Below are 57671 nucleotides of genomic sequence, written 5' to 3'. Positions count from 1 at the left end.
AGAGCTTTTGCAGCTTCAACACTATCTCTTTGACTGTGGTTCAGACTTATCAACACCACAGGGAGTGTATCCTTACAAGGTTGATAAACAGTTGGTTGAATGGATTGAGGAGCGGATTGATACCTATGCAGATATTCCGCCAGCTCTTGAAACCTTTATTCTTCCAGGTGGCGATGAGATTGCCTCTATGATCCATGTGGCGCGTACCATTGCTCGGCGAGCAGAACGCCATATTGTTGCGACTATGTGGACGACAGAAATCAATAATGAAGTGTTGATCTTTGTCAATCGCCTGTCTGATTATTTCTTTGCCTTGGCACGCGTGCTAAACTTTAGAAAAAATCGCCCTGACGTAGCGTATGAACGCGGTGTAAAAGTCTTTCACAATATCACCAAAGCAGATGTGGAACGTTGGGCAAGTAAGCGCGATTAAAGAATTTCAAAACAAAAAAGCAGTAGAGTCCTGAAGGAAGGATTTTACTGCTTTTTATGAAGAAATAAAAAATCCCACCTTCTATAAGAGGTGGGAGAATAGTCAATAAAAGAAAGCGTCTTTACGGCATTGTAGAATATTGCTAAGCATCGTTGGTTAGCAGCAGCTTTCCTGATTATCGGCTCTGCCTCGTTGCAGAAAGATAAGCACAGCCTATCTTTAGAAAATTAGCGTACTAACGTAGAGCCAATAATGGAAATGCTGCAATCAATGCTGATTCCACAATGACATCATCACCTTACATCGAGGCGTGAAATCTACTAAAATTTAAGAATAAAGACCTGACTTAAAGCCTAAGCTTATCACAGTGGCGGGACCGCGTTGGATTTTCACCAAACTTCCATACTCCTAAAAGTACTAAAATTAATTTCCTAGCACGTTTATTGTAACACCTTTCCTAGACTTTTACAAGCAATATGAATCAAATTTCCTTGAAATACTCCGTAGAAAATAAATTTTGAAATAAAAATGACCATTTTCATTGATTTGAAAGCGCTTTTGTGTTATAATTCAATTATAGTACAAAGAGGTACTGTTTATAACGAAGCAATGTGGCTATGTGAGACGACTATGAGGTGTGTAGACGAGTAGTGGTTTTTCATGTAGTCATTTTTCGTGTCACAGATTTATAGAGAAAGAAAGGAGAACAAATGTATAAAATCTTTTATAAAACTGAATTGTGCATAGGCAAGGGTGCTTTGAAGCAATTGAGTACATACAAGGACGAACATGTCTTGGTGGTAGCCGATCCATTTTTGAAAACATCTGGTCAGCTAGAAGCTATTTTAGCTTATTTGGATGAAAGCAATGATGTGGTTGTCTTTACAGACATCGTACCTGATCCACCGATTGAAACTGTTGTCGCTGGCATTCAGTCAGCAGGTGGTCGTCCGATTAGTATTGTCTTGTGTGTTGGTGGTGGCTCTGCGATTGACGCAGCAAAAGCTATGTATTACTTTGGGAAGCAACAAGGCATCTTCTCTCAAGCGATTTTAATCGCAATTCCTACTACCAGCGGTACTGGTTCTGAGGTGACAGACTTTTCCATCATCACCGATGCAGAAAAAGGGACCAAGTATCCTTTGGTTTCGCGAGAAATCTTACCAGATGTCGCGGTGTTGGATGCTGACCTTGTCTTGTCCTTACCAGCCAATATCACAGCTGATACAGGAATGGATGTTTTAACTCATGCTTTTGAGGCTTATGTCTCTACAAATGCCACTGATTTTTCAGATGCCTTAGCTGAAAAGGCGATCAAACTCGTCTTTGAATATTTGCCAAAAGCCTATAAAAATGGTCAAGATGTAGAAGCAAGAGAGAAGATGCATGTGGCCTCCACACTGGCTGGAATGGCCTTTAATACAGCGTCACTTGGTTTAAATCACGGGATTGCCCACGCTGCGGGTGCTAAATTCCACATTCCTCATGGTCGCCTAAACAGTATTCTCATGCCCCATATTATCCAGTACAATGCCAATGTTATGAACCGAGGCAAACAGCCGATTGCTAAAGAAACAGCTGCTCGGTATCAGGACATTGCAAAATTGTTGGGCTACAGTGCTTCCAATCCATCCTTGGGTGTTCGCCAATTAGTTGAAGCAGTGAAAAAACTACAAAAACAATTGGAAATGCCAACTTCGCTTCGAGAGTACGGTATCAGCTCAGAGACCTTTGCTCAGTACAAGGAAGACATTGCCCAAGCTGCCCTGAAAGATAAGTGTACCGATACAAATCCAAGAGTGCCAACCATTTTAGAAGTGCTGAAAATTTTAGAAACTGCCTTTTAAAAATGATGTTGCCATCTGAATAAATTTAGTATATAATACATAGAGTTTGTCTTCTATGTAGGTGAAGAAGGGTAGATATGGTAGAAGAAAAACAAAGAATGATACAAGAGTATGTGCCGGGAAAACAAGTCACCCTCGCACATCTCATCGCAAATCCAGATGATGTCATTTTTGAAAAGCTTGGCTTGATTGTGGAAAATAAAGGTGCGATTGGTATTTTGACCATTACACCGAGTGAAGCGGCAATCATTGCCGTAGATATTGCAACCAAGGCAGCAGATGTCCAAGTTGGTTTTGTCGATCGTTTTAGTGGATCTGTTGTGATGACTGGAGATGTTTCATCCGTTGAAGCAGCCCTCGTTGCAGTCTTGCAAGGCTTGGAAGAAATATTAGGTTTCTCCAGCACAGTTGTCACACGAACATAAAAAAAGAAACTGATAAGGGGAAGTATGAAAGGTAGAATACTCATTGCTGATGATGATCCAATTGTAACACTAGATATAAGACGCATTCTGGAAGAAGCAGATTATGAAGTGGTCGCAGAGGCGTCTGATGGATTTGAAGCGATTGAACTTTGTCAAAAATATCGCTCTGATCTAGTGATTATGGATATTAAGATGCCTTTATTGGATGGTTTAACAGCTACAAAAAAAATGCTTGATGATGCCTTGACCTACGGAGTAATCCTCTTATCCGCCTATGATGATGAGAGTTATGTGCAAAAAGCAAAACATTATGGTGCAAGCGCTTATCTTGTCAAACCATTGGACGCTAAATCATTGATTCCAATGGTAGAAGTTTGTATTGAAAAAGGACGCCAATTGCAGCAACTGTCGAATGAGATGATTAAATTATCTAAAAAAATAGATGATCGGATTGTCATTGAAAAAGCTAAAGGTCTGCTAATGGTTCGTGACCATCTATCAGAGCCCGAAGCTTTTAAGCAAATTCGGACAATTAGTATGCAAAAGCGCGTTCCAATGGTTGAAATTGCACGATTATTGGTTCTCAATGATGAAATATAGAGAAAAAATCAAAAAATTATGCGAGCAGCAAACCAATCTCAGTCCAGAAGATATTGAAACCTTGATTGAGCAGGCAGATATTCTGATGAAAACCTCAGATTATGCTAGCGAGGATGTCTTTATTGATGTTCAAAACGTCTATTCAGAGCATGCGACGGTCATCTTTCATAAGAAGCCTCAAACCAAGGGAAGTCTCTACGAAAAGACAGTGGTTGGTAGCCTTGCGTATCTGCAAAATGAACCCGGTGTTATTCGGACCCTGCATACGGGGGCTCCGTCGATTGGTTTATCAGCCCTCTCTCAAGAAGGGATCCCCATTCGTCAGACCGTTCTTCCGATTCTAAGAGAAGGACGAGTGATTGCGACCCTGATTTTAGAAAAGGACAGCCCATCGGATTTTCCTGCTCATTTTTCGTTGAAAACGGTGGAATTTAGCCATCACGAAGTTGATGATGCTTGTGCGAATATTGACTCGCCAGAATTTGCCCTATTAAAATATATGGAAGATGCTGTCTTAGTATTCAAACAGACAGGGGAATTGATTTATTTTAATCCGAAGGCAGTAGAAATTTATCGTACAAAGCTGGGTTATAGGGATTCTCTTGAGGGGATGCACTATGATAATTTAGTTCTTGAAAAGAACTTCTTTTCAGATATTTGTGTAGCTAGTCAAGATTTGACAGAAACCTATTCCATATCATCCGAAGTACAGTATGGAACCAATTGTTTTTCCGTTAACCAATATGTGGTTCGTGAATCGCAATCACTTATCATGATTTGTAAAGATATCAGCGATTTGAAACGATTGGAAGTCCATCTATCCCTTGAGCGAACGACGATTCGCGAGATGAATCATCGGGTGAAAAATAATTTGCAAACCGTTGTCTCTCTCTTGCGCTTGCAGTCGCAGCGCAGTCAAGATAAGGACGTGAAGAAAAACCTATCAGACAGTGTGAACCGTGTCCTGTCTATCTCCATGACGCACGAACTCTTGTCCTCACAAAAGAATGATGAAGTGGCTGTTGAGCAGCTACTAGAAGGAGTTCTTGCGAATGTACAGCGCTGTTTCAGCGAGAGAATAGATATTGCCCTGTCCTATTGGCTAGATCCGACGATTTACCTTGATAGCAATCGAGCAACGGCACTAGCCTTAGTGGTCAATGAACTATTGCAAAATAGTTACGACCACGCATTTGAAACCATCGAGCAAAAAAATCCGAAAATTCATTTGCAAATCGCGTTGAAAGATGATATAATAGAGCTACAAGTAACTGACAATGGAAGCGGTTACGATGTCAATCAGTCTTTCAATAATCATCTCGGTTTGATGATTGTAGAACGATTCGTAAAAAGTAGATTGTCTGGTAAACTATCTATCCGATCGAGCCATCGTGGCACCAAGACAATGATTACATTTAAGTATAATAAAATAGACTAACAACGATGTCGGTCTTAAAAGCAATGACGCTTGAAGAGTATAAGTAAACCTTTGTTTATTTGTGCTTCTTTAAGCGTCTTTTTTGGAGGTTTGTAGCATGTCGGATAAGATTTTAAGTGTGGGGCTTGACCTTGGTACTGCAACTACACAGCTCATTTTATCCGAGTTGACCATTGAAAATATTTCCTCTCTCTTTACCATTCCACGTGTCTGTATTACAGATAAGAAAGTTCTGTATAAGAGCGATATTATCTTCACACCAATTTCTGACCAGCTCTTGATTGAGGTGGATAAGATTAAGGACTTTGTGATGACAGAGTACGCCAAGGCTGGGATTGAGAAAAAAGATATTCAAATGGGTGCCGTGATTATCACGGGAGAAACAGCTCGGAAAGAAAATGCTAGTCATGTTTTACAGGCCCTGAGTGGCTATGCTGGCGACTTTGTCGTAGCCACTGCAGGACCTGACCTAGAGAGCATTATAGCAGGGAAAGGAGCTTGCAGTCACCAATATTCTCAAGAACATCACACGTCAGTAGTCAATATTGATATCGGGGGTGGGACATCAAACTTAGCTGTTTTCCGTGAGGGAGACTTGATTGATACAGGATGTTTTGACATTGGAGGGCGCTTGATTAAGCTAAATCCTGAAACACATCGCATCACTTATATTGCTCCCAAGCTAAAAGAGATTATAGCTGATAAACAGTGGAAATTACAGGAAGGGGAAGTGGCTGACCGAGAGTACTTGGATGCCCTCATTCAGATTCTCGTTGAAGTGCTTGAACAATCTGTTGGCATTGACAACCACAGTCCTTACTATGAAATGCTGCAAACTAATCATGGTTTGAAATTAAATTATGAAATTAAATGTGTTTCCTTCTCTGGTGGTGTAGCGGATGCGATCATCGATTCGACACCAGTCAATGAATTTCAATACGGAGATATTGGTATTTTGCTCGGCCGTGCCCTTCGTCAGTCAAAAATTTTTGACCAAAAACGGGTCATCAAGTCAGCAGAAACGATCCGTGCAACTGTTGTAGGCGCTGGAAGCCATACAACAGATGTTAGCGGAAGTACCATTACCTATATTTCAAATGTCTTGCCTATCAAAAATGTCCCTGTTCTGAAACTTGCTTCTAGCGATGAACAAGAAGACAAGGACACAATGAGAGAGATTATCAAGGACAAGGTCGGTTGGTTTACTTTAGAAAATGAAGTCCAACAAATCGCCCTAGCAATCAATGGAGAAAAAAGTCCTAGTTTCACTCGGGTAGTTGATTATACAGAGGCCATTATCGGCGGCATGGCAGAGAGTATTGAAAAGAAAATCCCATTATTGGTTGTCGTTCAAGAGGACATGGCAAAGGTCCTTGGTCAATGTCTCTACGCACAGCTCCCTAAGGATTATCCCTTTGTCTGTATTGATTCGGTCGATGTTCAAAACGGAGATTACATCGATATTGGAAATCCTGTGATTGAAGGATCTGTCTTACCAGTTGTTGTGAAAACATTGGTATTTAACTAAGGTATAAAAAAGGAGGATATATTAAATGATTTTGAAAACAAAATTATTTGGTAGAGTTTACGAATTTAAGTCAGTAAAAGAAGTGCTGGCTAAAGCAAATGAATACAAATCAGGAGACCAATTGGCTGGTGTAGCTGCTGGTTCTGCTGAAGAACGTGTCGCAGCGAAAGTTGTCTTGGCACAATTGAAACTATCTGATTTGTTTAATAACCCAGTAGTTCCTTATGAAGAAGACGAAGTAACACGTATCATCATTGATGATGTGAACTTGCGTACGTATGAAAAAATCAAAAACTGGACGGTTCAAGAATTGCGTGAGTGGATTTTGGACAACAATACAACCAACATTGATATTCAATGGATTTCCCGCGGCTTGACTTCTGAAATGGTTGCAGCAGTTGCAAAACTGATGACAAACCTAGACTTGATTGTTGGCGCTCAAAAAATTATTATCACAAAGAAAGCCAATACAACAATCGGTATGCCAGGAACCTTCTCATCTCGTTTGCAACCAAACCATACAACAGACGATCCAGACGGAATCATGGCGTCAACCATGGAAGGTTTTGCTTATGGATGTGGAGATGCCCTTCTTGGTTTGAACCCTGTTGATGATTCAGTTGAAAGTACGAAACGTATCCTTCATAAGTTCAATGACTTCATCGAAGAATACAAGATTCCAACTCAACACTGTGTACTAGCGCACGTCACCACCCAGATTGAAGCGATGAATCAAGGGGCTCCAACTGGACTTGTTTTCCAATCTATTGCTGGCTCTGAAAAAGGAAATGAAGCCTTCGGATTTAATGCCGCAACGATTCAAGAAGCTCGTGATACAGCTCTTAAAGTTGGCTCTGCAGCTGGACCAAACGTGATGTACTTTGAAACAGGTCAAGGTTCTGAATTGTCATCTGATGCGCACTATGATGCTGACCAAGTGACAATGGAAGCTCGTTGTTACGGTTTTGCAAAACGCTTTGATCCATTCTTGGTGAATACCGTAGTAGGATTTATCGGTCCTGAATACCTCTATGATTCAAAACAAGTTATCCGTGCTGGTCTTGAAGATCACTTCATGGGTAAATTGACAGGTATCTCTATGGGATGTGATATTTGTTACACAAACCACATGAAAGCAGACCAAAACGATGCAGAAAACTTGTTGGTATTGCTTGGTTCTGCGGGTGTTAACTACATCATGGCTATCCCTCATGGTGATGACATCATGTTGAACTATCAAACAACAGGATACCATGAAACAGCAACCATGCGTGACCTATTAGGCAAACGTCCAATCAAAGAATTTGAAGAGTGGATGGAAAAAATGGGCTTGATGGAAAACGGACATCTAACTGCAATCGGTGGAGATGGTTCTGTCTTCATGAAATCAAATTAGTTGGGAGGAAATCATTGTGGATGAATTGCAATTAAAAGAAATGATTCGCTCACTGTTAAGTGAGATGGATACAAAAGAAGTAGCAGCAGCTCCAGCAGTAACTGTTGAAGCTAATCAACCTGCTGTGGTAGAAGCAAAAGGCTTGCCTGCTAGCGAAGCAACGGAGATTGAAGATGGGATGATTCCAGACATCACAGAAGTGGATATTCAGGAACAATTCTTGGTACCAAATGCGATTAACGAAGAAGCCTATCGTAAAATCAAGAAATTTACACCCGCTCGTCTTGGATTGTGGAGAGCTGGAAACCGTTACATGACCCAATCTGTTTTACGCTTTAGAGCAGACCATGCGGCAGCGCAGGATGCGGTATTCTCTTATGTATCAGAGGATTTTGTCAAAGAAATGGGCTTTGTCCCTGTACAAACCAAGGCTTCTTCAAAAGATGAATACTTGACTCGTCCAGACCTTGGTCGTGTCTTCTCAGAAGACCAACAACAGTTTATCAAAGATAACTGTGTGCACAATGCAAAAGTACAAATCGTTGTCGGAGATGGTCTGAGCTCTTCTGCCATTGAAGCCAACGTCAAAGACTTCTTGCCAGCCCTTAAACAAGGTTTGAAGATGTTTGGCTTAGACTATAACGAAGTGCTCTTTATCAAACATGCTCGGGTTGCTGCTATGGACCAAATCGCTGAATTGACTGGTGCAGAAGTTGTCTGTATGCTAGTTGGTGAACGTCCTGGTCTTGTCACAGCAGAATCCATGAGTGCTTACTTGGCTTACAAACCAACTGTTGGAATGCCAGAAGCAAAACGTACGGTTTTATCAAATATCCATAAAGGTGGAACACCAGCCGTTGAAGCTGGAGCTTATGTGGCTGAAATCATTAAGAAAATCCTTGATAATAAGAAATCAGGGGTTGACTTGAAATAATTTTTAGGAGGACATTGTTTTGAAAAATGAACGTTTAGGCGCAAGCGTATTAAGCGCTTTAGTCATTTCAAATGTGGATGCTGGGCTTGCAGCATCACTTGAGTTAAAACCACATCACAGAAGTCTTGGAATTGTGACTTCTGACTGTGATGATGTAACCTATGTGGCTCTTGACGAGGCAACAAAAGCAGCAGATGTAGAAGTTGTATATGCACGCAGTATGTATGCTGGTGCAGGCAATGCCTCTACGAAACTTGCTGGTGAGGTGATTGGCATTATCGCTGGTCCAAATCCAGAAGAAGTTCGTAGCGGTCTTGATGTTGCTGTCTATGAAATTGAAAACGGCGCAAGCTTTTACAGTGCAAATGATGATAACAGCGTGCCGTATTTTGCACACTGTGTCTCTCGTGCAGGGTCATACCTTTCAGCAGGAGCAAACTCAACAGAAGGAACAGCGATTGCTTACTTAATCGCTCCTCCAGCAGAAGCTATGGTTGGACTCGATGCAGCTCTTAAAGCGGCAGATGTCCAAATCGGTGCCTTTTATGGCCCACCAAGTGAAACAAACTTTGCAGGTGGTTTGTTAGTCGGTTCTCAATCAGCTTGCCGTGCAGCATGTGATGCGTTTGCAAAAACAGTAGTAGCAGTGGCTAACGATCCAAAAAGCTATTAAACATTAGGGGTTGATTAGATGACAAAAAGAGCACTCGGTTTAATTGAAGTAAAAGGTTATCTAGGTGCTGTGGTTGCCGCGGATGCAGCAGTAAAAGCAGCCAATGTGTCATTGCTTAATATTGAAACTGTTAAGGCAGGGTTAAATACTGTTCAATTAGTAGGCGATGTGAGTGCTGTTAAGGCAGCAGTTGATGCAGCAGTTGATGCAGTCCACGATAAGCCATATTATTTAGCTAGCCATGTCATTCCTCGTTTGGATGACCAGACATACATTCTTTTCAAAGCAAAACGAAATGAAGCAAAAGAAGTGGAAGTGGTCGAGGAAGAGAACACGCTAGTAGAAATTCCTCAGCCACTGGACGACGTAAGACCACCTCAAGAAACAGTTGAGTTGACAGAAACGGCTATTTTGGAAATCCCTCCTGTTGTAGAAGAGGAAGCTGTTATTGTCCAAGAGGAGAGAGGAGTTCCTAAGTTTTCGCGCGAAGAATTAGAAAAATTAAAAGTTGTGAAATTACGGAGCATTGCTTACCGTGAAAAAGATATTGATTTATCAAAGAAAGAAATTAAGTTTGCAAACAAGCACCTATTGATTGAAGCTTTGATGAAAATTACCAGAAAGGAGTAATCGTGAATGTTTTTAGAAGATAAGGATTTAGTTTCGATTCAAGAAGTGCGTAACTTAATTCGTAAAGCAAAACGTGCACAAGAAGAATTGGCTCAAATGAGTCAAGAACAGATTGATACGATTGTAAAAGTAGTTGCCAAAGCTTGCTATGATGAGCGTGAGCGCTTAGCTAAGATGGCAGCAGAGGAAACAGGCTTTGGCCGCTGGGAAGATAAGGTGTTGAAAAACGCTCTTGCTTCTAAAGGTATCCTTGAAGAAATCAAGGATATGCGGACAGTTGGTATCTTGTCTGATGACAAAGAAAATAAGGTGACAGAGGTCGCTGTACCAGTTGGAGTGATTGCTGGATTGATTCCATCTACTAACCCAACCTCAACTGTTATCTATAAAGCCTTGATTGCCTTGAAAGCAGGAAATAGTATCGTCTTTTCACCACATCCAAATGCTTTAAAGAGTATTGAAGCAACGGTGGAAGTTATCAATCGTGCAGCCAAAAGTGCAGGTTGCCCAGATGGTGCTGTCGGTGTCATCCACCGTGTATCTATCCAAGCAACTAATGAATTGATGAAACATAAAGATACTAACTTGATCTTGGCAACTGGTGGAACTGCTATGGTCAAGGCAGCTTACTCATCAGGAACTCCAGCAATTGGGGTTGGACCTGGAAATGGACCTGCCTTTATCGAACGTACTGCGGATGTTCCAAAAGCGGTTCGTCAAATCTTGGATTCTAAGACCTTTGATAATGGCGTTATCTGTGCTTCAGAACAATCGATCATTGTTGAAGAAGACATGAAAGCAACAGTTGTAGAAGAATTCAAGAAACAAGGTGCTTACTTTGTGCCAACTGAGGACGCTAAGAAACTAGGAGCATTTATTATTCTTCCGAACGGAGCGATGAATCCTAAGATGGTTGGGAAATCTCCTCAAGTAATTGGAAAATTGGCTGGAATTTCTGTCCCAGATGACGCCCGTGTTCTGATTGCGGAAGAAACAGGTGTCGGAAAACAACATCCATATTCAATGGAAAAATTGGCTCCTGTATTAGGCTTCTACACAGTCAAAGATTGGGAAGAGGCTTGCAAACTGAGCATGAAGATTCTTCATCACGAAGGGGTGGGTCATACAATGGCGATTCATACCAAGGATGAACGGATTGTTCGTGAATTTGCTCTTAAAAAACCAGTTTCTCGCTTGCTTGTCAATACACCAGCAGCCTTGGGTGGTGTTGGAGCAACAACTGGCTTGTTCCCTGCCTTTACACTTGGTTGTGGAGCAGTTGGAGGCAGTGCAACTTCTGATAACGTAAGCCCACGAAATCTGTTCAATATTCGTCGTGTTGCCTATGGAACAACAGAATTGTCTGACTTACGCCAAGCCGAAAACATGGCTGTCACCGTTCAAGAAGATTGCCCAACTTCTGTTGATGAAGATAAATTGGTGGAACTTCTCGTACAACGTGTACTTTCAAAACTAGATAAATAATAACAATAGTATCGGAGGAAAATAAAAATGGCAAATGCAAACGCATTAGGAATGGTAGAAACAAAAGGACTTGTTGGCGCAATTGAAGCGGCAGATGCAATGGTTAAAGCAGCAAATGTTACTTTGATTGGAAAAGAACAAGTAGGAGCAGGACTGGTAACTGTCATGGTTCGTGGCGATGTTGGTGCAGTTAAAGCAGCGACAGATGCAGGAGCAGCAGCAGCAGAAAACGTAGGTGAATTGGTATCTGTTCATGTTATCCCACGCCCACACGCAGAAGTTGAAGTGATCCTACCTGCTGGTAGCAACAAGGAATAAATCACTCACCATAAAAATAAATAAGAATAAGAAAATATAACACTATTGGAGGAAAATAAAAATGGCAAATGCAAACGCACTAGGAATGGTAGAAACAAAAGGACTTGTTGGCGCAATTGAAGCGGCAGATGCAATGGTTAAAGCAGCAAATGTTACTTTGATTGGAAAAGAACAAGTAGGAGCAGGACTGGTAACTGTCATGGTTCGTGGCGATGTTGGTGCAGTTAAAGCAGCGACAGATGCAGGAGCAGCGGCAGCAGAAAACGTAGGTGAATTGGTATCTGTTCATGTTATCCCACGTCCACACGCAGAAGTTGAAGTGATTTTACCAAAATAATATTTCAGTTTGATTGATGTTACTCATAAGCTATCTAGTTCGTTTTGCGAGTAGATAGCTTATCGTAACAAGATCGGTAGAAGGATGTGAATACATGTCAGTTCTTACAGAAGCAAAGATTAGAAAGTTGTTTAGAGAGTCTGGCATTTTAGAAAATGGTGTCCTTGAGTTAGCAAAACATGAAAAATTGACCCCAGCTGCCAGAGGATTTCTAAATGACCATCATATCAAGGTGGTTAATTCTAATCAGCAAAAAAGGAGAGCATCTGTATCACAATATGAAGTAAGCAAAGAGCCTATTACCAATATTGAAGACTCTGTTGTGTATCCGCTACTGTTTAGATTAACCAGATTATATAGCTATTTCTTAAAGAGCCAAAGAGAATTACATTTGGCTTTCCAGAATGAAAAGTGTGAGCAAGTAGGCCTATTATTATCTATTCTTGAAAAAATGGTAGGACACCATATTTTAGAGGATATTTCAGACTATCACACCACATTACTGTCAAATACCGATTTGCAAGCGATTCGCGTTAGTAAGCAACTAGACCAACAAACGGTGATGATGAATTATCAAGAACCAGAATGGCGCTTGGTAGGCTATGAAACCTACCTTGAAACCAGTCTAGTGCGTAAGGAAATCGAGCGTGTAGCAGATTTTGATAGGGATGTATTTGCTGGCAAGGTTTCTCAATTATTAAAATCCATTGAGGTTTTATTATGGCTGATAGCTAGTGAATAAGAAGAAAGGAGGTCTGAAATGTCATTAGATCAATTAGTTGATAAAATTGTTGAAAAAATTCAAGATGAACTAGAATCAAGAGAAAGTTTTGAAGTCGAGGCAAGTGGTCGTCATGTCCATTTGAGCCAAAAAGATTTGGATACGTTGTTTGGACATGGTTACCAATTAACCAAAGCAAAAGATTTGTCACAACCAGGACAATATGCATGCCAAGAACGTTTGACAGTCTTGGGCCCTAAAGGTTCCTTCCATAATGTCGTGATTTTAGGTCCTGTACGGGGCGAGTCCCAAGTGGAAGTTTCACTGACCGACTGTCTCCAATTAGGAACCAAAGCACCAATTCGTGAAAGTGGTGATATTGAAGGGACACCGGGTGTCATTTTGGCAAATGGTAATAAGGTTGTATCGCTTGATAAAGGCTTGATTGTGGCGAAACGTCATGTCCACATGACACCAGAAGACGCTGCACGTGCCGGTGTTGAAAACCATGAAATTGTTCAAGTAAAAGTCGAAGGAGAACGTCCATTGATTTTTGATGACGTTGTCATTCGTGTCAGTCCTAAATTTGCAACCTATATGCACATTGACTATGATGAAGCCAATGCTTGTGGCTTTAAAAAAGGGACGCGTGGTCACATTATCAAAAAGAAATAGGACCTAGAGAGGCTATAAAACATGGAAAATTTAGACAAACTTGTCCAGCTGATTACAGACCGTTTGTTAGAAAACCTCCAAGATGAGCCTAATGAAACATCTGTTTATTTGATTGGAAAAGATCGTACAGATGCTCTATTAGTTGAAAATGGCTACCGCCTAGTCAAACATGGGGAATGTGCAGATGTGGTTGTGGTTGATTGTTTAGCTTTAGATGCATTTTTGAGAATCGCCTCACTCTGTCCAGCTAATGAGGTAGAGTCAGCTATCTTGACTAGCTTATTAGACGGCAAACCAGTGTATGTTTCTCTTGAAACATTTAATGTTGAGCAATACAAACACTCCGCACGCTCACGTTTGTATCGCGAATTATTAGAGCAAAAAGCAAAATTAGAGAAATACGGTGTTCAATTTTATCGGGAAAATCAGTTGCTGAATCTGCTAGATACTTGTAGGACTGAAAAGGAAGAATTCAGTCCACAGCAAATAGACAAAAAAGCCTTAACTCCCAAAGCTAAAACCAATCTTATCACCGAAGCAAAGCTACGGGCGATGGGCTTAGGTGAAGGGGACTCTTTCGCCATTGAAAAAGGCATGATTGTCACAGCGCTAGCAAAAGATTACTTGAAACGCCATAAAATTAGAATTGTAAAATAAAGGAGTCAGGATATGTTTGTTGGAAAAGTAAAAGGAAGTCTATGGGCTACTAGGAAAGATGAAAAATTGAATGGTTTGAAATTTTTAGTAGTTGAAAGACAGCTAAATGAACATCAAACAGATCCTGCTCTGGTTATTGTCGCAGATTGTATCGGGGCCGGAGAGGGAGATTTGGTTATGGTTACATCTGGCAGTTCTGCACGCGTAAGTCTCACAAAAGAGGATGTTCCAGTGGATATGGTCGTTGTGGCGATTATAGACAAGGTAGAATATCCTGACGAGTAAAATGATCAGGAGATATAAAGATTATGAGTATAAATGAAATTATCATTTACATCATGGTCCTATTTATGATTGTCGGTGCAGTAGATAAGTGTATCGGTGGAAAATTAGGACTAAGTGAAAAGTTTGAAGAAGGTATTATGGCTATGGGTGCTTTGGCTCTTTCCATGGCAGGGATTATGGTTGTGGCACCTCTGCTTGCCGATGTGTTGAAACCTGTGATTGTACCCTTGTATGGTCTAGTAGGAGCCGACCCTTCTATTTTTGCAACGACCTTTATTGCAAATGATATGGGTGGTGCGCCGCTTGCCCTTAAATTGGCTGAAGACCCAGCGGTTGGGAACTTTGCGGCCTATGTATTGGGCTCTATGATGGGGCCAACCATTGTATTTACCATTCCAGTAGCTTTAGGAATTATTGAAAAAGAAGATAGACCCTTGCTTGCTCGCGGAATTTTATACGGTCTTGTCACTGTTCCGATCGGATGCTTGATTGGTGGTATTTTGGTACCAGGTTTGGGGTTTGGAACCTTACTTGTCAACTTAATCCCAATTATCATCGTATCAGCCTTGATCTTCCTAGGCTTGGTTCTTGCACCAAATGGAATGATTAAAGGGTTTGAAGTATTTGGGCAAATTATTGTTGTGATTGCAACACTTGGTCTTGCTTTTGGCGCTGCACAACTCTTGACTGAAAATGAATGGTTGTTGAACCTGTACCCTTCAGGAGCAGACACCTTGAAAGAAGCCTTTGAAGTGGTAGGTTCAATCGCTGTAACCTTAGCAGGTGCCTTTGGACTTGTGGCTGTCTTTACAAAAGTCGCAAACAAACCACTTTCAGCTATTGGGAAATCATTAGGGATGAATGAAGTCGGAGCTGCAGGTCTTGTAGCATCTCTTGCGAACAATATCGCTATGTTCCAAATGTTGAAAGATATGGATAAACGCGGAAAAATCATCAACGTTGCATTTGCAGTATCTGCATCATTTGTTATCGGTGACCACCTTGGATTTACAGCTGGTCAAAATTCAGAAATGATTGTACCGATGATGGTTGGTAAATTAGTAGGTGGAATTACAGCTGTTTTACTAGCCTTTGTATTGACCAAAAAAGAAGCTGAGTAGGGCAGGGAGGAAAAAATGATGGCAGATGTAAATCGCTCAGAACTAGAATCATTGATTCGTAAAATTTTATTAGAAGAATTACTTGCGAAAAAAGGAGCTAAACAAGTCGGTAAATCAGGAGTTGCGTCCATTGCCCTTCCGAGCTTGGATGTTCGTCCTGAGGATCGTCTAGATACTGGCAATCCAACAGACAAGGTTTATACACGCGACCTTCTCAGCTTAGAAGAAAGTCCACGACTTGGTTTGGGACTGATGACCATGGAAGATACAACCTTCCCATGGCATTTGGATTATGATGAGGTTGACTATGTCATTGATGGTAAATTGGATATCATTGTAGGAGATGAAGTCCTCTCTGCTGGTCCAGGTGAGCTTCTCTTCATTCCAAAAGGAAGCGATATTCAATTCTCTGTTAAAGGAAAAGCACGCTTTATTTACGTGACTTATCCAGCGGATTGGCAGAATCAATAAGCAAGATTCAGAAAATACAATATAACTACCGTGAGGAGAGAATACAATATTCTCTGCCTCTTTTTTTGTTCTGTGGCTTTTAAGGTTCTTTGTAAGTAGCCAATCCCGCAGTATATTGAAAGTTTCCAAAGTCTTGCTTGACTCTAGGGTACTCTTTTCTCTTCATCAAGAAACGTAAGAAACTATTTTGGATAAGGTATTGCTCGATAACCATTCAAATTAGTAATTTAGGACAGGTCTATCTAGTTTGTGGGAAAACGGATATAAGACAAGGAATAGATTCACTAGCCTATCTCACTAAAAGTCAATTTTATCTAGCTCCTTTCCTAGGTGTTGTCTTTCTTTTCTGCGGTGGCCGTAAAGACTGTTTCAAAGCGTTTTATTGGGATGCATTTTATACTCATCGAAAGTTATCCCCTTGTAACTCCATCTTAAAATGATATAATGGGACTGGATTGGAGGAGAAGATGGATGATTCGAATAGCAATTGTTGAAGATGATGATGGATATGCTCAGACGCTGATAGAGTTTTTACAGCAATACGAGCGGGAGCAGGCTGTTCATTTTCAATGGACACGATACCGAGATGGGGAAGAGGTTGTCTTTAACTATCCTGAAAATGTGGATTTGATTTTGATGGACATTGAAATGGAGCGGATGGATGGGATGACGGCGGCGGAAAAAATTCGCTTGATTGATAAGGATGTTGTCATTATTTTTATTACCAATATGATGCATTACGCCATGAAAGGATATGCGGTTGAAGCTCTCGATTATGTTTTAAAGCCCATCAATTATTTTGCTTTTGCCCAGCGAATAAGCAGGGCCCTGGAACGGATGAAAAAGAAGCGTGGAAAGCAGCTGTTGATTAGTCGGTATAACAATGTAAAACGCATTTCAACAGACGATTTGCTATATGTTGAAGTTCATAATCATGATATCGAATATCACTTAAAGGAAGGAGTGATGAGTGTCAGAGGAACCTTGCGCGCACTGGAAAAGGAATTGGAAGGCTTGCTTTTTTTTTAGGTGTAATAGTGGTTGTCTTATCAATCTAGACTATGTCGATGGAATGGAAGATATGGATGTCATTGTCGGAGAAAACAGAATACCAGTCAGTCGGTCTCGACGGAAGGAATTTTTAGATCGGATGAATCATTATCTAAATGAGGTTGGAAAATGACAGAAGGAGTATTGCAGCATACCCCGGGAGTTTTTTATGCGTGGGCTTATTGGTTTAGTGCTTGTTTGAGTATCTGGATGAGTCCGAAGCGTTTGACAGTGCGCTTGTTAATAGGGGTTCAGATAGGATTCCTCCTCATTTTAACGTTTTTGATGACGATTAGTGATGGGATTACCATCATTTTCCTTCCGATGATGTTCCTATACATGTCATTGATTTTGTATGATATTCGGTTGACCTGCCGTTATGATGTGCAAACCAGTATTTATTTTGCGGTTAGGACCTTTATCATCGGTGAATTTATTGCTTCGCTAGCATGGCAGGTCACATTTTATATGGCGACCCTTCTGCAGACACAGGTTCAATATACAACGTATGCGATGGGGATGGTGGTGACCCTTCCGCTGGTCATGCTCAGTCTTTATTTCTTGGAGAAGGAACTAAAGGCATTTAATAACCATCTGACCATTAGTAGACGGGAAATGCTGTCTACGTTGATTATTGGGGTGGCTGTCTTTGTGATTAGCAATCTTAGCTATGTAGTGGGCGAAAGTGTACTGAGTGTCAATGTTTCAAAAGAGTTGTTTCTGATTCGGACTTTGGTAGACTTTGCTGGAGTGGCTCTTTTGAATGCCTATCATTTCCAGATTAGCGGATTAAAAGCCCGAACAGAAAAAGATAAGTTGCAAGACATGCTCGCCACTCAGCATACAAATTATGCGATGCTGGAGCAGAGTATGAGTGTCGTCAATCAGAAGTACCATGACCTAAAGTACCAGATTCAAGCCATCCGTGAAGGGATGAGTGCAGAAGAAGGACAAGCCTATTTGGATCAAGTTGAAAAAGAGATAAAGCTCTATGAAGCCCAGAACCGTACAGGAAATTCAATCGTAGATACCATTTTGACAGGAAAACCGATCCAATGCCAGCTAAAGGAGATTGAATTTACAACGGTAGTGGACGGCCAGGCTTTGGACTTTCTCGATGCTGTACAACTGATGACCTTACTGGGCAATATGCTGGATAATGCCATTGAAAGTACCGAAAAAATTACAGACAAACAGCAACGCTTAATTCATTTGGTTGTGACAAAAACCAAAGGATTTGTACGCATTCGGTTAGAAAATCGATTTGAAGGCACATTGGAATTTGTTGACAACCTTCCAAAGACAACCAAAGGAAAGGCAAGCTATCATGGTTTTGGTCTAAAGAGCATTCGTTCTATTTTACAGCAATATGACGGTTCTTTAGATATTTCAACTCGTGGCGGTTGGTTTGAACTGTCCATTCTCTTTCCTCCTCACTCATCTGTCTAAACATCCAATTACGACAAAAAAGAGACGATCTATGACAGAAGTGTTGTAATCGTTTTCTTTTTGGTTATACTGAATTTATATAAAAGAAAATCGCTTTCAAAAACCAGCCACTAGTTTCTAGAGCTAGTCACAGGTTTTAAAGTGGGAAAGTTAAATACGGAGGTTAACAGATGAAAAACTCAGGTAGAGTATTTCGTGGGGTGTCGGCTTTATTCCTATCATCGTCTGTCGCACTCGCCAGTGCGACAGGGATTGTCAATACGTGGCGGAGTTCGATTGACTTTGCACTTGGAACGTCTAGTACAGTTACTACAAGCGATGATAAGTTTAAGTCCATTTATGAAACGACAGATGCTTTGGTTGCTGCACACAAAGATTTAGGAAAACGTGTGTCAGAAGAAGGAAGTGTCTTACTAAAAAATACCAAGGCAACGCTGCCTCTGAAAAATAAAAAGATTACCTTGTTTGGCATGGGAAGTCAGTATCCTTTCCTCGGAGGTGTCATGGGCAGTACCATTACAGGTGAAGATCAGGTTGACTTAGTGACAGCTCTAAAAGAGACTGGATTTGAAGTCAATCCAACAATGATGGATATCTATAAAACATTTGGTGAAATTCAAACAGGTGAGAAAAAGACTTGGACTGGAACAGCGCCTATCTTTGGCTACCGGCCAGCAGAATTTTCTACACCATATGAGCCTTCTGAACCAGCTATTTCGACCTACACGGCAGGAGGAAAGGCGAGGGAGAATTACCAAGACAGTTTTAAAGAATACAATGATGCAGCGCTTGTCGTCCTCTCTCGTCCAGGTTCTGAAGGAAATGACTACTATCCAGGGGCAGAAGGCATTGATGCTAAAAAATACGACACAGATAGTGCCCTTTCCCTCAGTAAAAATGAAAAAGAAATTCTTCAGTTAGCAAAAGACAACTTTGAGAAGGTCATCGTCTTGGTCAATAGTGGCTCAGTCATGGAAATTGAAGAGTTGAAACAGGATGAAGGAGTTGATTCCATCCTTTACATCGGCTTCCCAGGTGCCTACGGGATGAATGGTGTTGCAGAGGTGTTAAGTGGAAAAGCCAATCCTTCTGGCCACTTATCAGACACATATGCAGTGGATAACTCTGTTTCTCCTTCCGCTCAAAATTTTGGGAGAATCGAGCTAAAAGACCTATCTGCAATTGCAGCTCCAAACTCATTGATGGGGAATCTATCTGCCACCTCTCCTCTAGGAAGTTTTGGTGGAGAGCCTGCAATGGCTGCCAACTATTATTTGATTGAAGCAGAAGGCATTTACACAGTTTACAAATATTATGAGTCTCGCTACTACGATAGTGTCTTAGGCCAAGGAGATGCAAAGAGTGCCAAAGGGGCTTCAAATGGCGCTTCTTCATGGGAATATGATAAAGAAGTCAGCTATCCATTTGGATATGGCTTATCGTATACCACCTTTGAACAAACACTAGATAGTGTAAAAGTGGATCAGGATGCCCAAACGGTAACAGCCGTTGTGACTGTGAAAAATACAGGGGATGTAGCAGGGAAAGAGGTAGCACAGCTCTATTATCAAGCACCTTATACAGACTATGACAAGCAACACAAGGTTGAAAAATCAGCACTTGAATTCCTCGGAATGGGCAAGACGAAAGAATTGGAGCCTGGAGAATCTGAAACCGTGACCATCACAGCAGATATGAAATACATGACCAGCTGGGATTCAACGGCAAAAGATGGCAAGGGAGGCTTAATCCTAGACGGTGGTAACTATTACTTTGCGATTGGTGAGGATACTCATGATGCTGTCAATAATATTCTCGCCGCACAAGGACAAAAAGAACTTGGGAAAGCTGCACTAGCGACCAATCAAGTGATCGGTTCAGAATGACAAGTTGATGAAACTAGCTTTGCGACATCGAAGAAAACTGGCAAGGACATTGTCAACCAGCTAGATGATGCAGACATCAATCGGATTGCAGCCTGGGTCATTGGAACACGCAATACTCAAAAGGCACTCTTAAAAGCGATGTTAGAGCCAACTCAAACTCTGAAAGAGATGGAAAATACATTTGATTTCACAGCTCGCCTAGCCTATACAGAAGAGTTGAAAGATTTCCCTTATGCAGATGTCTGGAATTACTTCTGTGAGAAAAATGGTGTCCCAGTTGGTCTTAACTGGCTCAAAGAAGTCAAAGAGTACGAAGAGATGATACTAAATGAACGTTAATGAGAAAAGAAAGAGGAAACAGATGAAATTTATAGATGCACCGATTGTTAAAAAATGTGTGAAGTGACCCGTGAATCCTATGAACGCTACTGGGATGAGCGCAATGGGGGCAATGTTTCTGTCTGTGTATTGCCAGAAGAAGTAGCAGGTTATGAGGATAATCAGACGGTAATTCGCAGTTTTGATCTTGGTTTTGATGCCCCTAGTCTGTCTGGCTTTTATTACCTCGTAACAGGAACTGGACGGTATTTCCGAAATATCCTCCATCAGCCAGAACTGGATTTGGGCTTGGTTCAAATCTCAGAAGATGGACAGAGTGCGCATCTGCTCTGGGGATTTGCGGATGGTGGAAAACCAACATCTGAATTTCCAAGTCATTTGATGAGCCACATGGAACGCCTAAAGGTCAATCCAGAGCAACGAGTGGTTTTTCACTGCCACCCAACCAATCTAATTGCCCTTACCTTTACGCAAGACTTGGATGAACGGCACCTATCACGGCTTCTTTGGAAAATGCAGGCAGAATCCTTGGTCGTCTTCCCAGAAGGCATTGGTGTCATTCCCTATATGACACCAGGCACACGAGAAATTGGACAAGCAACTGCAGAGAAGATGAGCGAATTTCAAGCGGTTATCTGGCCTCACCATGGCCTATTTGCTTCTGGCGTTTCTCTTGATGAAACCTACGGCCTTGTAGAAGTGATTGAAAAAGCTGCCATGATTTACTCTCAAATAGGTGCCCAAGGTGGTAGTATCAAACAAGATATTACCGATCAGCAACTAGTAGCATTAGCTCATGCCTTCGGAGTTACTCCCCACTCAGGATTTTTAGAAGAAATGTGACATACATATTGATTTATCATAATATATAATAATATACGAAATAGACAGTGATGATATGAACAAAATAAAACGAAATATAAAATAACAAAGGAGAAATGTTAAGGCAACATTTTATGTACCTGCGGTCAACTTGATTGGTCGTGGCTGTGTTCAGGAAGTTGGTAGCTATGTCAAAGAGCTGGGCTACCAAAAAGCCCTGTTAGTGACAGATGACTTCATCCGCTCTAGCGATATTTTGGAGAAGGTGACAAAGCCTTTGGATGAAGCTAATATTCACTATGTTATCTTCAGTGATGTCGCGCCAAATCCGACCTGTAAAAATGTCGAAGACGGCTTAAAGGTGTTGCAGGGAAATGAGTGCGATTTTATCATTTCAGTCGGTGGTGGCTCTCCCCAAGATGCTGCAAGTTGTATTTCTATCATGGCGACCAATGGTGGAAAACCACAAGATTATGAAGGCCTTCATAAGTCTGAAAAGAAAGGTCTGCCGGTTGTTGCTGTCAATACAACTGCGGGAACATCTGCAGAAATAACAATTAACTACGTTATTACAGACGAAGAGCACAAGGTCAAAATGATGATGGTGGATAAAAATAGCTTGGCTCTCATGTCAGTGAACGATCCAGAACTGATGCTCTCAAAACCAGCAGCCCTCACAGCAGCGACGGGATGGATGCCTTGACCCATGCGGTTGAAGCTCTTGTAACACCTGCTGCTTACGGAGTGACCAGGAAACTTTCTATCGGAGCGATTGAGCTTATCAAAGAATACCTTCCACGTGCGGTTGAAAATGGTCAGGATATCGAAGCTCGTGAGTCTATGGTCCATGCAATCTTTCTCGGAGGAATGGCCTTTAACAATGCTGGATTAGGTTATGTTCACTCTATGGCGCACCAATTAGGAGCTGCTTATAATCTCCCACACGGAGTTTGTTGTGCGATGCTCCTGCCAGTGGTTGAACGGGAAAATGCTCAACGTGTACCAGCAGCATTCCGCGATGTTGCAAAAGCCCTCGGACTTCATATAGAAGGCAAAACAGACCAAGAATGTGCAGACTACGCCATCTCAGAAATTGAAAAACTCTCTGAAACCGTCGGCATTCCGAAGAAATTGACCGAATTGGACATCAATGAAGAAGAATTTAACTTTGAATACCTTTCCCAAAATGCCTTGATTGACGCCTGTGCACTAGGCAATCCTTTCATGCCAACCCTTGAAGAAACCATTGCTTTTTATAAAGAGTTGTTTTAACAATCAGATACATAAGAAAGAAGTGTGGGAAGCCGTTCATTTGCAGAAAGCGGCTCTCCTCGCTTCTTTTTTTGCTTCTTTTTTAGTCTCTCAGGTGTGAATGGCTATACATGATTCAAAATCATGGTATAATGATAATTGATTATCTAATGGTGAATGATGTATACGAAGGAAGGAATGTTAAACAATGGCAACGATTCAATGGTTTCCAGGGCATATGTCCAAAGCAAGACGGCAGGTGCAGGAAAATCTTAAATTTGTTGATTTTGTGACGATTTTGGTGGATGCAAGACTGCCTTTATCCAGTCAAAATCCGATGCTAACTAAGATTGTGGGCGATAAGCCCAAATTATTGATTTTAAACAAAGCAGATTTAGCGGATCCCGTAGCTACTAAGGAATGGCGAGCTTATTTTGAGGCACAAGGTATCCCGACTTTGACCGTTAATTCCAAGGAGCAAGCGACCGTCAAAAAAGTCACAGAAGCAGCTAAAAAACTCATGCGGGAGAAAATCGAACGCCAAAAAGAACGGGGGATTCAGATTGAAACCTTGCGTACCATGATTATCGGTATTCCAAATGCTGGGAAATCAACGTTGATGAATCGCCTTGCTGGCAAGAAAATTGCAGTCGTTGGAAACAAACCTGGGGTGACTAAGGGACAGCAATGGCTCAAGTCCAATAAGGATTTGGAAATTCTTGATACACCAGGGATTTTGTGGCCCAAGTTTGAAGATGAAGTAGTAGCGCTCAAGCTCGCCCTCACAGGTGCTATTAAGGACAATTTATTGCCGATGGACGAGGTGACCATCTTTGGGCTCAATTATTTCAAAGTACATTACCCAGAAGCCTTGAAAGCGCGTTTCAAGCAGATGAATCTAGGCGATGAGGCGCCTGATATCATCATGGATATGACGAGAAAACTGGGGTTCCGCGAGGATTATGACCGTTTTTATAGCTTATTTGTCAAGGAAGTCCGAGACGGTAAGCTGGGGCTTTATACGCTTGATGCAGTAGGAGATGCAAATGGCAACGATTAAGGAAATCAAGGATCTGTTAGCTTCCATTACCACTAAGAACGACCCTCGTTTAGAGGAATTGGCAAAAGATGAACGAGCAGGTGTGCAACAATTGCTCCAGAAAAAAGCTAAGGATTTTCAGGCAGAAGAAGCGGAGAATGCGCGACTGGAGCAAATGCTAATCTATGAAAAAGCCTTATATAGACAAGGTCTGGACCTGATTGCAGGGATCGATGAAGTTGGACGAGGGCCCTTGGCAGGACCAGTTGTAGCAGCCGCAGTCATTTTGCCCAAAGGCTGTAAAATCCGTTATTTGAATGATTCTAAGAAAATTCCTAAAGCCAAGCATCAAGCCATTTATCAGGATATTATGGAGCAGGCAGTTGCTGTAGGAATTGGTATCAAGGACAGTCAAGTCATTGATGAAGTCAATATCTATGAGGCGACCAAACTCGCTATGTTAGAGGCGTTGGCGCAATTATCAGTACAGCCACAGCACTTGCTGATTGACGCCATGACCTTGGAGACACCGATTTCGCAGACCTCCATCATCAAAGGAGATGCCAATAGTCTTTCGATTGCTGCGGCTAGTATTGTGGCTAAGGTCACACGAGATCAGATGATGACAGAATTTGACAAGGCCTATCCTGGCTATGATTTTGCTCAAAATGCAGGCTACGGGACTGCCAAGCACTTGGAAGGCTTACAAGAAAAAGGTGTGACTCCGATTCATCGGAAGAGCTTTGAGCCGATAAAATCAATGATAAAAGAAAGAGAGTAACACAAGATGACCGAACGAGAAAAAATGATTGCTGGAGCCTTATATGATGCTGGAGATGCAGAATTGGTGCAACTGCGGAACACTGCACGACAGTATCGCATGGCCTTTAATCAAGAATTAGACGGTGCCAAGCGGAGCCAATTACTAAAATCATGGTTTGGCAGGACAGGCAAACAGATTTACATCGAGCCTCATTTTGCCTGTGACTATGGCTGTAATATCCATGTAGGAGAGAATTTCTATGCCAATTTTAACTGTACATTTTTAGATGTCTGTCCGATTACCATCGGCGATAATGCCATGTTGGGACCAAATGTGCAGCTGTTGACACCGCTCCATCCACTAGATGCGAAAGAGCGGATTTCAGGGCTAGAGTATGGCAAGCCAATTACGATTGGAGATAATTTCTGGGCTGGTGGCGGTGTAACGATTCTAGCAGGAGTTTCTTTGGGAGATAATGTGGTTGTCGGTGCTGGCTCGGTCGTGACCAAGTCATTTGGGGATAACCTTGTTTTAGCAGGGAATCCTGCTCGTGTCATCAAGACGTTATAACGATTAGAAAAGGAAATAGCAAGATGACAACAAACTATCTGACGATTGACATTGGGGGGACCTATATCAAGTACAGTCTCATGTCAGAGGATTTTCAGCTATTAGAGATGGACAAGACGCCAACTCCTGCAAGAATGGAGGGCTTTTTGTCTTGCTTGGAAAACCTTGTCGAGACCTATCATGAACAGATTGCAGGGGTAGCTATTTCTTGTCCCGGTACAATCAATCGCAAGACGGGCTTTGTCTACAAAGGTGGCTTAATTCCCTATCTGACGGCAATTCCCCTTGCCAAACACCTTGAAAATCGTTTTTCCTTGCCTGTTAGCGTCCTAAATGATGCCGATGCGGCAGGCCTTGCGGAGGCTAGATTGGGGCAGTTGGCCCATGCGTCGTGCGGTGCTGCTCTCGTCTTGGGGACTGGTGTCGGTCTTTCCCTTGTCCATAATGGTCATTTAGCAACTGTTGCAGACTTAAAGTCAGATAATCTATTTTTAAATCCAATCGGTCAGTCCTTACTTGATAAGACGACCAATTCCTTTCAAGATATGGGGGCTATCTTTGGCCTTCATTTACGAGGTGTCAAGAGCCTGATTGAGAATGCAGGATCAGCTGTTCAGTTTGTCGAACAAGCTAGCCAGCAATTGCAGCTATCAGAAGCAGACGGTCGGGCTGTTTTTGAAAAATTACAAGAGGGAGCAAACAGCGATTTGTCCAAGTTATTTGCCGATTATTGCCGTGAAGTTGCCTACTTGATTTTGAATCTGACGAGTCTCGTTAAGTTAGACAAAGTTGTTATCGGAGGCGGCATTAGCCAGCAGGATTTGTTAATTGAACAGATTCAAGACAGTTATCGCGAGATTCTAAAAGCAGAAGTCAGCACTCCTCACTTGCTCCATTCAGTAGCAATTGAGGCCTGTCAATTTCACAACCAAGCCAATTTAATCGGTGCTCTCTGTTTTTATTTGGAGAAATACACAAAATCTTGACATTTTATGTCGGGATTTTTTGTTTCGAGGAGAACTTAATTTTTATAGGGAAATTTAGATTTTCTTTTACGAATAGAAATGTAGAGGTGAAAAATGAATAACTTTGAATTGTTTAAATTAAAAAAAGCTGGCTTGACCAATCTTCATATCCATAAAGTCTTAGCCCACCAAGCGAGGATTGGCAAATCCTTATCGATTAAGTCCATCGCCTTAGTGTCGTCCTATCCCAACCCAGTCCTTTTTATCGAGCAGTACAAACAGTTGGATCTCAAGGCCTGTCGAGAGGAATTTAACCGTTATCCCTCCCTTTCGATTTTAAATGTGGTCTATCCAATCGAGCTAAAACAGATTTACAACCCGCCTGTCTTACTCTTTTATCAAGGAGATATTGAACTCTTACAGAAGCCAAAACTAGCTGTGGTGGGGGCGAGGTCTGCTAGCAAGGCAGGGATCAGCTCCGTGCAAAAAATCATCAAGGAATTACAAAATCGCTTTGTAATTGTCAGTGGCTTAGCAAGGGGAATTGATACTGCAGCCCATATTGCTGCGTTGAAAAATGGTGGTAAAACAATCGCCGTCATCGGCTCTGGACTGGATGTTCATTATCCTAAGGAGAATAAGGGATTACAGGATTATATCGCGCGGCATCATTTACTACTATCAGAGTATGAGCCCAATGCCCAGCCCCTCAAGTACCATTTCCCTGAGCGAAATCGGATTATCGCAGGTTTGTCACAAGGGATTATCGTGGCAGAAGCAAAAGTGCGCTCAGGAAGCCTGATTACTTGCGAGTACGCCTTGGACGAAGGACGACGCGATGTTTTTGCGATTCCCGGATCTATTACAGATGGAAAATCTGCTGGCTGTCATTTTCTGATTCAAGAGGGTGCAAAATGCATTACATCGGGGATTGATGTTCTTTCAGAATACCAACTCTAAAATGAGTTTTCCTATAGGAAAAGAAAAATCTTGACACTTACCTAAAAATAGTATATTCTTTTTGGTGCTATACTAGTTTAAAAATATTGTAAAGGTAAGAATATGGTAACAACGAAGAAAAAAGCAACTACTAAGAAAAATTTAGTCATCGTGGAGTCGCCAGCAAAGGCCAAAACGATTGAAAAATATTTAGGACGCAATTACAAGGTTGTTGCCTCAGTCGGACATATCCGTGATTTGAAAAAATCCAGCATGTCCATTGATTTTGACAATAATTATGAGCCAGAGTATATCAATATTCGAGGCAAAGGTCCGCTCATCAACGATTTGAAAAAAGAAGCTAAAAAAGCGAAGCAAGTTTTCCTCGCAAGTGACCCGGATCGTGAAGGAGAAGCGATCTCATGGCATTTAGCTCATATCTTGGGCTTAGATGAGAAGGATAAAAACCGTGTCGTTTTCAACGAAATTACAAAAGACGCCGTTAAAAATGCCTTTAAAGAACCACGAGCGATTGATCATGACTTAGTAGATGCCCAGCAGGCCCGCCGTGTCTTGGACCGTATTGTGGGGTACTCTATTTCGCCCATTTTATGGAAAAAGGTCAAGAAGGGCTTGTCTGCTGGTCGTGTCCAATCAGTAGCCCTCAAATTGATTATTGACCGTGAACATGAAATAAACAATTTTAAACCAGAAGAATACTGGACTATTGATGGCACCTTTAAAAAGGGCACGAAGAAATTCCAAGCTAGTTTCTATGGTCTCGATGACAAAAAACTCAAACTGGAAAACAATGAGCAGGTAAAAGAAGTCCTAGCACGGATTAAAGGTGATGAGTTCCTAGTCGATAAGGTAGACCGCAAAGAGCGTAAGCGCAATGCACCTTTGCCATACACAACTTCAACCTTGCAGATGGATGCGGCCAATAAAATCAATTTCCGTACCCGCAAGACCATGATGGTTGCCCAGCAGTTGTATGAGGGAGTGAGCCTTGGAACTGGTGGAACACAAGGTTTGATTACCTATATGCGTACCGATTCAACGCGGATTAGTCCCGTTGCGCAAGGTCAGGCTGCTGATTTTATTACGGAGCGTTTTGGAGCCAAGTATTCTAAGCACGGCAGCAAGATTAAAAATGCTTCTGGTGCTCAAGATGCCCATGAGGCTATTCGACCTTCAAACGTTCAACTAACTCCTGAATCCATTGCCAAATATTTGGATAAGGATCAGTTGCGCCTCTACACCCTTATCTGGAATCGCTTTGTCGCAAGCCAGATGACCGCAGCCATTTTTGATACCATGAGTGTTCGGTTGACACAAAACGGGGTTCTTTTCACCGCAAATGGTAGTCAGGTGAAGTTTGACGGTTATATGGCCGTTTATAATGACGCGGATAAGAGCAAGATGTTGCCAGAGATGGAAGTTGGCGACAAGGTGCAGCGTGTCTTGACCAAGCCAGAACAGCACTTTACCCAGCCTCCTGCTCGTTACTCAGAAGCGACCCTGATCAAGACCTTGGAAGAAAACGGGGTTGGCCGTCCGTCAACGTATGCACCGACCATTGAAACCATTCAGAAACGCTACTATGTGAAACTAGCGGCCAAACGCTTTGAGCCAACCGAACTTGGTGAAATTGTCAATAAATTGATTGTCGAATTTTTCCCGGACATCGTAAATGTTACCTTTACGGCTGAAATGGAGCAAAAACTAGATGATGTTGAGGTCGGAAAGGCACGGTGGCAGAAGATTATTGATAGTTTTTATCAGCCGTTTAAGGTTGAGTTAGCCAAGGCAGAGACAGAGATTGAAAAAATCCAAATCAAGGACGAGCCAGCCGGCTTTGACTGTGATGTCTGCGGTCATGAAATGGTGATTAAGTTGGGACGTTTTGGCAAGTTCTACGCTTGTAGCAATTTCCCTGATTGCCGCAACACCAAGCAGATTACAAAAGAAATTGGTGTTATCTGCCCTGATTGCCAAAAAGGGCAAGTCATTGAGCGCAAGAGCAAACGCAATCGTATCTTTTACGGATGTGACCGCTATCCAGAATGTGAATTTACTTCATGGGACAAACCGATCGGTCGTGACTGTCCGAAATGTCAACACTACCTTGTTGAAAAGAAAGTCCGAGGAGGTGGCAAGCAAGTCGTCTGTCCAAACGGTGACTACGAAGAAGAAAAAATCAAATAAGAGAATTTTCCGTTGTAAAGGAGTTTCAAAAGAAGTTCCTTTATAACGGACTTTTTAAACAATTGCCGTTATAACAGACTTTTTTTGCCAAATCTGTTATACTATGGTCAAATGAATGAACTTTCAGACAAGAAACGGAAGACGCAGACAGTACTTGATTTTCATTGACTATGAGTACGGCAAGTCGAAAGCGACGATGTAGCAAAGTTCATTCAAAAGACTATAGACTTATGAGAGGTAGTTTATGAATTATTTTGCTTTCATCGGAGATATTGTCGATTCAAAAAAAATCGATGATCGCTATCAAGTTCAAAAAACATTAGAATCCTGCTTACATCAACTTAATGCGAAGTATAGCGATGTGATCATTTCAAAAATGTCCATCACACTAGGAGACGAATTTCAAGGCTTACTGACCTTGGACGCCCCTTTATTCCAAATCATTGATAGTATTAATATGGCAATGAAGCCCCACCAAATTCGTTTTGGTCTTGGTCTAGGTACTATTTTGACAAATATAAATCCTGAACAGAGCATAGGAGCTGATGGACCAGCCTATTGGTATGCCAGAAAGGCGCTTCAGCATATTCACCAAAAAAATGATTATGGGAATACGCAGATTGCTGTTGATTTTGAAGGAGTTCATAATGTAGAGGTGATTAATAGCTTGATTGCTAGTAGTGAAGCGATTAAGTCTAGCTGGCGCGCCAGTCAAGAAATTCTTTTACAAAAGCTGTTAGAAAATGATCGGTATCATGAATCTTTTGATCAACAAGCATTGGCAAGAACCTTAGAACTAGACAGCAGCGCCTTATCTAAGCGCTTAAAAACGAGCCATCTAAAGGTCTATCTACGAGCTCGGAACTGCGCATTAAAGCTACTGAAAGAAGCAGGAAAGGAGTAAAAATGTCTATCACCGGTCTTTCACACTACCTACTAGAGCATCCTATTGTAACGCTGTTATTGATTTGCCATTTTTTATCAGATTTTCATCTACAAAGTCAAACAATAGCGGACCGAAAAGACACGGATAAGGTGTATTTAGGACTCCATCTGATGGGAGTCGCGTTTCCCCTTCTGTTGGTCACTATTTTTGTTCCAAGTATCTGGAGGGTGACCTTGCTGCTCCTATTCAGCCATGCTATCATTGATAGCGGAAAACCGTATGTAGCTAGATGGTTCAAATGGAATACATTAGTCATCTTTCTCATCGATCAAGCCTTGCATGTGTCCATGATTTTCTTGTTAGCTAGGCTGACAAGGGATACGATGCTACCAGCCATGATAGCAGGAGAAGCGCTAAATAGTATCTTGTTTCTTCTGCTGATTACCAAGCCGACCAATGTTATCTTCAAGCTCTTCTTTCAAAAATATCAGCCTCAAGGTACTCACAAGATGGATACGATTCCTGGGGTAGGAGCCACGATTGGTCACTTAGAGCGTATCGTCATGAGTATTTGCATCATGTTTCACCAGTTTGCCTCAATCGGTCTGGTCTTTACTGCCAAATCCATTGCCCGTTACAATAAAATATCTGAAAGTCCCACCTTTGCAGAATACTATCTTATTGGCTCACTCTTTAGTATTCTGAGTGTTTTAGTTGCCGCGTGGATTTGCTTGTTTTAGGTCTGTCAGATTATGAGGTAAATAGATGTCGCGTTCTCTTTAATTGGTCTTTGGGAACATTTATGGTATGATAATCAAGTATTAACATTTAGAAAGGTTTGGGTGTGGGTGTCCCCCATACTCAGGAAATGGAGGCTGTAAGCTGGCTAGGGTTACGGCATTCATTTTTAGAGGTATTAGTATATTGTCTCAATCCTACATTACTGTTATTGGAGCTGGTTTGGCTGGTTCCGAAGCTGCCTATCAAATTGCTCAGCAGGGCATTCCTGTGAAACTGTACGAAATGCGTGGGGTGAAGCCCACCCCACAACACAAGACCGACAATTTTGCAGAATTGGTCTGCTCAAACTCTCTACGTGGGGATAGCTTGACCAATGCGGTCGGTCTGCTCAAGGAAGAAATGCGTCGCTTGGACTCTGTTATTATGAAAGCGGCAGAAAGCACGCGTGTTCCCGCTGGAGGGGCCTTGGCAGTTGACCGCGAAGGGTTTTCACATATGGTCACTGAAACCTTAGAAAATCATCCCTTGATTGAGGTGGTACGTGAAGAAATCACAGAATTGCCAAGCGAGGGACTTACGGTCATTGCGACAGGTCCCCTGACAAGTGATGCCTTGGCAGAAAAAATCTACGCCTTGAACGGCGGGGCTGGCTTTTATTTCTACGATGCGGCAGCGCCGATTGTCGATGTTAATACCATTGACATGAGCAAGGTCTATCTGAAATCTCGCTATGACAAGGGAGAAGCTGCTTACCTGAATGCACCGATGACCAAAGAGCAATTCATGGCCTTTCATAATGCGTTGGTTCATGCCGAAGAAGCACCGCTCAATTCCTTTGAAAAAGAAAAATACTTTGAAGGCTGTATGCCCATTGAAGCGATGGCCAAGCGCGGGGTCAAAACCATGCTGTATGGCCCGATGAAGCCAGTCGGTCTGGAGTATCCAGAAGATTATACAGGCCCACGTGATGGTGAATATAAAACGCCTTATGCAGTTGTCCAGTTGCGCCAAGACAACGCAGCAGGAAGTTTGTACAATATCGTAGGCTTTCAGACCCACCTCAAATGGGGAGAGCAAAAGCGGGTCTTTCAAATGATTCCGGGATTGGAAAATGCAGAGTTTGTCCGCTATGGTGTCATGCATCGCAATTCCTACATGGATTCGCCGAATCTCTTAACTCAAACTTTCCGTTCTAAGAAAAATCCACAACTCTTCTTTGCTGGTCAGATGACAGGGGTTGAAGGCTACGTTGAGTCTGCGGCGTCTGGTCTTGTAGCTGGCATCAACGCTGCTCGCTTATTCAAGGGAGAAGAAGAAATCATCTTCCCAGAAACAACGGCAATCGGAAGTCTACCGCACTATGTAACGCATGCCGACAGCAAGCATTTCCAACCGATGAATGTCAATTTCGGCATTATCAAAGAGCTGGAAGGGCCACGCATTCGTGATAAAAAAGAACGCTATGAAAAAATTGCTGAACGTGCTTTGACAGACTTGAGCGCCTGTATGGAGATGTTGAATAAGAAATAAACAGCTAGGTGTTCCCTAGCTTTTTATAATCAAATGAATGAACTTTTAGACAAGAAACGGAAGACGCGGACAGTACATGATACTCTTCGAAAATCAAAAGCAGACGTTGTTGACTTGATGAACTTCTGTTCTCTCTGCCCTGGCATCACCTAGTCTGCTATTGATTTTCATTGATTATGAGTATGAGTACGGCAAGTCGAAAGAGACGATATATCAAAGTTTATTCAAATAACATGATATAAGAGCGTTAAAAAATCGATAGAAAATTAGGGAGACGACCGAAGAAATTGTATTTCTAGGGTGGCTCGTCTATTTTCCGAGATTTTAGCTCGCATTCAAATAACAATACCAAACTTGACTTATAGTCCACTATAAGTGATATAATGGTAGGGTTGAAGGAGGGAAATATGACCAATTCAGAAAAGACCTATACGATTACAGAAGTCAGCGAACTTTATCAATTGAACTCCAATACGCTACGCTATTATGAACGTATCGGGCTGTTGCCAGCCGTTCCCAGAAAGCCAAACGGGAATCGCTATTTTACCAAGGAAATGTTGAACTGGCTTGAGATGGTGATTTGTCTGCGCCATTCGGGGATTCCGATTGAAGTATTGAAACGATACGTAGAGCTATTACATGAGGGAGAGGCGACCAATGCAGAACGTGAACAGCTCCTCAGAGAGCAATTAGTAGCCCTGTACCAACGCAAGGAGAGTCTCCAGCGTTCCATCAACCGTCTCGAACACAAAATTTCCCTCTATGAAAGTGGCGAAATCAACCAAGTCACCTCGTATTTTGAAGAATATGCTATCTTAGCAGATAAGGAAACTAGTTGGAAGGAATAAGAAGATGAAAGTTGATGTATTTGCCCATGTTTTACTACCAAGGTTTTACCAAAAAATGCTGGCGTTGGATCCGCAGTTACCAGACAAGATGCCCTTTTTGCAGAACCCGGTCCTGCTTGATATGACCATGCGGGCGCAGCATCAAACCTCCTCTGTCAAGCAAATCATCTCCTACGTTAATGTCAATCCTGAAGATTATGTAGCAGCTGATGAGGCCTTGGAGCTAGTTCAGGAAGCTAATCAAGAACTGCTGGAAACCTTGCAAGCAGATCCAGAGCAATTTGCAGGCGGGGTGGCCATGCTCGCACTCAATCATGTGGAAGGTAGCCTTCAGATACTGGAAGAATTTGTAGCCCCAAATAAGGAAATCGTAGGGATTCAATTGTTCAGTCGCCACCTTGGTCAGTCTCTTGCTGCACCAGAATTTGCACCGATTTTTGAAGCCTGCGCAAGGCTACATATTCCTATTTGGCTCCATCCTGTGTTTGATGTGAGAAAACCTGATAATAACATCGTCTTTTCATGGGAATACGAGCAGACACAGGCCATGCTTGATCTAGTACAGGCTAATTATTTCCAACAGTATCCTGATTTGAAGGTGATTGTCCACCATGCGGGAGCTATGGTGCCCTATTTTGCCGAGCGGATTCGTCATATCTTGTCCAAGGATATGGCGCAGGATTTCCAGAAATTTTACGTAGATACGGCCTTGTTAGGTAATCCTAAGGCACTTGAATTAGCAGTCGATTATTTTGGAATTGAACATGTCTTGTTTGGAACAGATGCGCCCCTAGGTATCCTGCCTGCTGGACCAACCAAAGAAATCATTGCAGCGATTGAGGCGATGCCTCTTTCAACCGAAGAAAAACAGGCCATCTTTGCGGATAATTGGTACCGTTTATCGAAACAGAAAGGAGTCTAATGCAACCGATTGTCAATATTTTTAAGTTAGAAGTAGCAGAAGCGGAACTGGAAGAATTTTTCCGCATTGGGAAGACTAATTTTACCCAGTCTATCGTACAAGAAGAGGGAACACTTGCCATGTATTTGGCAGAAGATGCGAGAGAGCAAGATTTTTACGTGATAGAAGTCTACCGTGATCGCATGGCCTACCAAGAACATATCGAATCTGCACATTTTGCGGACTTCGTTGCCTTTTCGCAAGAATTTATTCCTAAAAAAGAACGCATTGCACTGATTCCTCAAGTCTTGCTTGAAAAAGAGCGCTTGATTGAAGAGGATTTGTCTAAACTGTCGATGAGGCTGACGGTTGTCCATATCAAAGAAAGTATGGAAAGACTATTTAAAAATGAACTTTTTGAGGCAATGCAAGCACGAGAAAGCGGTGTTCTGTATGCTGGTCACGTTGCGGATTCGCCCAACACCTGGTATATTATGCACATCTTTCGCATAGGTTATAGCCTTATAGCGCCCTTTTTAGAAAATAAGGCCTATCTTGAAGAAATAGGTAGGCGTGAGTTGTCACCGATTGCATTCGTAAACAAAGGAAATGTAGTCTATTCTGTAATAGAAAAGGAGTTATAATGTCACTAATTCGACATAAAAAAGTAGAACTGACTGAACTCTTTTATGATTTAGTCTATGTCTATGTTATTTCACAAATGACTCATCTCTTGTCCAATGTTCACCATGGAATGTTCATCCACGAAACTATTGTTGTCTTTAGTATCGCCTTGATTATCTTTATCAATTCTTGGATGATTCAGATGGTTTTTACCAACCGTTTTGGGAAAAATAGCCCGACCAACACATATTTTATGCTCTTGCAGATGATATGTTTGCTAGTTGCTGCTAGCTTGCTGTCTAGTGATTTACAAACAATGATCGTCCCATTCTTTAGCTCAATGGCTGTTCTCACCTTCCTCCTACTTGCACAATATGGCGTTGAGTATCGCACTACTAAAAATCAAGCCGATCAATACTTTATCAAGCAATTCTTTTCCATTTTGGGAGTGCGCATTGTTAGCCTCTTGTCCTGTCTATTTCTCCCCTATCCATTTAGTCTCGCAATTGCTATTTTAGGAATCATTGTAACCTGGCTCATGCCATCTCTCTTACTCAATCCAGAAAAGACAGAGGCTTTAAAGGGACTGACTCCGATTCATTTCTCCCATTTAATCGAGCGTTTATCTCTGCTTGTGATTATCACTTTTGGCGAGATGATTATTGGAATCGCCCCTTATTTTTCAATTGAAGCATTTTCATTTTCGTCCTTATTTCCTTTTTTAATTGTCGCTAATCTATTTCTCTTTTATATTACAGAGATTGATTGCTTGATAGATGTCAATAAAACAAATGTCTCAGGAAATGGTGCCATTTATTATCATTATTTTATCTTTTTTGGCTTGAGCTTTATTACGGCTGCCTTTACCTTATTGCAGGAGCATCAGCTATCTAAAAATGTGATTGTGGGCCTGCTCTATGGCGGTATTTTCTTGTTTTTGCTTGGAATTCTCCTACATGCACCTTATAACAAGGCAGGATACAGCTGGACTCGTACATTTTATCTTGCCGAATTGGCCCTACCAACGATTGGCTTGCTGATGAGTTTGATTGTCACTAAAGATTCTCCGATGTTAACCTTGGTCGCTTTCCTTGTCACAGTAGGAATGACAGCCTTGATGTTGCACCATCAATCATCCCATATGCTTGTGGCTGAACAAGAAGATTTTTAGATTTATACTCATTTAGTTTATAGCTAAAGGTAAACGAAATGTCTATATTAGACTTGTGGAGTGGGAAAGATTGATATTTCCCACTCCTTTATTTCTGGTTACGTGCTGAAATCATCTCTTTTTGTTCGTTTTTCCCGAATTTTTGACAAAATAACTAAATTTTCTGAATATTTTATCAGAAAATATGGTATACTAATTCTATATTTGAAATGGAAATGAGAATCTGATGAACAAGTCTTACTTTTATCTTGATATGAGAACCCACGAATTAGAAGTTCCTTACACCAAGGACAAGCGGCGCGTGCGGGTCTTATTACCTAAAAATTATGAGACAGATACAGACCAAACCTATCCGGTTGTTTACTTTCATGACGGGCAAAATATCCTCTACAGCAAGGAGTCTTTTAGCGGCCATTCTTGGAAAATCATTCCCGCTATCAAACGGAACCCTGATATTGTCAAGATGATTGTCGTTGCTATTGATAATGATAGTTTCCAGCGGATGAACGAATATTCCGCCTGGAAGTACAAGGAAATCAATATCCCCGGTGTCCAATTCGGGGGCAAAGGGACAGAATATGCCGAATTTGTCATGGAAGTAGTCAAACCCTTTATCGACAGTGAATACCGTACTAAATCGGATAAGGCGCATACTGCTATGATTGGTTCTTCCCTAGGCGGGAATATCACCCAATTCATGGGCTTGGCCTATCAAGAGCAAATCGGTTGCTTGGGAGTCTTTTCATCTGCCAACTGGCTTCATCAGGAGGCCTTTGATCGCTATATTGAGCGTCAGGAATTGGATAAGGACCAGCGGGTCTACATCTATGTTGGGACGGAAGAAGCAGATGATACCGATAAGACGTTAATGGCAGGCAATATCAAGCAAGCTTATATCCACTCTTCTATTTCCTACTATCGTCAGTTGATTGCTGGGGGAGTAGAGTTGGATAATCTTGCCTTGGAAATCATTTCAGGAGCGATTCACAACGAAGAAGCATGGGCAAAATATCTGCCTGATTGTCTACGTTTTTTAAGTGAAAAATGGTAAGGAGAAAGAGTATATGCACGTAGAATTTTTAAGTCATTGGTCAGGAAATCTAGGTCGTGAAATGAACCTTAATCGCTATGGGCATGCAGGTATTCCAGTAGTTGTTTTTGCCTCATCTGGCGGTTCTTACAATGAATATGCTGATTTTGGCATGATTGAGGCTTGTAAGGGATCGATTGAAGCTGGGAAGGTTCAATTTTTCACCCTAACCAGTATTGATAAGGAAAGCTGGTTGGCAGATTGGAAATCAATGCATGACCGCGCTGAGGCACATCAAGCCTATGAACGCTATGTGATTGAGGAAGCCATCCCCTTTATCAAACATAAGACAGACTGGTTTGAGCCGATGATGACAACAGGTTGTTCAATGGGGGCTTATCATGCGCTGAATTTCTTCCTCCAACATCCAGATGTCTTTAATAAGGTCATCGCTCTTTCTGGAATTTACGATGCCCGTTTCTTTAACAACAACCAAGATTACGGTCATGATGAGGCAGTCTATCAAAATTCTCCAGCAGATTACATTTGGAACCAACATGACGGCTGGTTTATCGATCGTTATCGTCAATCCGACATCATTGTCTGCTCTGGTCTGGGAGATTGGGAGCAGGACGGCTTGCCAAGTTTCTACAATCTAAAGGCCGCTTTTGCTGAGAAAAATATACCTGCATGGTTTGATGAATGGGGAAGTGATGTCGCCCATGACTGGGTATGGTGGAGACGACAAATGCCGTATTTCTTACGAACCCTCGATCTATAGAAAGGTGCTATGTATGAATTTTATTGTGATTTCGCCCTATTATCCTGAAAATTTTCAACCATTTACGATTGAATTGGCTAAAAAAGGAATCAATGTTCTAGGAATTGGACAAGAGCCTTACGAGCAGCTAGGACCAGATTTGCAAGGGGCTTTGACCGAATACTTCCGCGTTGAGAATCTGGAAGATATTGATGAAGTGAAGCGCGCTGTCGCCTTTCTATTTTATAAGCATGGTCCGATTGACCGAATTGAATCTCATAATGAATATTGGCTGGAAAATGATGCGGTCCTCCGTGAGCAATTCCATATCTTTGGAGCTAAGCCGAACCACCTGCGTAAGACAAAATTCAAGTCAAAAATGAAAAAATACTTTGCAGAAGCAGGTGTGCCAGTTGTTCCAGGGCAGGTGATTAAGACGGAAAAAGATATTACCAGATCCCTGAAAAAAATTGGTCTGCCCCTGATTGCCAAGCCCGATAATGGAGTAGGAGCTGCTGCAACCTACAAATTGACCAGTCAAGCAGACGTGGAGCACTTTATAGACCAGTGGGACCGCGAAACTGTCTACTTCTTTGAAAAATTTGTCAATTCGAGCGAGATTTGTACTTATGATGGTTTGGTTGATCGCAACGGCAAGATTGTCTTTGAGACGACATTTGACTATCATTATACGCCGCTTGAGCTCTTGGAAAGCCAGAAAGACAATGCCTACTATATTTTAAAGACTATTGATCCAAAACTTCAAGCTTATGGCCGTGCCATTGTCAAGGCTTTTGGCATGAGAGAACGCTTCTTCCACATTGAATTTTTCCGTGAGGGAGACGATTACATCGCGATTGAGTATAACAATCGCCCTGCTGGTGGTTTTACGGTCGATGTCTACAACTTTGCCCATTCGATTGATTTGTATCGCGATTATGCGAGTATCGTGGCAGGAGAAGAAGTGGCGAAGCGCACCTTTGAACCCCAATATTGCCTAGCCATCACGCGCAGGGATACGACCCAGTATGTCCATAGTGAGGAAGACTTGCGCAGCCGCTACGCTGGTCAGTTAAAAATGGAAAAACGCATGCCATGCGCCTTTGCAGCCCTACAGGGAGATACGATTTATATTCTCACAACGGATAACCGTACAGAACTAGAGGAGATGATTGCCTACATCAGTCAAACGCACTCCTAATACCTCGTCCTGCTCTTAGCAGGCGAATTTTTTTGTGGTAGTATAGTCTTTGGATGAACGTTGATACATCGTCACGACTACTTAAGAAACGCTCAAAAAATACTCGTTTTAATTGAGAATACAACCAATCGATTGTTTATAGAGATACTTACAAAACTGTAAGATAGGGTGACAAGGCTGTAAGGTTCACTTGGCGCCATTCGCGGTATAATAATATCATAAACTATACGAAACGAGGAAAAGCCTATGTGGAAAAAAGCTATCACAAAGCAATCAACCGTAACAGCAAGAGAGGCAGCAGAAGTAGCCAACTTGCTTCAAAAAGCTGAGTATGCAGCTGCTCTCTATCAAGAGACGACCGCTATTTACCGCTATCTACATGGCTAATCAGCTCGATACAATCAAAGGAGTATTTATGTTTTTAGAAATCAATCATTTAGAAAAAGTATACCGTACCCGTTTTTCAAAAGAAGAAACCCGCGCTCTTCAAGATGTGGACTTCAAAGTTGAAAAGGGAGAATTTATCGCTATTATGGGAGAAAGTGGATCTGGGAAGACGACTCTGTTGAACATTCTCGCCACCCTTGATAAGCCAAGTAACGGTAGTGTCATCCTCAACAACTATGATATTACTAATATCAAAGAAAGTCAGCTAGCCGATTTCCGTTTGCGCAACCTAGGTTTTGTCTTTCAAGATTTTAACCTGCTCGATAGCCTGTCCATCCGTGATAACATCTTTCTTCCTTTGGTATTGGCACGCCGACCTCACAAGGAGATGGAAGAGCGTTTAGCGCAAATCGCGCCCAAGTTGCGGATTGCCGACTTGCTCAACAAGCGTCCCTTTGAACTGTCTGGCGGGCAAAAACAGCGGGTTGCCATTGCCCGTAGCTTGATTACCCAGCCGCAATTGATTCTAGCAGATGAGCCGACAGCAGCGCTGGATTACCGTAATTCCGAAGATTTACTCCATCTCTTTGAAGACATCAATGCAGACGGTCAAACAATTCTGATGGTGACTCACTCTGCCAATGCTGCCAGCCATGCAGGGCGTGTCCTCTTTATCAAGGACGGACGTATCTTCCACCAACTGTATAAGGCCAATAAATCCAGCAGTGACTTTGCCAAGGAAATCTCACTCAGCATGTCTGCGCTACTAGGAGGTGAATAGTCCATGTTCTATCTCAAATTAGCCTATGGCAATATCCGAAAATCCCTCCCAACCTTTGCGCCTTTTATCCTAGCGAGCTTGGTTCTCTTTGTCCTCAACTGCTCGACCTTGCTCCTTATTCTCAGTCCGGTGGCCAAAACCATGGGAACAGGGACTTTGGCGCTCGGCTTGGGTAGTGTGGTCTTAACGATTTTTTCTGTCATCATAGAAATCTACAGTTTTAATTTCTTGATGACGCAACGTGGAAGAGAATTCGGACTCTACAATATGCTAGGCATGAACAAAAAGAAATTAGCCCTCATTGCAACGCTGGAATTGATGATGGTGTTTGGCCTAGTTGTCATTCTCGGAAGCATCTTGAGTGCAGCATTTTCCAACCTGATGTACTTGATATTTGTCAATCTAGTTCAAGGAACCAATCTGCACTTTGAAATCTCATTTGTCGCCTTTTTCTTCAATACCTTGATTTTTGCAGGCATCTTTTTCCTCTTGGAATTACTAGCCATTCGCAAGGTTGGATTTTCTTCTCCACTCATCTTGTTTAGAAGTAAGGAAGAGGGAGAAAAAGAACCGAAAGGCAACATGCTCCTAGCCATCTTGGGTGTGCTTTGCCTTGGAATCGGTTATTATCTTTCCCTTTCATCCAGTAAAATTAGCGCAATCGTGGTTCTCTATCGCTTCTTTATTGCGGTGCTGTTTGTCATCGTGGGAACCTATCTCTTTTACATCAGCTTTATGACCTGGTATTTAAAAACCAAGCGCAAGCAGAAGAAGTATTTCTACACACCTGAACATTTTATCTCAACCTCGCAGATGATTTTTCGCATGAAGCAACACGCGACAGGTCTTGCCAATATCACCCTCCTTGCCGTTATGGCCTTTGTCACCATTGCGACTACGACATCGCTTTACACCAATATGACGAGTACCCTCGATACTCTTTTTCCAAAAGAAACGACCATTACCTACTATGTGAAGAATCGTCAAGAAGGAGCAGCGGCTTTTCAAAAAACGGTACTTGATACCTATCCTGAAAAGGCGAACGATAGCAGGTCTTACCTAGCTTTATCAGATGTGATTTATTATGACGGAGGGAAAACGCTTGAGTTGACCAAGGAAAGACTCAACACCCCTTCTGTCAATGCTTTTGCAGGTCTCGTTGTCATGACCCAGGAAGATGTTAAGAAATTGGGCAATGATATCCCGGAATTGACAGAGCAGCAAATGATATTTTACCAGCCAGAACAAAAAAACAAGGTCGAAACTATTTACCTAACTGATCAGACATTTGAAGCAGTAGAGGTGAAACAGAAGATTCGAGTCCCTGATAGGTTAAATACCTATAACCCCTTCCTTCTCATCGTCAGCAACGATCAAGTGCTAGAAGAGGTTCTACAACTGTTCAAAGAAAGTCAACCTGACAATCCTGACCGGTTCATGAACTATCAAGTTCAAACCAATCTTAGCAAGGACGAATACCAAGCACTAGTCGGTGCAAATGATGGAAATTTCATGACAGAAGATGGAAGTAGAAGTCTGGGGCTTGTCGTCCAAAAAGACGATTTCAAAAATGCGATATTAGGCTTCGTTGGTGGCTTCCTTTTTACAGGCTTCTTACTCGGGATCAGTTTCTTGCTCGGTGCTGCCTTGATTATTTACTACAAGCAGTATTCCGAAGGGCATGAAGACAAGAAATCCTATAAGATTCTCCAAGAGGTGGGCATGAGCCAGACGGCCGTCAAAAAGACCATCAATTCTCAAATCTTACTCGTCTTCTTTATGCCGCTTGCCATGGCCATTCTCCACTTTATCGTGTCTCTTATCATGCTCAAGCAAATGCTACTCATGTTTGGAGTGACTTCACATGCCATGATTTACACCGTGAGTGGGATTACCATTGCAAGTGTCTGCCTCATCTATTTCATCATTTACAAATGGACCAGCAGAACCTACTACCGCATTATAGAACGGTAATCCAAGATACGAGAGCGTGTAAAAAGCGATAGAAAAATAGGAAATACGACGAAGAAGCATAGGCTTCTAGGAGGATTTATCTTTTTTCCGAGCTTTTAGCTCGAGTTCAATTATAAGATACACGATAATTAACTTGCTACACAAGTTTCCATTGTCTATACACCAAAGATACAGTGTATCTTTGGTGCGTTAAAAACTTAAAGCGCACTCAAGAGTATCCGTATCCGTAAAGCGAACAAAGTTCGCAACGGCTGCGGCAAAAATAGGAAATACGACGAGTGAAAAGCTCCAGTGGAGGTTTTCAGCCTAATCCCTAAGGAAGTCTCCGCTATAACTAACATGCTTTCCGCTCTTCTCCCAGTCACTCAACGAAGTAATCGCAGTTAAGAAACTACAAGCCTAGCAAAAATGCTGGGCTTTCTTCTAAATTCGTCATAAAGTCTAGTTGCAGTATGCTTGTACTATTGAATTACTACTAACTACACATTCTAAAAGTGGTTTATAGAGCCACTTTTTTGATACAATAAGGATATGAAAAAAGAAAAAATTTACATCGTAGAAGATGATGAGACGATTGTGCAATTATTGACAACGCATCTCAGTCAGCAATACCAAGTGAAAAGCGTGCGCAATTTTCGCGCCGTCAGTCAGGAAGTAGCAGAATGGCAACCCGATGTTGTGCTCATGGATATTAGCCTGCCCTATTTTAATGGCTTTTACTGGACGACAGAGATTCGCAAGACCATGACCATGCCGATTCTCTTTATCTCCAGTAGCGATGATGAGATGAACGCCGTTATGGCGATGAATATGGGCGGAGATGATTTCATTTCAAAACCGTTTTCGCTAGCCCTCTTAGATGCCAAAATCGCGGCCTTTTTACGCCGTATCCAGCAATTCACCCTGACAACCCAGCTCGTCCTTGATGACTATCAATTAAGTGTCGATGGGCGGTTGAGCCATGGAGATAATCAGATTCAGCTATCACCTACGGAAACCAAGATTTTGACCACCCTCATGCAGAGCCAAGGCCAAGTCGTGACTAAGGAAAAGCTCCTAGAACAGCTATGGGAAAATGAGGAATTTATTGACCAAAACACCTTGAATGTCAACATGACTCGTCTGCGAAAAAAAGTCAGTGAGCTAGGATTTGACCGCATTCATACCATTCGTGGAGTGGGGTATGTCGTCCAATGATTGCAAAATTTATGAAAGAATACGCAGGCTGGTACCTGCTCTATCTCCTTATGGGGATTGGCTTTTTAGGCATGTTTGCCCTCTATCACCTGCCTTTTGATTTTATCCTCCAAAGCCTCTTTTTTACCGGCAGTCTCCTTGCCATTTGGACGGTTTGGCTCTTTTTTAGATTTCAGCGCAAGCAAGTCATGCTGGAAGAAGCCCTGTATGAAGAAATCTTGGATGCATTCCACCTCCCGTCTGACCTTGCCTATCTCCAATTATTAGCGCAAGAAAAAGCAGTGGCCAAGCAAGAGATTCTTGCCTACAAGTCGCGGGAAAATGAGTGGCAGGCACTCGTCAAAATGTGGTCCCACCAAATGAAGGTTCCCTTGGCGGCTCTCTCTCTCATGAGCCAGACCAATCAGCTTAATCAGACCGATGTCAATCATCAGTTACTCCGTCTGGACAACTATATGGCCAATCTCTTAAATTATATGAAGTTGTCCAATCAAGCCAGCGATTTCCGCTTTGAAAAAGTAGATGTCAAGGACGTCATCATCGCATTGGTCAAAAAATACCGCCGTCAATTCCTCCAAAAGGAAATGACGGTTGAAGTGGTGGGAACTTGGCAGATAAAAAGCGACCGCAAATGGCTGTCCTTTGCTCTTTCACAAGTCATCGACAATGCGATTAAATATAGTCCTAATGGCGGTACCGTAACCATTCATCTGGACAATGGGGGCACGATTTCCGATCAGGGAATTGGGATTTTGCCAGAGGATATTCCACGCTTGTTTGAAGAAGGTTTTACGGGTTACAACGGTCGTGAACACCAGAAAGCTAGCGGCTTTGGCCTCTACCTAACTAAGCGTGTCCTGACACAATTAGGACTGATGATTCAGATTACAAGCCAAATTGACCAAGGAACGCAGGTTCGAATTTGGCAAGAGAAGTAGAGAAAAAATGCCAGTTGGCACCAGCTCCTCCAAGCACGACGATGAGAATAGATTATCAAAATTTACATAATATATATTATGTAAATTAAAAACATAGCCCAACCTAAGATTTATTTAAACAGGTTCAAAAGCTCTGCTAGCGTAACATTTTATTTTTTCGATTTTTGCGAGCAGAGCGAGCCTCATCAGATACTTTTTTCTAATACAGGTTTACATAACAAATTATGTAAACTTTATTTTTTACAGCGATTTTTAGATAATACTTGAAAACGTTTTAAAAGATGATATACTAGGAAATAGATAAAGGAGGAAGTTATGGCACATCATGTTTTGCAAAATGGTTCAGATATTCGTGGGATTGCGATTGCAACAGACGAGCTGGCGGTGAATCTCACACCGGAAGCTGTCACAAAAATTGTCCGCGGATTGGTTCATTGGCTTTGTCAAGACGAAGCATTGGTTCAGCTCCATCAGTCAGGCAAGTTGACCATCGGTATCGGGCGCGATAGCCGTTTGAGTGGTCCTAGTCTGGTAGCTGCTTTTACAGAAGAAGCTGTCCGCTTAGGCGTACAGGTAATCGACTTTGGTCTGGCCACCACTCCAGCACTTTTTATGAGTACCCAATATGCGGAATTTGCCTGTCATGCGGGTGTCATGGTGACTGCGAGCCACTTGCCTTATTATTTCAATGGAATTAAAATTTTTAGCCAAAAAGGCGGTGCAGAGCATGAAGATATCGCCTTCATCCTTGAGCATGACCAAGAAATGGCTACACAGTCGGGCGGAAATGTTAGAACAGCGGACCTACTGACCCCTTATGCGGCAGATTTGGTCGGGAAAATTCGTCAGGCCAACCAAGGATCAGAAGCGCCATTACAGGGTCTCCACATCATTGTAGATGCGGGAAATGGAGCAGGTGGCTTCTTTGCGGACAAGGTGTTACAGGTTTTGGGTGCTGATACAACGGGCTCACAATTCCTAGATCCAGATGGCACATTCCCAAATCATATTCCAAATCCAGATAATAAAGAAGCTATGGCCAGCATTCAGAAGGCAGTCCTAGAAAATGCGGCAGATTTAGGGATTATCTTTGACACCGATGTCGACCGCGCTGCCTTGGTGACTAAGTCTGGTGAAATATTAAACCGGAACAATCTGATTGCTGTTCTAAGTCAAATCATTCTGCAAGAACACCCTGGAACGAGCATTGTGACCAATTCACCCACTTCCGAGCATTTAAAACGCTTTATTGAAGAGTTGGGTGGCAAGCAAATTCGCTATATTTCAGGCTATCGCAATGTGATTAATAAGGCGATTGAGACCAATGCAGCAGGCGTTGATTGCCAGTTGGCGATTGAAACTTCTGGACATGCTGCTTTCAAGGAAAATTACTTCCTGGATGACGGAACCTATGCAGCAGCAAAAATTCTGATGTTATTGCCACGCTTGCAAGCAGAGGGCACTAGTCTGGATGATTTGATTGCGCAGTTGAAACAACCTGTAGAGACACAAGAAGTCCGCTTCAAGCTAGAAGCAGAAGACTACCGAGCTCTGGGCGAACAGGTGATTGCCGATTTACAAGCGCAGTCGATTGAGGGCTTCCAGTTTAATCCTGAAAACGAAGAAGGAGTGCGCTTTGATGTAACGGATCCGTATGGAGACGGCTGGTTCTTATTGCGAATGAGCCTGCATGAGCCACTTTTGGTCCTCCAAGTGGAAAATGATCAGCCGGGCTACATTCTTCCAATCCTCAAACGCTTGTCTGCTTTTTGTGCTGCCTATCCTCAGGTCAATCAAGCTAAAATGAAAGAAATTATTGGAGAATAGAGATAAAAGTTTACATAAAATAGATTATGTAAACTTTTTCCCATATGATGATTTCTAGAGCTTATCCAAGGCGTTTTTCTGCTCATCATTGACGATATGGGTATAGAGGTCTGTTACTTGAGTATTGGCATGGCCTAGCTGATGGCTCACCAAGACTTGAGACTTGGTCGCATCATAGAGACGCGTTGCGAGCGTATGGCGCAGTTTATGCGGTGTCACACGAATCTTGAAGTCTGCCGAATATTTAGCGACCATTTTTTCGATGCTAGATGCATCCATGCGATTGGGCAGACCACGGTATTCTGATAAGAAGAAAGCGATGTCGGACTTTTCAGCCTTATAGCGTTGCTGACGAATGGCAAGGTAGTTCTCCAAATAGGGCTTGGCAAAGCCCGCCACATTGACAGAATCTCGTTTGCCCCCTTTTCGTGTCACTTCGATGACCATCATTTTTAAATTGACATCAGCTAGATTGAGATTAACTGCCTCTGAAAGCCGCACACCCGAAGCCAGCAGAAGTGCCAAAATCGCCAAATCCCGTTCCTTATTTTTCTGGAAAGAGGAGAGGGCACGTTTAGATAACTTGACCTGATACTGACTGTCCACATAGTCCAAAAACTCCATGGTTTCATCACCCAAAAAGAGCTTTTGCTTGATGTTTTCAGCCCGCGCAGCAAGAGTTTCCTTTTTCTTCTTGGTCGATACCTTTTTCATGACATTGCGGTAAAAATAAGGCTCGCCTTGCTCATTTTCGACCTCCTCGGTCAAATATTTGTACAGACTTGATAGGGCGGACAAGGTCCGATTGATGGTTGTCTGCGAAACCCCGTTTTGAGTGGTATTGGCATTCAGTAAGGGTCTTTCGCGCAGATACAAGATAAACGACTCCATGTCTTTCTTGGTCAAATGCTCCAGAGTATCCAAGGAAATCTCCGAAATGTGGGATACAGACACCAAATCAGCATCGATTAGCCATTCAAAAAATCGCCGATATTCTTTCAAATATTCGTATAGGGTAGTAAAACTGTACGGTACAGCGAGCTTTGACTGGTAGTAGTCGAGCACATACCAGGGCATGACCGCCTTTAGTTGCTCAATTTTTTCTAATAATAATTCACGTCGCATGACTTTCTCCAAATCTTTTCTTATCTATCATTATAGCACAAGGATAGATATATTTCAAGAAAATTATAGTTTTTCGGAAAGATGTTAGGTGTAATATAATTCTAGATAGCATTCACGTCCCTAAATGCTATCTAGAGCAGACATAAAATATAGAACTGGTCTGTGAGTTTTGAGGAACTATCTACCAATTTACAACCAATATATAATAAAAGACGACTTTCAAAAATGAAAATCGTCTTTTATAGTGATAGTGCATTCATCCATGATTTAAAAATGTATTGAATTTTGGATGTCTCTAGAAAAAATCTATCTTTGTTGTTTTGAAGTGTTCTTCTACAGATTTTCCTTATCCTAGTATTTAGGAACTAAATACTGCAATGCGTGAAATAAAATTGCTATAAATATTGTTGTTTGAGACTGTTGAACTATTATGCCTGTTCCTCTGTGTTTTCAGCGATTGCACGTCCAGTTAAAGTTGCTGTAATCAACTCTTTTATGTCGATTCCCATTCCTTCAGTCACTTGACTCATGGTGTTCATGACATCACCTACCATTTTGGCCGAATTTCCCTCACTGTACATGGTAATGGAATCAACATTTGTAAGCGGAGCAGCTACATTCTTCGCAATTTCTGGTAAGACATTAACAACCATTTCTGTAATGGCCGCATCTTGCATTTGTTTCATGGCTTCAGCTTTTTGGAGTAGCCCTTTAGCCTCAGCTTCTTGGAGTTGTGCAAATTTTTCCGCCTCTACCTGAGCTTTGCGGGCGTCAGCCTCTTTTTGAGTTTCGTACAATTTTAGCTTGACGCTCTAAACGGTCGGCCTCGGCTTGTGCTTTAATGTCAGCAGCGAGCTGTTGCTTACGCACTTCAACCTCACGTGTTTTAACCTCAGCCTCTTTTTCTTGCTTCACAATGTTTGCCTCAGCAGTTTCACGTTCAATTTCTTTACGCTGGATTTCTTGTTGAATCGTATAGGCCGCATCAGCCTTCGCACGCTCCGTATCAGCCTTCGGCTTGCTGTTGAGCGATTTCTTGTTGCGCTTTTGCCTTTGCTTTTGCAGCTTCTTTACGAATTTGCTCGGTATTGTCAATACCAAGATTTTCAATGACACCTTTGTCATCAATCAACCCTTGAATATTAAATGCGACGATTTCAAGTCCCACCTCTTCTAGGTCTTTAGTCGCGTTTTCTTGCACCTTTTATGAGAAATGATACACGGTCAGTTACAATTTGCGACAATTTCATTTGTCCAATGATGGCCCGCAAATGCCCCTCTAAGGTATCACGCACTTCATCGGCAATTTCATCAGAGGTTTTGTACAAGAAGTTGCGAGTAGCCGCTTGAAATAGCTAAGGGTGCTCTGTGCCAATCTTGACTTTTACCGCGGCGTCTACTTTGACATTGATGTAGTCGTTAGTTGGGACATAATCTGACGTACGAGCATCAACGGAGATCATTCCGGCTGCCATAGTGTCAACACGTTCTAAAATTGGAATTTTCCAACCCGTCTTACCATGGAGAACACGTTGCCCTCTTGGGCCTGAGATGACCTTAATCTCTCCGGGACTTGCGGATACGAATCCCGCAAAGAAAATCCCTAGAATTGCGAGGACTACAATGAGTACAACAATTAAATAGAATAGGTCCATTTTTCACCTCTAATCTTAATCGATGATTTTATCGGATTGATACCAGACTTCGATATGGTCTTATACTGGTGGCCTCGTCTTTATCAAATATCTGACTTAACCGGGTCGGCCGAAAAAAGTCCTTATCGAGTTGCTCACGGTCAATCACCTTATTCACCAAGTCAGCGTTTTTGGGTGATAAGACATCATTTCGGCTCATATCATCGTTTGCTGAGGCGAGCGAGGGAATACGGATGATATGGAAAAAGTCAAAAGCGAATGTTTATTAATTATTGTAACAAGAATGAGAACGCTATAGACGATCGGCTTGATCAATTTTTCTTGATTTTTTCCTATTTATATAAAAAGAAGAGAATTATTTTCTCTTCTTTTTTGCTTTCTTCATTTTATTTGCCATGCGTTTCATGGATTGTTTCATCGCAAATTCTCCGATTTTACCTTTCAATCCACCGCCAAACATCTGTCCCATATCTGGCAGACCAGCACCACTCAAGGCGGATAAATCAGGCATGCCCCCTTGCCCCATCATGCCCTCAAGGGCAGACATGTCCATATTGTTGGGCAGATTTTTCGGAAGATTATTGGGGTTAATTCCCATCTGCTTCATCATCTTGTTCATATCGCCTGACATGACGCCCTGCATCATAGCCTTGGCTTGGTTAAAGTCCTTGATGAATTTGTTGACTTCGATAAAGGTATTTCCGGAACCATTGGCAATCCGTCTGCGACGGCTCGGGCTTAGCAAGTCAGGATTTTCACGCTCAGCTGGGGTCATGGATGAGACGATAGCGCGTTTTCTTGCGATTTCGCGCTCATCAACCTTGAGATTAGCAAGGGCTGGATTGCCTGCCATTCCTGGAATCATCTTGAGCAAATCTTCCATTGGTCCCATATTTTGAACTTGGTCGAGCTGATCGATGAAATCGTTGAAATCAAAGGTGTTTTCCCGCATTTTTTCAGCAAGTTCAAGCGATCTCTTCTCGTCATATTCTTGAGAAGCCTTCTCAATCAAGGTCAGCATATCTCCCATGCCGAGGATACGACTCGACATGCGGTCTGGGTGGAAAGTTTCGATATCAGTAATCTTCTCACCTGTACCAGTGAATTTGATTGGTTTTCCTGTGATATGGCGAACAGAGAGCGCCGCACCGCCACGGGTATCCCCGTCAATCTTGGTCAAAATTATCCCAGTCACTTCTAGCTGGTTATTAAATTCATGAGCGACATTGGCAGCTTCCTGACCAATCATGGCATCAACCACGAGGAGAATTTCATGTGGCTGAGCAAGTGCCTTCACATCCCGCAATTCGTTCATGAGAACTTCATCGATTTGCAGGCGACCTGCCGTATCAATCAACACATAGTCATTGTTATTTTGTTTAGCAATTTCAAGACCTTGCTTGACAATATCAACCGCTGGAACACCCGTCCCCAACTCAAATACAGGCACTTCTATTTGTTGACCCAAGGTTTTCAACTGGTCAATGGCCGCTGGACGATAGATGTCCGCCGCAATCAGCAAAGGACGAGCATTTTCTTCTTTTTTTAGTTTATTGGCTAGTTTTCCTGCAAAAGTTGTTTTACCAGCCCCTTGCAGACCGACCATCATGACAATGGTTGGGATTTTGGGTGATTTATTGATCTCAGCTGTATCAGCCCCTAAAATCGCTGTCAATTCTTCATCAACAATCTTGATGATTTGTTGAGCAGGATTCAGCGTTTCAATGACCTCGTGACCAACAGCACGCTCACGGACCTTCTTGATAAAGTCTTTCACGACTGGTAGGGCAACGTCCGCCTCAAGAAGAGCTAGACGAATCTCTTTGGTCGCTTCTTGGACATCGCTCTCACTAATTTTCCCCTTACGGCGTAGGTTTTTAAAGACATTTTGTAAACGTTCGGTTAAACTTTCAAAAGCCATAGTGCTCTCCTTTATTCTCTATTGTCAATGCTGCTTAAAATGGTGATTTGCTCCTGCAGGAAGTCATCTGTGGGATAGCGTTCAAGGATTTGATCAAAAATCTGACTACGGACAATGTAATCGGAATACATGTGCAATTTCTTCTCGTAATCTTCTAAAATCTTCTCCGTCCGCTTGATATTGTCATACACTGCCTGACGGCTAACCTGAAATTCCTCAGCAATCTCCGCTAGACTATAATCATCTGCATAATACAGCTCAATATAATTCATCTGTTTATCGGTCAAGAGTGCCGCGTAAAATTCAAACAAGGCATTCATCCGATTTGTTTTTTCAATTTCCATACCCTCTATTATACCAAATTTTTCCAATGGGATAAAGCCTGCTTATCTATTTTTAATCACAAAAAGTTTACATAATAAATGTTATGTAAACTTTTTGTTTTCTAAATAAAATTCAAAACGCTCGCCGACATACTGACTATTGACATACTCAAACGGTTGACCGTCTTCTAAATAAGAAACTTGGCGCAGCGCCAAAATGGCTTGATTTTTTGTGATTTGTAGGTGTTTGGCTACTTGTTCGTTAGCCAAACGAGCGTAAATGGTCTGGTGACTTTTGCCAATACGATAGCCATTTTCTGTCAAGGTTTTGAAGAAATGGTTGGTCACATCGCTCTTTTTGATATTATGAATCAAGCGCTCAGGGATACTGGCCACCTCATAGACAACCGGAATATTATCGGCAAAACGTACACGTTCCATGCGCACGATAGAATCTCCTGCCTGTAAATTCAACTGACTAGCTTCTTTATCAGTGGGCTTTGTTCGGATATAGGACAATAACTGACTGGACGGAGTTTTGCCCTGAAGCTGGATAATATCTGTAAAAGACATGGTTCCACGCATTTTTTCTTGCACACGAGTGCTTGCCACATAGGTACCCGATCCGACTTTGCGTTGTAAAATCCCTTCTTCCACCAAGAGCGTAATCCCTTGGCGCAAGGTCATTCGCGACACACCAAACTCATCAGCTAAGTCCCGCTCGCTCGGTAAACGCTCGCCGATTTTCCAGACTCCACGGTCAATTTCTTCTTTTAATTTATCGTGGATGGCAATATAAGCAGCTTTCATACTCACTCCTCTTCGTTTCTCTTTCTATTGTACCAAATTTCTATCTTTTTAACCATTCTTACTGCAAATTGTTCGTTTTTATGATAGAATAAGAAACATCATTTGATATTTTTATTTGAAAGGAAATAATATGACACTCCAAGATGTCGAAAAAATCATTGTTCTGGACTATGGTAGCCAGTACAATCAGCTGATTTCACGCCGTATTCGTGAGATTGGTGTCTTCTCCGAACTCAAGAGCCACAAGATTTCAGCAGCTGCAGTTCGTGAGATTAACCCTGTCGGAATTGTGCTCTCTGGTGGGCCAAATTCTGTCTATGAAGACGGTTCTTTTGATATCGACCCAGATATTTTTGAGCTAGGCATTCCCATTTTAGGGATTTGCTACGGTATGCAACTGATTACCCACAAGCTTGGTGGTAAGGTCGTTCCTGCTGGAGACGCTGGAAATCGTGAGTACGGCCAATCTGAACTGACCCACACTCCTTCTCCTCTCTTTGAGGGAACGCCTGAAGAGCAGCTAGTTTTGATGAGCCATGGGGATGCGGTGACTGAAATTCCTGAGGGCTTTGTACGCACAGGAGTTTCAGCTGATTGCCCTTATGCAGCGATTGAAAATCCTGATAAAAAGATTTATGGGATTCAATTCCACCCAGAGGTACGCCATTCCGTTTATGGAAATGACATTTTACGCAATTTCGCGCTTCATATCTGCGGTGCCAAAGGCAATTGGTCAATGGACAATTTCATCGACATGCAGATTGCCAAGATTCGTGAAACCGTAGGGGACAAGAAGGTGCTTCTTGGACTATCTGGCGGGGTTGATTCATCTGTTGTAGGAGTTCTGCTCCAAAAAGCGATTGGGGATCAACTCATCTGTATCTTCGTTGACCACGGACTTCTTCGCAAGGGCGAAGCGGATCAAGTAATGGAGATGTTGGGCGGTAAATTCGGTTTGAACATTGTCAAGGCAGATGCTGCCAAACGTTTCCTTGATAAATTAGCAGGCGTATCTGACCCTGAACAAAAACGGAAAATCATTGGAAATGAATTTGTCTATGTCTTTGATGATGAGGCAAGTAAACTGACCGATGTTGCCTTTCTTGCTCAAGGAACACTTTATACAGATGTGATTGAGTCTGGTACCGATACCGCTCAGACCATTAAATCCCACCACAATGTGGGCGGCTTACCAGAGGATATGCAGTTCAAGTTGATTGAGCCCCTCAATACCCTTTACAAGGACGAAGTCCGTGCCTTAGGGACAGAGCTTGGCATGCCTGATGAAATCGTCTGGCGCCAGCCATTCCCAGGTCCAGGACTTGCCATTCGCGTCATGGGAGAAATCACCGAGGAAAAACTGGAAACAGTCCGTGAATCCGATGCTATTCTCCGTGAAGAAATCGCGAAAGCTGGTCTTGAGCGCGACATCTGGCAATACTTTACAGTCAATACAGGTGTGCGCTCTGTCGGTGTCATGGGAGACGGTCGTACCTACGACTACACGATTGCCATCCGCGCTATCACTTCTATCGATGGCATGACAGCAGACTTTGCAAAAATCCCATGGGAAGTCCTCCAAAAAATTTCTGTTCGTATCGTCAACGAAGTCGATCACGTCAACCGCATCGTCTATGATATCACCAGCAAACCACCAGCAACGGTTGAGTGGGAGTAAAATAATCCAGTGGATTATTTTAGCCCGAGCCTAGAAACTAAAAAGCGAGGATAATCCAGTAGCTGTGTTAATTAGAGGCTAGAAAAAGGTCATATTTACTTTGAAGAAGCTCTATAATAGGAGCTTCTTTTTGAATGTGGTAGACTAGCAGGCAAATTGAAAAGGAAGACTAGTATGTTCCCTCTTCATCTTATAGTTGTTTCACTTTAAAATACTTGTGACATATAGCATTGATTTTAGAAAACGTGTGCTGTCTTTCGTTCAGGAAGGTCACACTCGAATAAAAGCCTGCGATCTTTTCGGTATCAATCCCTCTACTTACTTTGCGTAAATGGGAACGAAAAGTAGAAACAGAAGGGCACTTACAGACAAGCCTAGACAGCGTTCTCCCCGTAAACTTCCTAAAGACCAGTTATTGGCTTACGTTGAGCAACATCCAGATGCCTATCTGCGAGAAATTGCAGAGCACTTTTCCTGTGCGATTAATGCAGTTTGGAAAGCCCTAAGGAAATACAATATTACTTTAAAAAAAGACGACAACTTATCGCGAACAGAGTCCAGAAAAGGTTAGATGTTTTCTTGCCGTTTTAGCTGTCCTCGGTGGTCTCCCTATTGTTTATATTGACGAGACAGGAATTGACACCTACCTGTATCGGAAAAAGGGAAGGGCTAAACGAGGGGAGAAAGTCTATGGTAAGGTCAGTGGCAGACGCTTTGAACGTATCTCTGTTGTGGTTGGGCAAGTCAATGGTAAGTTTGTAGCGCCCATGATTTACAAACAAAGCATGACCAGTCACTTTTTTGTTAAATGGTTTGAAAGTCTCAGTTATTGCCAGCTTTAGATAAACCTCATATTGTGATTATGGATAACGCCGCCTTTCATCCAAAGGCACAATTAGATGAGCTTTGTATCGCAAATCACCATCCATTTCTTTCTACCTTTACCTCCCTATTCTCCTGAACTAAATCCGATTGAAAAAGCCTGGGCTAACCTTAAGAAAAAGGTCATGGAGTTACTACCAACATATAACTCGGTAACAGAATGTCTGGATAATGTTTTTTAAAGTGAAACAACTATAAGAGAACGTAAAAAAACTCCCTCAGCATGTACAAGAAGCTGGGGCTACATAGCTGACCAGTTATTTTCAGGGACAAGAAACCTTGATCGTAGACTGTATCACTCCTCCTACTTCCCTTCCGTTTGAGTTCTTCCAAGCTAGTATCTAAGTCCCCTCACCTAGAAACTAAAAAACAAGGTCAGTGGGGCAGCGAATCATTGAGTATTAACACGATTCGATGCCACGCCGACCTTGCGGAGGGGAGCATAAATAATAAACCGATTTCTATAAAATCAGGTAACCTATTCTTCTTCTGAAAGAACCTCTTTTACTAAATCCATTGCTTGCATAACCGCTTGATGACGAGACTGGTGCAGTTCTAACTCTTCCTTGTCCAATTCATTATACATTTCATTGGTCAGGAGGATTTTTTTCTTCAATTTTGGCGAATACATAATATAGCCAACCATTTCTAACTCTGTCAATTTTCCGATAATATCCGTCAAGGTCTGAGCTTCTGTCGTACCATGTTCCATATTCTCTCTCCTTTTCTGCCCAAGTGATTTTTACCAAGTGATTTTTTTTACAAACCCTTCATCTGACCATAGGCATTTAGCCTAATTTATGGTAAAATAAAAGTACAAGATTTAGATATAAAGATACCAAGCGGTATATTTATATTATACTAATTGGTATCTGGTTTGTCAATAAAAATATAAGATTATGAATATAAAATGGAGTCAATCATGGATACGATTAAAAATCCCTTTCCCAAGCGACTGAAAGAGTTGCGAAAAAATGCTAAATTGACACAGCAAGAATTATCAAATGCGCTCAATATCAAGCAAGGAACCTATTCACGTTGGGAACGTGGTCTATTAGAACCCAGCCTTTCGCAAATTACAGACCTGGCAATTTTCTTTCATGTGAGTGTTGATTACCTCACTGGAAAACGTGATAAGGAATATAGCACAATTTCAAGCTTTGATCATGAACCTATGTCTGTTGAAGAAAGTAGTAAAATCGTTGATTATGTCATTTCAAGTATTTTTACTGCTCTCTCTTCTGCCAAAGAAAGAGGAATTTCTGAAGCAACTATGGTGAAGCTGCTCTCTGAATTAGGCTTTGAAAAAGAAGCCCAAACCAATCTCATCGCGCAGCTCTATGACTCAGGCGCATTGAAACAGTCTGAGTAAAACATTGTATCAAAATAGAAAAAACGAATAGGGAAACCCGTTCATCAGAATGCTTTCCCTATTCGTTTTTTGTTTGCTTGACACTTCTTTATAGAGTATTACTCACTAAGGTTGGTGCACAACCGTATCGTCCATGTCGAGAATCACACCATTCTGATAGACGCGGCAGAGTGAGCCGTCTGTTCCTTGCAAGAGGTTATATGGGATGGAATCCGTCCGATTGTAATTATCTTCTAAGACTGTCCAGCCCTTGTCTCCAAGAATACTATTGGCATAGTTAATCGTATCCTGACCACTATCTAGGGTCACACCTGTATTGTTATTCTGTATGGCGTTAGCAGGATCTGTGACCGGCTCTGCGGCTGGCGCTTCAGAACTGGATGCCACTGCTACTGAAGAAGTGCTATCTGTAGAGGATGAAGAACTGGTCGATACTTGGCTAGAACTTACACTACTACTAGAACTGGTTTTGGGAGTTTTCATAGAACAGCCCGTAGATAAGGTCAAAACAGCCAGTAAAGACATGGCAAGAAGTGTGTATTTTTTCATGAGTGATCCTCCTTTTCTCTGTGAATCATAAATCCTGTGGCTTGTTTGGTTGCCATAATGGTCATATCTGAAATCTGTACGTTGCGGGGTTGGTTGGCAACGAATAGGACACTCTGGGCAATGTCTTCAGCTTGTAAGGCTTCAATTCCTTGATAGACAATCGCAGCACGCTCCTTGTCCCCGTGAAAACGCACCTGACTGAAATCAGTTTCCACAATCCCTGGCTGAATGGTCGTGACCTTGATATTCTTATCAATGGTATCGATACGGATACCGTCACTCAAAACCTTGACAGCTGATTTTGTGGCTGCATAGACTGCTGCTCCTGCATAGGCATAAATCCCCGCTGTTGAGCCAATATTAATCACATGGCCTTGGTCACGTTCGACCATGCTTGGTAGAATCTGGTGCGTCACATACAGCAAGCCCTTCACATTGGTGTCGATCATGGTGACCATATCCGCTATATCATGGTCATGGAATTTTTCAAGCCCTAGCGCCAAGCCCGCATTATTAACCAAGATATCAATTTGCGGTAGGTCTGCTAACATTTGCTGGCAAACCGCTGTTACTTCTGCTGCATTTGTCACATCCATCTGGTAATAAAAAGCCTTAATACCATATTTTTCTGCTATATCAGCCTGGATTTCCTGCAACTTTTCTACTCTACGACCCGTGAGAATCACATGAACACGATTTTCGGCAAATGCGTAGGCAATCGCTTTTCCAATCCCACTTGTCGCACCTGTAATCAGTACGTATCTTGTCATGCTTCCCCTCCTTTTCTCTCATTATACCACTTTTTTTGAGAAAGGAGAAAGGGAAAAAGAGCAGAAAAGACGAACATTGTGCTACTGCTCATTCGTTTTCTTTAAAATAATCCCATCAACCGGATTAAATAGACATTAAATCGTACCTGCCGTGAATAGTAGATATTGCCACCATTCACATAGAGTTTGCCGCCATGTAAGAGGGCGATGGGATGATAGTAGGTGTAGGTTTGGGCTGTGGTATTGCCAAGGCTTGGTGCCACAATATCTTTTGAATAGGTGATGGACAGCTCAATGGTATTTTTACCACCGTTTTGGGCAACGTAGTCAATATAAGCAGGACCATAGTTGTAGGCCTGAACAGCTGTCCAAACGTCCACTCCTGCCTCCTCAGCCAAGGAAAGATTCTTACTTAGATATTCAACTCCTTGGCGAATGCTTTCCTTGCTGTCTGTAATGGTATCGGCATATCCTGAAGCAGACTCGCTCGACTGCATGACATCCGCTTGTTTCCCTTTCGTTTCCGTGTAAATCA

58 protein-coding genes, 5 pseudogenes and 1 riboswitch (2 of these 64 cut by a window edge) are annotated in these 57671 nt (G+C 42.2%); of the genes and pseudogenes, 53 read left to right on the top strand and 10 right to left on the bottom strand.

The window, feature by feature from the left end; translation table 11 throughout:
* From E4T82_RS02500 to E4T82_RS02270, 49 genes and pseudogenes are all read left to right on the top strand, one after another.
* Nucleotides 1–433, top strand: the 3' portion of a protein-coding gene (locus tag E4T82_RS02500; protein WP_135181317.1) for a cob(I)yrinic acid a,c-diamide adenosyltransferase. The gene continues 167 nt to the left of window position 1, outside the view; only the last 433 of its 600 coding nucleotides appear in the window; its start codon lies beyond the left edge, outside the window; it ends in the stop codon at nucleotides 431–433.
* 282 nt (nucleotides 434–715) lie between these two features.
* Nucleotides 716–862: riboswitch (adenosylcobalamin (AdoCbl) riboswitch) on the bottom strand.
* Nucleotides 863–1143: 281 nt separating this feature from the next.
* The gene (locus E4T82_RS02495; RefSeq protein ID WP_135181316.1) at nucleotides 1144–2280 is read left to right on the top strand and encodes a 1-propanol dehydrogenase PduQ; all 1137 of its coding nucleotides are present in this window, start codon (nucleotides 1144–1146) and stop codon (nucleotides 2278–2280) included.
* 98 nt (nucleotides 2281–2378) lie between these two features.
* Nucleotides 2379–2705 carry a BMC domain-containing protein gene (locus tag E4T82_RS02490; RefSeq protein ID WP_083201815.1) on the top strand — a complete coding sequence of 109 codons (327 nt, stop codon included), beginning with the start codon at nucleotides 2379–2381 and terminating at the stop codon, nucleotides 2703–2705.
* A gap of 24 nt (nucleotides 2706–2729) precedes the next feature.
* Complete coding sequence (locus tag E4T82_RS02485; RefSeq protein ID WP_135181315.1) at nucleotides 2730–3305, top strand: ANTAR domain-containing response regulator; 576 nt, start codon at nucleotides 2730–2732, stop codon at nucleotides 3303–3305.
* Nucleotides 3295–4743, top strand: a complete 1449-nt coding sequence (locus tag E4T82_RS02480) for a sensor histidine kinase (protein ID WP_135181378.1) — start codon at nucleotides 3295–3297, stop codon at nucleotides 4741–4743. The genes E4T82_RS02485 and E4T82_RS02480 overlap by 11 nt, the downstream gene beginning before the upstream one ends.
* 97 nt (nucleotides 4744–4840) lie before the next feature.
* Nucleotides 4841–6271: an ethanolamine ammonia-lyase reactivating factor EutA gene (eutA, locus tag E4T82_RS02475; RefSeq protein WP_135181314.1), complete on the top strand. Its 1431-nt coding sequence runs from the start codon at nucleotides 4841–4843 to the stop codon at nucleotides 6269–6271.
* Nucleotides 6272–6296: 25 nt separating this feature from the next.
* Entirely contained in the window at nucleotides 6297–7667 is a 1371-nt protein-coding gene (locus E4T82_RS02470) for an ethanolamine ammonia-lyase subunit EutB (protein ID WP_135181313.1), read from the top strand.
* A gap of 16 nt (nucleotides 7668–7683) precedes the next feature.
* On the top strand, nucleotides 7684–8601 hold the full coding sequence (eutC, locus tag E4T82_RS02465; protein WP_135181312.1) for an ethanolamine ammonia-lyase subunit EutC: 918 nt from the start codon (nucleotides 7684–7686) through the stop codon (nucleotides 8599–8601).
* 19 nt (nucleotides 8602–8620) lie between these two features.
* Nucleotides 8621–9274 (top strand): ethanolamine utilization microcompartment protein EutL, encoded by a 654-nt coding sequence (eutL, locus tag E4T82_RS02460; RefSeq protein WP_167753545.1) that lies wholly within the window; start codon nucleotides 8621–8623, stop codon nucleotides 9272–9274.
* An 18-nt stretch (nucleotides 9275–9292) separates the two neighbouring features.
* Entirely contained in the window at nucleotides 9293–9904 is a 612-nt protein-coding gene (locus E4T82_RS02455; protein WP_135181310.1) for a BMC domain-containing protein, read from the top strand.
* 6 nt (nucleotides 9905–9910) lie between these two features.
* Nucleotides 9911–11389: an acetaldehyde dehydrogenase (acetylating) gene (locus E4T82_RS02450; protein WP_135181309.1), complete on the top strand. Its 1479-nt coding sequence runs from the start codon at nucleotides 9911–9913 to the stop codon at nucleotides 11387–11389.
* 27 nt (nucleotides 11390–11416) lie between these two features.
* Nucleotides 11417–11707 carry a BMC domain-containing protein gene (locus E4T82_RS02445; RefSeq protein ID WP_135181308.1) on the top strand — a complete coding sequence of 97 codons (291 nt, stop codon included), beginning with the start codon at nucleotides 11417–11419 and terminating at the stop codon, nucleotides 11705–11707.
* A 61-nt stretch (nucleotides 11708–11768) separates the two neighbouring features.
* Entirely contained in the window at nucleotides 11769–12044 is a 276-nt protein-coding gene (pduA, locus tag E4T82_RS02440) for a propanediol utilization microcompartment protein PduA (RefSeq protein WP_135181307.1), read from the top strand.
* Between the two features lie 94 nt (nucleotides 12045–12138).
* Nucleotides 12139–12786, top strand: a complete 648-nt coding sequence (locus E4T82_RS02435) for a hypothetical protein (protein WP_135181306.1) — start codon at nucleotides 12139–12141, stop codon at nucleotides 12784–12786.
* A gap of 18 nt (nucleotides 12787–12804) precedes the next feature.
* On the top strand, nucleotides 12805–13440 hold the full coding sequence (gene eutD / locus E4T82_RS02430) for an ethanolamine utilization phosphate acetyltransferase EutD (RefSeq protein WP_135181305.1): 636 nt from the start codon (nucleotides 12805–12807) through the stop codon (nucleotides 13438–13440).
* Nucleotides 13441–13461: 21 nt separating this feature from the next.
* A complete protein-coding gene (locus E4T82_RS02425) occupies nucleotides 13462–14097 on the top strand; it encodes an ethanolamine utilization protein (RefSeq protein ID WP_135181304.1) in 636 nt (211 codons plus the stop codon).
* A gap of 12 nt (nucleotides 14098–14109) precedes the next feature.
* Entirely contained in the window at nucleotides 14110–14382 is a 273-nt protein-coding gene (locus tag E4T82_RS02420) for a EutN/CcmL family microcompartment protein (RefSeq protein WP_135181303.1), read from the top strand.
* Nucleotides 14383–14405: 23 nt separating this feature from the next.
* Nucleotides 14406–15503, top strand: coding sequence for an ethanolamine utilization protein EutH (locus tag E4T82_RS02415; RefSeq protein WP_135181302.1), 1098 nt, complete (start codon nucleotides 14406–14408; stop codon nucleotides 15501–15503).
* 18 nt (nucleotides 15504–15521) lie between these two features.
* Complete coding sequence (locus tag E4T82_RS02410; RefSeq protein ID WP_135181377.1) at nucleotides 15522–15974, top strand: ethanolamine utilization protein EutQ; 453 nt, start codon at nucleotides 15522–15524, stop codon at nucleotides 15972–15974.
* Between the two features lie 137 nt (nucleotides 15975–16111).
* Nucleotides 16112–16414, top strand: coding sequence for an IS66 family insertion sequence element accessory protein TnpB (tnpB, locus tag E4T82_RS02405; protein ID WP_228065030.1), 303 nt, complete (start codon nucleotides 16112–16114; stop codon nucleotides 16412–16414).
* Nucleotides 16415–16445: 31 nt separating this feature from the next.
* Entirely contained in the window at nucleotides 16446–17003 is a 558-nt protein-coding gene (locus E4T82_RS02400; protein ID WP_209304572.1) for a LytR/AlgR family response regulator transcription factor, read from the top strand.
* 43 nt (nucleotides 17004–17046) lie between these two features.
* The gene (locus E4T82_RS13145; protein ID WP_416222652.1) at nucleotides 17047–17157 is read left to right on the top strand and encodes a hypothetical protein; all 111 of its coding nucleotides are present in this window, start codon (nucleotides 17047–17049) and stop codon (nucleotides 17155–17157) included.
* A complete protein-coding gene (locus tag E4T82_RS02395; RefSeq protein ID WP_135181301.1) occupies nucleotides 17154–18473 on the top strand; it encodes a sensor histidine kinase in 1320 nt (439 codons plus the stop codon). Before E4T82_RS13145 ends, E4T82_RS02395 begins: the two co-directional genes overlap by 4 nt.
* A gap of 170 nt (nucleotides 18474–18643) precedes the next feature.
* Nucleotides 18644–20359: a glycoside hydrolase family 3 C-terminal domain-containing protein gene (locus tag E4T82_RS02390; protein WP_135181300.1), complete on the top strand. Its 1716-nt coding sequence runs from the start codon at nucleotides 18644–18646 to the stop codon at nucleotides 20357–20359.
* Between the two features lie 66 nt (nucleotides 20360–20425).
* A pseudogene (locus tag E4T82_RS02385) lies at nucleotides 20426–20698 on the top strand (L-rhamnose isomerase); the annotation flags it as partial.
* Between the two features lie 22 nt (nucleotides 20699–20720).
* Nucleotides 20721–21541, top strand: a pseudogene (gene rhaD / locus E4T82_RS02380) (rhamnulose-1-phosphate aldolase).
* A 130-nt stretch (nucleotides 21542–21671) separates the two neighbouring features.
* Nucleotides 21672–22792, top strand: a pseudogene (locus tag E4T82_RS02375) (iron-containing alcohol dehydrogenase).
* A 187-nt stretch (nucleotides 22793–22979) separates the two neighbouring features.
* Nucleotides 22980–23831: a ribosome biogenesis GTPase YlqF gene (gene ylqF, locus E4T82_RS02370; protein WP_135181298.1), complete on the top strand. Its 852-nt coding sequence runs from the start codon at nucleotides 22980–22982 to the stop codon at nucleotides 23829–23831.
* Nucleotides 23818–24591 carry a ribonuclease HII gene (locus E4T82_RS02365; RefSeq protein WP_135181297.1) on the top strand — a complete coding sequence of 258 codons (774 nt, stop codon included), beginning with the start codon at nucleotides 23818–23820 and terminating at the stop codon, nucleotides 24589–24591. The genes ylqF and E4T82_RS02365 overlap by 14 nt, the downstream gene beginning before the upstream one ends.
* A 6-nt stretch (nucleotides 24592–24597) precedes the next feature.
* Nucleotides 24598–25143, top strand: a complete 546-nt coding sequence (locus E4T82_RS02360; protein WP_135181296.1) for a sugar O-acetyltransferase — start codon at nucleotides 24598–24600, stop codon at nucleotides 25141–25143.
* 23 nt (nucleotides 25144–25166) lie between these two features.
* Nucleotides 25167–26129, top strand: a complete 963-nt coding sequence (locus tag E4T82_RS02355; protein ID WP_135181295.1) for an ROK family protein — start codon at nucleotides 25167–25169, stop codon at nucleotides 26127–26129.
* Nucleotides 26130–26222: 93 nt separating this feature from the next.
* The gene (dprA, locus tag E4T82_RS02350) at nucleotides 26223–27068 is read left to right on the top strand and encodes a DNA-processing protein DprA (protein ID WP_135181294.1); all 846 of its coding nucleotides are present in this window, start codon (nucleotides 26223–26225) and stop codon (nucleotides 27066–27068) included.
* A gap of 102 nt (nucleotides 27069–27170) precedes the next feature.
* Nucleotides 27171–29255 carry a type I DNA topoisomerase gene (gene topA / locus E4T82_RS02345; RefSeq protein WP_135181293.1) on the top strand — a complete coding sequence of 695 codons (2085 nt, stop codon included), beginning with the start codon at nucleotides 27171–27173 and terminating at the stop codon, nucleotides 29253–29255.
* Between the two features lie 244 nt (nucleotides 29256–29499).
* Complete coding sequence (locus tag E4T82_RS02340; RefSeq protein WP_135181292.1) at nucleotides 29500–30159, top strand: SatD family protein; 660 nt, start codon at nucleotides 29500–29502, stop codon at nucleotides 30157–30159.
* A 2-nt stretch (nucleotides 30160–30161) separates the two neighbouring features.
* On the top strand, nucleotides 30162–30881 hold the full coding sequence (locus E4T82_RS02335; RefSeq protein WP_135181291.1) for a DUF3307 domain-containing protein: 720 nt from the start codon (nucleotides 30162–30164) through the stop codon (nucleotides 30879–30881).
* Nucleotides 30882–31065: 184 nt separating this feature from the next.
* A complete protein-coding gene (gene trmFO, locus E4T82_RS02330; RefSeq protein ID WP_167753544.1) occupies nucleotides 31066–32412 on the top strand; it encodes a methylenetetrahydrofolate--tRNA-(uracil(54)-C(5))-methyltransferase (FADH(2)-oxidizing) TrmFO in 1347 nt (448 codons plus the stop codon).
* Nucleotides 32413–32819: 407 nt separating this feature from the next.
* On the top strand, nucleotides 32820–33260 hold the full coding sequence (locus E4T82_RS02325; protein WP_135181289.1) for a MerR family transcriptional regulator: 441 nt from the start codon (nucleotides 32820–32822) through the stop codon (nucleotides 33258–33260).
* Nucleotides 33261–33264: 4 nt separating this feature from the next.
* The gene (locus E4T82_RS02320; protein WP_135181288.1) at nucleotides 33265–34182 is read left to right on the top strand and encodes an amidohydrolase family protein; all 918 of its coding nucleotides are present in this window, start codon (nucleotides 33265–33267) and stop codon (nucleotides 34180–34182) included.
* Nucleotides 34182–34805, top strand: coding sequence for a putative quinol monooxygenase (locus E4T82_RS02315; RefSeq protein ID WP_135181287.1), 624 nt, complete (start codon nucleotides 34182–34184; stop codon nucleotides 34803–34805). Before E4T82_RS02320 ends, E4T82_RS02315 begins: the two co-directional genes overlap by 1 nt.
* Complete coding sequence (locus tag E4T82_RS02310; RefSeq protein WP_135181286.1) at nucleotides 34805–35956, top strand: low temperature requirement protein A; 1152 nt, start codon at nucleotides 34805–34807, stop codon at nucleotides 35954–35956. The genes E4T82_RS02315 and E4T82_RS02310 overlap by 1 nt, the downstream gene beginning before the upstream one ends.
* 226 nt (nucleotides 35957–36182) lie before the next feature.
* The gene (locus E4T82_RS02305) at nucleotides 36183–37007 is read left to right on the top strand and encodes an alpha/beta hydrolase (protein WP_135181285.1); all 825 of its coding nucleotides are present in this window, start codon (nucleotides 36183–36185) and stop codon (nucleotides 37005–37007) included.
* Nucleotides 37008–37020: 13 nt separating this feature from the next.
* Nucleotides 37021–37767, top strand: coding sequence for an esterase family protein (locus E4T82_RS02300; RefSeq protein WP_135181284.1), 747 nt, complete (start codon nucleotides 37021–37023; stop codon nucleotides 37765–37767).
* A gap of 13 nt (nucleotides 37768–37780) precedes the next feature.
* Nucleotides 37781–38947 (top strand): ATP-grasp domain-containing protein, encoded by a 1167-nt coding sequence (locus E4T82_RS02295; RefSeq protein WP_135181283.1) that lies wholly within the window; start codon nucleotides 37781–37783, stop codon nucleotides 38945–38947.
* A gap of 246 nt (nucleotides 38948–39193) precedes the next feature.
* The gene (locus E4T82_RS12430) at nucleotides 39194–39334 is read left to right on the top strand and encodes a hypothetical protein (protein WP_167753543.1); all 141 of its coding nucleotides are present in this window, start codon (nucleotides 39194–39196) and stop codon (nucleotides 39332–39334) included.
* 28 nt (nucleotides 39335–39362) lie between these two features.
* Nucleotides 39363–40115, top strand: coding sequence for an ABC transporter ATP-binding protein (locus tag E4T82_RS02290; protein ID WP_135181282.1), 753 nt, complete (start codon nucleotides 39363–39365; stop codon nucleotides 40113–40115).
* Nucleotides 40116–40118: 3 nt separating this feature from the next.
* A complete protein-coding gene (locus E4T82_RS02285; protein ID WP_135181281.1) occupies nucleotides 40119–42089 on the top strand; it encodes an ABC transporter permease in 1971 nt (656 codons plus the stop codon).
* Between the two features lie 531 nt (nucleotides 42090–42620).
* Entirely contained in the window at nucleotides 42621–43286 is a 666-nt protein-coding gene (locus E4T82_RS02280) for a response regulator transcription factor (RefSeq protein WP_135181280.1), read from the top strand.
* The gene (locus tag E4T82_RS02275; protein ID WP_135181279.1) at nucleotides 43283–44224 is read left to right on the top strand and encodes a sensor histidine kinase; all 942 of its coding nucleotides are present in this window, start codon (nucleotides 43283–43285) and stop codon (nucleotides 44222–44224) included. The genes E4T82_RS02280 and E4T82_RS02275 overlap by 4 nt, the downstream gene beginning before the upstream one ends.
* Nucleotides 44225–44539: 315 nt before the next feature.
* Nucleotides 44540–46051, top strand: coding sequence for a phosphomannomutase/phosphoglucomutase (locus E4T82_RS02270; protein ID WP_135181278.1), 1512 nt, complete (start codon nucleotides 44540–44542; stop codon nucleotides 46049–46051).
* 54 nt (nucleotides 46052–46105) lie between these two features.
* Here E4T82_RS02270 and xerS read toward each other — a convergent pair whose 3' ends face one another.
* The 6 genes and pseudogenes from xerS to E4T82_RS02245 form a co-directional block, all read right to left on the bottom strand.
* Nucleotides 46106–47176, bottom strand: coding sequence for a tyrosine recombinase XerS (xerS, locus tag E4T82_RS02265; protein ID WP_135181277.1), 1071 nt, complete (start codon nucleotides 47174–47176; stop codon nucleotides 46106–46108).
* Nucleotides 47177–47604: 428 nt separating this feature from the next.
* A pseudogene (locus E4T82_RS13140) lies at nucleotides 47605–48831 on the bottom strand (flotillin family protein).
* Between the two features lie 28 nt (nucleotides 48832–48859).
* The gene (locus E4T82_RS12425) at nucleotides 48860–49030 is read right to left on the bottom strand and encodes a hypothetical protein (protein WP_167753542.1); all 171 of its coding nucleotides are present in this window, start codon (nucleotides 49028–49030) and stop codon (nucleotides 48860–48862) included.
* A 156-nt stretch (nucleotides 49031–49186) separates the two neighbouring features.
* Nucleotides 49187–50752, bottom strand: a complete 1566-nt coding sequence (gene ffh, locus E4T82_RS02255) for a signal recognition particle protein (RefSeq protein ID WP_135181276.1) — start codon at nucleotides 50750–50752, stop codon at nucleotides 49187–49189.
* An 11-nt stretch (nucleotides 50753–50763) separates the two neighbouring features.
* A complete protein-coding gene (locus tag E4T82_RS02250; RefSeq protein WP_135181275.1) occupies nucleotides 50764–51096 on the bottom strand; it encodes a putative DNA-binding protein in 333 nt (110 codons plus the stop codon).
* 81 nt (nucleotides 51097–51177) lie between these two features.
* Complete coding sequence (locus E4T82_RS02245; protein WP_135181274.1) at nucleotides 51178–51885, bottom strand: GntR family transcriptional regulator; 708 nt, start codon at nucleotides 51883–51885, stop codon at nucleotides 51178–51180.
* Nucleotides 51886–52015: 130 nt separating this feature from the next.
* Here E4T82_RS02245 and guaA point away from each other — a divergent pair, with 130 nt between their 5' ends.
* The 3 genes and pseudogenes from guaA (at nucleotide 52016) to E4T82_RS13130 (ending at nucleotide 54627) form a co-directional block, all read left to right on the top strand.
* Nucleotides 52016–53563, top strand: coding sequence for a glutamine-hydrolyzing GMP synthase (gene guaA / locus E4T82_RS02240; RefSeq protein ID WP_135181273.1), 1548 nt, complete (start codon nucleotides 52016–52018; stop codon nucleotides 53561–53563).
* A gap of 331 nt (nucleotides 53564–53894) precedes the next feature.
* Nucleotides 53895–54134 (top strand): IS630 transposase-related protein, encoded by a 240-nt coding sequence (locus E4T82_RS13135; protein WP_135181272.1) that lies wholly within the window; start codon nucleotides 53895–53897, stop codon nucleotides 54132–54134.
* Nucleotides 54135–54174: 40 nt separating this feature from the next.
* Nucleotides 54175–54627 (top strand): annotated as a pseudogene (locus E4T82_RS13130) (transposase).
* Nucleotides 54628–54923: 296 nt separating this feature from the next.
* On the opposite strand, the gene E4T82_RS02220 reads toward E4T82_RS13130, so the two are convergent.
* A complete protein-coding gene (locus E4T82_RS02220; RefSeq protein WP_135181270.1) occupies nucleotides 54924–55157 on the bottom strand; it encodes a hypothetical protein in 234 nt (77 codons plus the stop codon).
* A gap of 210 nt (nucleotides 55158–55367) precedes the next feature.
* On the opposite strand from E4T82_RS02220, the gene E4T82_RS02215 reads away from it, so the two are divergent.
* Nucleotides 55368–55817: a helix-turn-helix domain-containing protein gene (locus tag E4T82_RS02215; RefSeq protein ID WP_167753541.1), complete on the top strand. Its 450-nt coding sequence runs from the start codon at nucleotides 55368–55370 to the stop codon at nucleotides 55815–55817.
* 105 nt (nucleotides 55818–55922) lie between these two features.
* Here the strand turns inward: E4T82_RS02215 and E4T82_RS02210 are convergent, their stop codons facing one another.
* The 3 genes from E4T82_RS02210 to E4T82_RS02200 form a co-directional block, all read right to left on the bottom strand.
* Nucleotides 55923–56366, bottom strand: coding sequence for a hypothetical protein (locus E4T82_RS02210; protein WP_135181268.1), 444 nt, complete (start codon nucleotides 56364–56366; stop codon nucleotides 55923–55925).
* Nucleotides 56363–57136 carry an SDR family NAD(P)-dependent oxidoreductase gene (locus tag E4T82_RS02205; RefSeq protein ID WP_135181267.1) on the bottom strand — a complete coding sequence of 258 codons (774 nt, stop codon included), beginning with the start codon at nucleotides 57134–57136 and terminating at the stop codon, nucleotides 56363–56365. Before E4T82_RS02205 ends, E4T82_RS02210 begins: the two co-directional genes overlap by 4 nt.
* Before the next feature lie 101 nt (nucleotides 57137–57237).
* Nucleotides 57238–57671, bottom strand: partial view of a lysozyme family protein gene (locus E4T82_RS02200; RefSeq protein ID WP_135181266.1) — the 3' portion only. Its footprint extends 166 nt past the window's final position; only the last 434 of its 600 coding nucleotides appear in the window; the start codon falls outside the window, past its right edge — the gene reads right to left on this strand; its stop codon occupies nucleotides 57238–57240.

Source organism: Streptococcus cuniculi (assembly GCF_004570575.1).
GTDB lineage: Bacteria > Bacillota > Bacilli > Lactobacillales > Streptococcaceae > Streptococcus > Streptococcus cuniculi_A.
This window is presented reverse-complemented; position numbering and strand designations above follow the sequence as displayed.

Coding starts and splice junctions, on each gene's coding strand:
- E4T82_RS13135 (WP_135181272.1), top strand. CDS start 53,895: ATGGGAACGAAAAGTAGAAACAGAAGGGCACTTACAGACAAGCCTAGA.
- topA (WP_135181293.1), top strand. CDS start 27,171: ATGGTAACAACGAAGAAAAAAGCAACTACTAAGAAAAATTTAGTCATC.
- E4T82_RS02320 (WP_135181288.1), top strand. CDS start 33,265: ATGAAAGTTGATGTATTTGCCCATGTTTTACTACCAAGGTTTTACCAA.
- E4T82_RS02325 (WP_135181289.1), top strand. CDS start 32,820: ATGACCAATTCAGAAAAGACCTATACGATTACAGAAGTCAGCGAACTT.
- E4T82_RS02395 (WP_135181301.1), top strand. CDS start 17,154: ATGACAGAAGGAGTATTGCAGCATACCCCGGGAGTTTTTTATGCGTGG.
- xerS (WP_135181277.1), bottom strand. CDS start 47,176: ATGCGACGTGAATTATTATTAGAAAAAATTGAGCAACTAAAGGCGGTC.
- pduA (WP_135181307.1), top strand. CDS start 11,769: ATGGCAAATGCAAACGCACTAGGAATGGTAGAAACAAAAGGACTTGTT.
- E4T82_RS02360 (WP_135181296.1), top strand. CDS start 24,598: ATGACCGAACGAGAAAAAATGATTGCTGGAGCCTTATATGATGCTGGA.
- ffh (WP_135181276.1), bottom strand. CDS start 50,752: ATGGCTTTTGAAAGTTTAACCGAACGTTTACAAAATGTCTTTAAAAAC.
- E4T82_RS02355 (WP_135181295.1), top strand. CDS start 25,167: ATGACAACAAACTATCTGACGATTGACATTGGGGGGACCTATATCAAG.
- E4T82_RS02390 (WP_135181300.1), top strand. CDS start 18,644: ATGAAAAACTCAGGTAGAGTATTTCGTGGGGTGTCGGCTTTATTCCTA.
- E4T82_RS02340 (WP_135181292.1), top strand. CDS start 29,500: ATGAATTATTTTGCTTTCATCGGAGATATTGTCGATTCAAAAAAAATC.
- E4T82_RS13145 (WP_416222652.1), top strand. CDS start 17,047: ATGGAAGATATGGATGTCATTGTCGGAGAAAACAGAATACCAGTCAGT.
- ylqF (WP_135181298.1), top strand. CDS start 22,980: ATGGCAACGATTCAATGGTTTCCAGGGCATATGTCCAAAGCAAGACGG.
- E4T82_RS02400 (WP_209304572.1), top strand. CDS start 16,446: ATGATTCGAATAGCAATTGTTGAAGATGATGATGGATATGCTCAGACG.
- E4T82_RS02425 (WP_135181304.1), top strand. CDS start 13,462: ATGGAAAATTTAGACAAACTTGTCCAGCTGATTACAGACCGTTTGTTA.
- E4T82_RS02285 (WP_135181281.1), top strand. CDS start 40,119: ATGTTCTATCTCAAATTAGCCTATGGCAATATCCGAAAATCCCTCCCA.
- E4T82_RS02250 (WP_135181275.1), bottom strand. CDS start 51,096: ATGGAAATTGAAAAAACAAATCGGATGAATGCCTTGTTTGAATTTTAC.
- E4T82_RS02270 (WP_135181278.1), top strand. CDS start 44,540: ATGGCACATCATGTTTTGCAAAATGGTTCAGATATTCGTGGGATTGCG.
- E4T82_RS02450 (WP_135181309.1), top strand. CDS start 9,911: ATGTTTTTAGAAGATAAGGATTTAGTTTCGATTCAAGAAGTGCGTAAC.
- guaA (WP_135181273.1), top strand. CDS start 52,016: ATGACACTCCAAGATGTCGAAAAAATCATTGTTCTGGACTATGGTAGC.
- E4T82_RS02310 (WP_135181286.1), top strand. CDS start 34,805: ATGTCACTAATTCGACATAAAAAAGTAGAACTGACTGAACTCTTTTAT.
- E4T82_RS02410 (WP_135181377.1), top strand. CDS start 15,522: ATGGCAGATGTAAATCGCTCAGAACTAGAATCATTGATTCGTAAAATT.
- E4T82_RS02205 (WP_135181267.1), bottom strand. CDS start 57,136: ATGACAAGATACGTACTGATTACAGGTGCGACAAGTGGGATTGGAAAA.
- E4T82_RS02275 (WP_135181279.1), top strand. CDS start 43,283: ATGATTGCAAAATTTATGAAAGAATACGCAGGCTGGTACCTGCTCTAT.
- E4T82_RS02305 (WP_135181285.1), top strand. CDS start 36,183: ATGAACAAGTCTTACTTTTATCTTGATATGAGAACCCACGAATTAGAA.
- E4T82_RS02215 (WP_167753541.1), top strand. CDS start 55,368: ATGGATACGATTAAAAATCCCTTTCCCAAGCGACTGAAAGAGTTGCGA.
- dprA (WP_135181294.1), top strand. CDS start 26,223: ATGAATAACTTTGAATTGTTTAAATTAAAAAAAGCTGGCTTGACCAAT.
- E4T82_RS02445 (WP_135181308.1), top strand. CDS start 11,417: ATGGCAAATGCAAACGCATTAGGAATGGTAGAAACAAAAGGACTTGTT.
- E4T82_RS02335 (WP_135181291.1), top strand. CDS start 30,162: ATGTCTATCACCGGTCTTTCACACTACCTACTAGAGCATCCTATTGTA.
- E4T82_RS02480 (WP_135181378.1), top strand. CDS start 3,295: ATGAAATATAGAGAAAAAATCAAAAAATTATGCGAGCAGCAAACCAAT.
- E4T82_RS02210 (WP_135181268.1), bottom strand. CDS start 56,366: ATGAAAAAATACACACTTCTTGCCATGTCTTTACTGGCTGTTTTGACC.
- E4T82_RS02220 (WP_135181270.1), bottom strand. CDS start 55,157: ATGGAACATGGTACGACAGAAGCTCAGACCTTGACGGATATTATCGGA.
- E4T82_RS02415 (WP_135181302.1), top strand. CDS start 14,406: ATGAGTATAAATGAAATTATCATTTACATCATGGTCCTATTTATGATT.
- eutA (WP_135181314.1), top strand. CDS start 4,841: ATGTCGGATAAGATTTTAAGTGTGGGGCTTGACCTTGGTACTGCAACT.
- E4T82_RS02455 (WP_135181310.1), top strand. CDS start 9,293: ATGACAAAAAGAGCACTCGGTTTAATTGAAGTAAAAGGTTATCTAGGT.
- E4T82_RS02245 (WP_135181274.1), bottom strand. CDS start 51,885: ATGAAAGCTGCTTATATTGCCATCCACGATAAATTAAAAGAAGAAATT.
- E4T82_RS02485 (WP_135181315.1), top strand. CDS start 2,730: ATGAAAGGTAGAATACTCATTGCTGATGATGATCCAATTGTAACACTA.
- E4T82_RS02420 (WP_135181303.1), top strand. CDS start 14,110: ATGTTTGTTGGAAAAGTAAAAGGAAGTCTATGGGCTACTAGGAAAGAT.
- E4T82_RS02315 (WP_135181287.1), top strand. CDS start 34,182: ATGCAACCGATTGTCAATATTTTTAAGTTAGAAGTAGCAGAAGCGGAA.
- E4T82_RS02280 (WP_135181280.1), top strand. CDS start 42,621: ATGAAAAAAGAAAAAATTTACATCGTAGAAGATGATGAGACGATTGTG.
- E4T82_RS02490 (WP_083201815.1), top strand. CDS start 2,379: ATGATACAAGAGTATGTGCCGGGAAAACAAGTCACCCTCGCACATCTC.
- E4T82_RS02435 (WP_135181306.1), top strand. CDS start 12,139: ATGTCAGTTCTTACAGAAGCAAAGATTAGAAAGTTGTTTAGAGAGTCT.
- E4T82_RS02470 (WP_135181313.1), top strand. CDS start 6,297: ATGATTTTGAAAACAAAATTATTTGGTAGAGTTTACGAATTTAAGTCA.
- E4T82_RS02495 (WP_135181316.1), top strand. CDS start 1,144: ATGTATAAAATCTTTTATAAAACTGAATTGTGCATAGGCAAGGGTGCT.
- E4T82_RS02365 (WP_135181297.1), top strand. CDS start 23,818: ATGGCAACGATTAAGGAAATCAAGGATCTGTTAGCTTCCATTACCACT.
- E4T82_RS12425 (WP_167753542.1), bottom strand. CDS start 49,030: ATGAGCCGAAATGATGTCTTATCACCCAAAAACGCTGACTTGGTGAAT.
- E4T82_RS02290 (WP_135181282.1), top strand. CDS start 39,363: ATGTTTTTAGAAATCAATCATTTAGAAAAAGTATACCGTACCCGTTTT.
- E4T82_RS02300 (WP_135181284.1), top strand. CDS start 37,021: ATGCACGTAGAATTTTTAAGTCATTGGTCAGGAAATCTAGGTCGTGAA.
- E4T82_RS12430 (WP_167753543.1), top strand. CDS start 39,194: ATGTGGAAAAAAGCTATCACAAAGCAATCAACCGTAACAGCAAGAGAG.
- eutD (WP_135181305.1), top strand. CDS start 12,805: ATGTCATTAGATCAATTAGTTGATAAAATTGTTGAAAAAATTCAAGAT.
- E4T82_RS02295 (WP_135181283.1), top strand. CDS start 37,781: ATGAATTTTATTGTGATTTCGCCCTATTATCCTGAAAATTTTCAACCA.